Here is a 57,671-nt window from a genome sequence, read left to right on the forward strand (position 1 = left end):
TCAACAACAAGCAGAATCATTAACGAAATGCGGAGAAAAGCATGAGCCAGAATAAGGCCTTCAATGCGCCCTTCTTATTAGCCGTCGTCGGTATCTATCTCAGTTATTTTTTACATGGCGTCAGCGTTATTACGCTGGCACAAAACATGACATCCCTTGCGGAGAAATTTGGTACTGACAATGCGGGTATTGCGTACCTGATATCGGGCATTGGCTTAGGCCGATTAGTCAGTATTCTCTTCTTTGGCGTCATCTCTGACAAATTTGGCCGCCGTTCTGTCATCCTGCTGGGTGTCAGTTTATATATTTTGTTCTTCTTTGGTATTCCCGCCAGCCCGAATCTGATTGTCGCCTTCGCCCTGGCCGTGTGCGTCGGCGTTGCCAATGCGGCGCTGGATACCGGTGGCTATCCGGCACTGATGGAGTGTTATCCCAAAACATCAGGTTCAGCCGTCATTCTATTAAAAGCCATGATCTCCTTTGGGCAGATGTTATATCCGATGCTGGTCAGCTACCTGCTGCTCAGTCACATCTGGTATGGCTATGCGATGATCATCCCCGGCGTGCTGTTTGTGTTGGTATCGTTACTGCTGCTGAAAAGCAAGTTCCCCAGCCAGTTGGTGGATGCCTCCATTGCCAATGAATTACCGCAGATGAACAGCAAGCCGCTCGCCTGGTTGGAAGGGGTTGCCTCTATCATTTTTGGCGTTGCCGCATTCTCTACCTTTTATGTCATTGTGGTCTGGATGCCCAAATATGCTATGGCATTTGCCGGTATGGCAGAAGCCGATGCGCTGAAAACCATCTCGTATTACAGCATGGGTTCACTGGTGTGCGTATTTATTTTCGCCCTGCTGTTGAAAAGCATGGTGCGTCCGGTATGGGCCAACGTGTTTAATACCGGGGTTTCGGTGATTACCGCCACGATTATTTATCTCTACCCGTCACCGTTGGTGTGTAATGTGGGCGCCTTTGTTATCGGCTTTTCAGCCGCAGGCGGGATATTGCAGCTCGGCGTTTCTGTGATGTCCGAATTCTTCCCAAAAAGCAAAGCCAAAGTCACCAGCGTTTACATGATGATGGGCGGTCTGGCTAACTTCTTAATTCCGCTAATCACGGGGTATCTGTCAAAAATCGGTCTGCAATACATTATTTTGCTGGATATCGCTTTTGCCCTGTTGGCCTTTGTTACTGCCATCTTGGTTTTTATTCGCTACTACAAAGTGTTCAAAATCCCGCAAAGCGATTTACGGTTCGGCGAACGTTTCTTTCAATAACGCCGCCTCAAGAATGTGAATATAGATTTCAAAACCTGAACAGAACGGCAATCGACAATTTGCGCGATAAGCGCCCGCCTATTGCCTGAATAACTGCACCACCAATTATTACCTTGTGTAAGGAGTTTAGAATGGATGTTACCGCAAAATACGAACTGATTGGATTAATGGCTTATCCCATCAGACACAGCCTCTCGCCGGAAATGCAAAACAAGGCGTTGGAAAAAGCGGGTTTGCCTTTCACCTATATGGCTTTTGAAGTGGACAACACCACCTTCGGTAAAGCAATTGAAGGCCTTAAAGCGCTGAAAATGCGCGGCACTGGCGTTTCCATGCCCAATAAACAATTAGCCTGCCAATATGTGGATGAATTAACACCGGCCGCCAAATTGGTCGGTGCCATTAATACCATTGTTAATGATAACGGGTATTTGCGTGGTTATAACACCGATGGCACCGGGCATATTCGCGCCATCAAAGAAAGCGGTTTTGATATTCAAGGCAAAACCATGGTGTTGGTCGGCTCGGGTGGCGCATCAACAGCAATTGGTGCTCAGGCAGCGATTGAAGGCATCAAAGAGATCAAACTGTTCAACCGTAAAGATGAATTTTACGAGCAGGCACTCGCCTTCGCAAAACGCGTTAATGACAACACCGATTGCACCGTCACTGTCAGTGATTTAGCGAATCAGAAAGCCTTCGCCGACGCCATCGCACACGCCGATATTCTGACCAACGGCACTAAAGTCGGCATGAAGCCACTCGAAGATCAATGCGTTGTGAGCGATATCGCCATGTTGCGTCCGGAACTGTTGGTCACCGAATGCGTTTACAACCCGCACATCACCAAGCTGCTGCAAATGGCTATGGACGCAGGCTGCAAGACCATTGATGGCTACGGCATGCTGCTGTGGCAAGGGGCTGAGCAGTTCAAGCTCTGGACCGGTAAAGAGTTTCCGCTGGAACACATCAAAAAAGTGATGGGCTTTAACGCCTAAAACACGTCGGTACGCGGCGTATTCCTCACGCCGCGTTATCGGACTGTGTGGAAAAAGATGACGTAAAGGGAAAAGCATGAAAACCGTAACCGTAAAAAATCGGGTGTTTGGCGAAGGCGCACCAAAAATTATCGTCTCGCTGATGGGCAAAGACATCGCCGCCATCAAATCTGAAGCCCACCATTATCAGGACGGCGACGTCGATATTCTGGAGTGGCGCGCCGATCATTTCGATGACGTTACCTCCATCGCCAGTGTGTTGGAGGCTGTGCGCACGCTGCGCGACGGCATCCCCGACAAACCCCTGCTGTTCACCTTTCGCAGCAAGCAAGAAGGTGGGGAAAAAGCGCTCTCTGCCGAGGCCTACATTGCCTTGAACAAAGCGGTGGTGGAGAGCGGGTTGGTGGACATGATCGACCTGGAGCTGTTTACCGGTGATGCGCTGGTGAAAGATACCGTGGCGTTTGCCCATGCTCACGGCGTGAAAGTCATCATGTCCAACCACGATTTTCACAAGACGCCACCAAAAGAAGAGATCGTCAAACGCCTGTGCAAGATGCAGGAATTGGGTGCCGATATCCCGAAAATCGCCCTGATGCCGCAGAACAAAGACGATGTGCTCACCCTGCTGGCCGCCACGCTGGAAATGCATGAGAAGCACGCGGACCGCCCGATCATCACCATGTCCATGTCAAAAACCGGTGTTATCTCCCGTCTCTCCGGCGAACTGTTTGGTTCAGCCGCCACCTTTGGCGCACTGAAAAAGGCCTCTGCCCCAGGGCAAATTGCCGTTAAAGATTTGCGCGCCGTATTGACGGTATTACACCAATCCTGAATAGCGATGGCACGGCTATAGCCGTTTGCGCCGCCAAGAGCAGCGCACGTTCATTCGCTTATCACGAGGAGTTGCAATGAAACTGGAAAAACCGAAAAGAATTAATGGCCGAGTGCCGGTGCTCTCGGCACAGGATGCGGTCAATTACATCCCCGATGAAGCCACCCTGTGCGTATTGGGGGCCGGCGGTGGCATTCTGGAAGCCACCTCACTGATCACTGCCCTCGCCGACCGCTATAAAACCACGCAGTCACCGCGCAACCTGTCGCTGATCAGCCCAACAGGATTAGGCGACCGCGCCGAGCGTGGCATCAGTCCGCTGGCACAGGAAGGTCTGGTCAAATGGGCGCTGTGCGGCCACTGGGGACAGTCACCGCGAATTTCCGATCTGGCAGAACAAAACAAGATCGTCGCCTACAACTATCCGCAAGGGGTGCTGACGCAAGCAATCCGCGCCTCCGCTGCTCACCAACCGGGTATTTTGAGCAATATCGGTATTGGTACCTTTGTCGACCCGCGCCAACAGGGCGGCAAGCTGAATGAAGTGACCAAAGACGATCTGATCAAACTGGTCGAAATCGATAATCAGGAATACCTGTTCTACAAGGCCATTGCGCCGAATGTCGCCTTTATCCGCGCTACCACCTGCGACAGCGAAGGATACGCGTCTTTCGAGGATGAAGTGATGTACCTCGATGCGCTGGTGATTGCACAAGCGGTACACAACAATGGCGGTATCGTGATGATGCAGGTGCAGAAGATGGTTAAAAAGGCCACGTTGCATCCTAAATCTGTGCGCATTCCCGGCTATCTGGTCGACATTGTGGTGGTTGATTCAACGCAAACCCAGCTGTATGGCGGTGCGCCCGTCAACCGCTTTATCTCCGGCGATTTCGTGCTGGATGACAGCACCAAAATGGCCATCCCCCTCAACCAACGCAAACTGGTAGCACGTCGCGCGCTGTTCGAAATGCGCAAAGGCGCGGTCGGTAACGTCGGGGTCGGCATCGCCGACGGCATCGGTCTGGTGGCTCGCGAAGAGGGCTGTGCCGATGACTTCGTGCTGACGGTGGAAACCGGCCCCATCGGCGGGATTACCACGCAAGGCGTAGCCTTCGGTGCCAACGTCAATACCCGCGCCATTCTGGACATGACCTCTCAGTTCGATTTTTACCACGGCGGTGGGTTGGATGTGTGCTACTTGAGCTTTGCTGAAATCGACCGACACGGCAACGTTGGCGTGCATAAATTCAACGGCAAGATCATGGGTACCGGCGGGTTTATCGACATCAGCGCCACCTCGAAGAAGATCATCTTCTGCGGCACCCTGACGGCGGGCAGTTTAAAAACTGACGTCGGCGACGGCAAGCTGTCGATCGTGCAGGAAGGGAAAGTCAAAAAATTCATTCAGGAAATCCCGGAGATCACGTTCAGCGGAAAAATTGCGCTCGAACGCGGGTTGGATGTGCGTTACATCACCGAACGCGCCGTCTTCACCTTAAAAGCCGACGGTTTGCACCTGGTTGAGATCGCTCCCGGCGTCGATCTGGAAAAAGACATTCTGGCACAGATGGACTTTACCCCGGTCATTTCGCCCGACTTAAAACTGATGGACACACGCCTCTTTTTCGATGACGTGATGGGCTTTGTATTGCCTGACGCTGAACAATAACAGGAGTAAAAACGATGGACTTTGCCTTAACTGAAGAGCAAGAGCTGCTGCTTGCCAGTATTCGGGAATTGATCACCAGTGATTTCCCGGAAGAGTATTTCAGAACCTGCGACCAGACCGGTACTTATCCGAAAGAATTTATGCGGGCGCTGGCCGATAACGGCATTTCCCTGCTGGGCGTGCCGGAAGAATTTGGCGGCATTCCGGCGGACTATGTCACCCAGATGCTGGCACTGATGGAGGTGTCTAAAAACGGCGCTCCGGCGTTCCTGATCACTAACGGTCAGTGCATCCACAGCATGCGTCGTTTTGGTTCTGCCGAGCAGTTGCGCAAAACCGCTGAGAGCACGCTGGCTACCGGCGATCCAGCCTATTCACTGGCCCTGACCGAACCGGGCGCAGGCTCGGACAACAGCAGTGCGACCACCAGCTACACGCGTAAAAACGGTAAGGTGTATCTCAACGGGCAAAAAACCTTTATCACCGGTGCCAAAGAGTACCCTTATATGCTGGTGCTGGCACGCGATCCCGAACCGCAGGATCCGAAAAAAGCCTTCACCCTGTGGTGGGTGGAATCGAATAAGCCCGGTATCAAAATCAACCCGCTGCACAAAATCGGCTGGCATATGCTGACCACCTGCGAAGTCTATCTCGATAATGTCGAAGTGGAAGAGAGCGACATGGTGGGCGAAGAAGGCATGGGTTTCCTGAACGTGATGTACAATTTCGAAATGGAACGCCTGATCAATGCCGCGCGCAGCACCGGCTTTGCCGAGTGCGCCTTCGAAGATGCCGCACGTTATGCCAACCAGCGTATCGCTTTTGGCAAGCCAATTGGTCATAACCAGATGATCCAGGAGAAACTGGCGCTGATGGCCATCAAAATCGAGAACATGCGTAATATGGTGCTGAAATGCGCCTGGCAGGCGGATCAGGAGCTGTCATTACGCACCAGTGCCGCGCTGTGCAAACTTTATTGCGCACGCACCGCGTTGGAAGTGATTGATGATGCCATTCAGATCATGGGCGGACTGGGTTATACGGACGATGCACGCGTATCCCGTTTCTGGCGTGACGTGCGCTGCGAAAGAATTGGCGGCGGCACCGATGAGATCATGATTTATATTGCCGGACGGCAGATCCTGAAAGATTATCAAAGTAAATAACTGACGGGCTGAGACGCCGGTTCACACTGGCGTCTCAACCGAATATCCCCCTCACAGCAACAATTCTGAACTCTCGCCAAACTCCGTTATATACTCCAATCCATTCAGACTATTTTTGAACTGCTTACGGTATTCGCTGGGTGAACAGCCAACATGGCGCATGAATAATTTGGCGAAGTGATCGACATTGTCATACCCGACGCGAAGGGCTATCTCGTTCAAACTGCACTCGGTGTTAGTTAGCGAAAATTTTGCCTCAGTGATCCGGCGCTTAATCACATAGTTGATGGGAGAGATATGATATTCCTTGGTAAATTCATGGCAGATATAGCTCACGCTGGCACGGAACTTTTTAGCGAGCTGATCCAGGGTTATCTTTTCCCGATAATTATTATTCAGATAAACCAAAATATCTTTTACCAACACTTCCTTGCGGATATATCCGGATTCTGAACGGTAGGCATTCTTAAAGTTTTCATAAAACAACGCGGTCAAGGCATAGCCGAAAGCATCGTAGACTGGCGAGGATAAAAGATTTTTTTGCTGGGGTAACATCACGCCCAGTTCGTGAAATATACTCTTTATTACTTCTTTTCCTTTCACCACCGAAACCACCGGACAGGAATTGGACTGCATGATCTGATTCTCATCCCTGTCGCGGAATTTAAATCCGTAAACGGCACAGGTATAGGTGGTTGCCGGGGACGCATTATCGGAGGCGACGGCGTGCAATCGGCCACGCTCCACCACCACAATATCCCCGGTCTGTGCAACATAATTGGACGAATCGATGATAAGCCGGGCTACGCCACTTTTCACGTAGATCAGCTCCGTTTCAGCATCATGCACATGGTGTCCTGACTCCCAGTTTGGGTCATCACTGATCACAAAACGGGACAATTTGGGCGTCATTCCCTTTTCAAACAAGGTATCGGTATTATTGTCAAACCAGCGCTGATACATGACAACCTCCACGGGAAGCAGTAAGGTGTAAGCCAATTATTTAGGGGTAAAGTAGCGCAACGACCTGTACTGTATATCACGTTTTAAACCACGCAAAACAAGATTGTTTGCATATCATGCAAGATTACACCGCCTGATTGCCCCACCAGAAAAGGGGGTGTTTTTAACGCATAACCCTGACTACTTTTTCTCATTTAAAATACGCACTTCCTACATACAGAAAACATCACATTTACAATTCGCTGAGATTTTCATTATTTAGTGAGCGTGTTAATAATTCCAATTAAAAAAAAGCCTCGCATTTATGATGCGCATCACATCTTATTTTCACCCTTTGTTTTCAGCGTGAATGCACAGTAGCAAATGTCACTGTGATGTTTAAAGGTGATAGCGCATTAGCAATATGTCATGGAATACATTTATCTGCCGCCGCGCACAATTTTTTTGCAAGATTGTTGGTAACTAAAACATATTATCATGTCGTTTTTTACCCCTGTATCCCGCACACTATTTCCATCAAAATTTTATATCTCTCTGAGGCACATCGATATTATTTTTCGATGCACCGCCTGCGAGCGACCAATAGGAGACGCCATGAAAATAATAACCTGCTTTAAGCTGGTGCCCGAAGAGCAAGACATTGTGGTTACCGCCCAACGCACGCTCAATTTCGACCGCGCCGATGCAAAAATCAGCCAGTTTGATTTAAACGCCATCGAGGCCGCCATCCAGTTGGCCGGTGCCGATGGGCAGGTCGCGGCGCTGAGCGTCGGCGGCAGCCTGCTGGACAACACCAAAGTGCGCAAGGATGTGCTGTCGCGCGGACCGAATGAACTGTTTCTGGTACAGGATGCACAGTTAGACAATGCGCTACCCAAGGATACCGCACAGGTGTTAACGGCGGCGGCCCGCAAGATTGGCTTCGATCTGCTGCTGTTCGGCGAAGGTTCTGGCGATCTCTATGCGCAGCAGGTTGGGCTGCTGGTCGGTGAAATGTTGCAGTTGCCTACCGTCAATTCCGTGAGCCAGATTGAATTGCTGGACAACCGGGTGCGCGTGGAACGCACGCTGGAAGAGGAAGTGGAAATTCTTGAGTTGCCGCTGCCCGCTGTGCTTTGCGTAACATCAGATATTAATGCGCCAAAAATCCCCTCCATGAAGGCGATTCTGGGCGCGGGGAAAAAGCCGGTAACCCAATGGAAAGCCGACGATATCAGTTGGCAGCGCACTGCACCTCACACCGAGCTGGCGCAGATCCACGTGCCACCACAGGCGGAACGTAAGCACATCATTCTGGAAAGCGATTCGCCGGAAGCGATCGCCGAACTGGCCGAACACCTGAAAAAAGCGCTGAACTAACCCGGAGAATATCATCATGAGTCAATTAACCAATGTATGGGTGTTCAGCGATAACGTTGAGCGCTACGGCGAATTAATGACGGGCGCACGCCAGTGGGGACAGCAGGTTTACGCCGTTGTGCAAGATGACACGCAGGTTGCCGCCGTTAAACCGCTCGGCGCGCAGGGGCTCTACGTGTTGGGCAAAACGGCACAGCAACGTATCGAAAACTATGCCGAAACGCTGGCATCGCTGATCGAAAAACCGGCAGCGACGGATTTTCCCGCCACGCTGATCCTGCTGGCGGCCACCAAGCGCGGTAAGGCGCTGGCGGCCCGGTTAAGCGTGCTGCTTGATGCCGCCGTCGTCAACGACGTCACTACCCTGACGGTAGAAGAGCACGCGCTGTATGCCGAACATCGTATGTACGGTGGCCTGGCGTTTGGCAAAGAGAAAATCAATACCGCGGTTGCCATCGTGACGCTGGCAGCGGGTGCCATCGAGCCCGAGACGGCCAATGCGACGTCTGAATGTCCGGTTTATCAGGCTAACTATGTTACACCGCGCCAGGAAATCCTGTGTGTTGAACGCCGCGCCAAATCGTTGAGCAGCGTCGACTTGAGCAAGGCCAAACGCGTTGTTGGCGTGGGCCGTGGATTAGTTTCACAAGAAGATTTGCGCATGGTTCAAGACCTGGCAACGGTATTGGGCGCGGAAGTCGGCTGCTCACGCCCGATTGCTGAAGGGGAACACTGGATGGAGCGCGAGCGCTATATCGGTGTCTCTGGCGTGCTGCTGAAATCCGATCTCTACCTGACACTGGGGATCTCCGGTCAAATCCAGCACATGGTGGGCGGCAACGGGGCAAAAACCATCGTCGCCATTAACAAAGACAAAAATGCGCCGATCTTCAAATACGCCGACTACGGTTTGGTCGGTGATATCTACAAAGTGGTCCCGGCGTTGGTTGAGCAGTTGACCCGCTAACCCTCGTTTGTTGGTCTTTTCGTTAACAGCACGTATCCCGCCACGCCACTGTGGCGGGATAGGGAGCAGGAACCATGTCGGAAGAAAAATTTGATGCCATCGTCGTCGGTGCCGGGGTTGCGGGCTGCATCGCCGGTTATGTGATGGCGCAAGCCGGGCTTGATGTATTAGTCATTGAACGTGGCAACAGCGCAGGCAGTAAAAATATGACCGGTGGACGCCTCTACGCCCACAGTCTGGAGAGCATCATACCTGGGTTTGCGCAACAGGCCCCGGTTGAACGCAAAGTCACGCGAGAAAAAATTTCCTTTCTCACCAACGAAAGCGCCGTCACCATGGATTACCACAGCGAACAGCCGGATATCCCCGCTAAAGCCTCTTATACCGTGTTGCGTAACCGGTTCGATCCCTGGCTGATGGAAAAAGCCGAACAGGCTGGCGTGCAGTTTATTCCCGGCGTGCGGGTAGATGCCCTGTTGCGCGAAGGCAACCGGGTCACCGGCGTGCAGGCGGGGGAAGATGCGCTGGAGGCAAACGTGGTGATTCTGGCCGATGGTGTGAATTCGCTGCTGGGCCGTTCCGTCGGTATGGTCCCGCCTCCATCACCGCATCACTATGCGGTCGGTGTGAAGGAGCTGATTGCCCTGCCCGCATCGCAAATCGAAGACAGGTTTAACCTGGCACCGGGAGAAGGTGCGGCCTGGCTGTTTGCCGGTTCGCCTTCCAACGGGTTGATGGGCGGTGGTTTTCTCTACACCAATAAAGACTCAATTTCACTGGGTCTGGTCTGCGGTTTGGGCGATATCGCCCACGCCAGTAAAAGTGTGCCGCAGATGCTGGAAGATTTTAAACAACACCCGACGATCCGCCCCTTGATTCAGGGGGGAGAGTTGCTGGAGTACTCGGCACACATGGTGCCCGAAGGCGGGCTGGAGATGGTGCCCAGTCTGGTGGATGACGGCGTGATGATCGTCGGCGATGCGGCCGGTCTATGCCTCAATCTGGGCTACACCGTGCGCGGCATGGATCTGGCGATTGCCTCTGCACAGGCAGCTGCCAACGCGGCGATTGCCGCAAAACAGCGGCAGGACTTCTCATCCGCCAGCCTGATGGAATACAAACGCACGTTGGAACACAGCTTCGTGCTGCGCGATATGCACCACTATCGCAAGGTGCCCGCCATGATGGAAAACCCACGCATGTTCACCCAGTACCCACGCATGGTGGCCGATATCATGAGCGATCTGTTCATCATTGATGGCGGCCCTAACGTGCCAGTGCGGGCAAAAATCATGAAGCGTGCCAAACAGGTTGGCCTGATAAACCTGTTGAAAGACGGCATCAAAGGAGCGACAGCGCTATGAGTCACGACAACAGCGTCAATGTGGACGTCAAACTGGGCGTCAACAAGTTCCATGTGGATGAAGGCCATCCACACATCATTCTGGCCGACAACCCCGATATGGCTGAGTTTCGTAAATTGCTCAAGGCTTGTCCGGCGGGGCTCTACAAGCAGGATGAGGCAGGAAATATCCATTTCGACTCTGCCGGTTGTCTGGAATGCGGTACCTGCCGGGTACTGTGCGGTGAAACCATTCTGGAGCAATGGGAATACCCGCAGGGTACGTTCGGCATCGAATTCCGCTTTGGTTGATCCCCCCGTAAAAGTGATCGACGGCCGTCCTGGCGGCCGTTAAACACTGAGACAAAAACACATGACCGTTTCAATAGCATTTAACGCTGAACGTCGGGCGTTATACCGTCAGCAAGGATTCTGGGGAGACGCCTCACTCGCCGACTATTGGCACCAAACACAAAGCGCCATGCCGGACAAGATTGCCGTGATTGACCATCAAGGGACGTCTTACACCTATGCCGCGCTAGACCGCGCAGCAAGCAGTGTTGCAAGCTTTCTACTCACCTGCGGGATTGAACCCGGCGATCGCGTCGCTTTTCAGCTACCAGGATGGTGTGAGTTTACGGTTATCTATCTGGCCTGTCTGAAGGTGGGCGCGGTATCCGTACCGCTACTCCCAGCCTACCGTGAAACCGAGCTGGTATGGATCCTCAATAAATGCCAGGCTAAAGTGCTGTTCGCCCCCACCCTGTTCAAGAATACTCAGCCTATCGACCGGGCCATTCCACTGCGTGGGCAGTTGCCTCACCTGCGGCACATCGTAGCCGTGGATAAATTGGCTCCCGCCAACGCGACCACGTTGGCGCTCAGTCAACTATTGCAGGATTTTGCACCACTGGAGACGCCGATCCGCGTGCACGGCGATGCATTGGCCGCCGTACTTTTTACCTCCGGCACGGAGGGCGTGCCCAAAGGGGTGATGCTGACACACAACAATATTCTGGCCAGCGAACGCGCCTACTGTGCGCGACTGAACCTGACCTGGCTGGATACCATCTTGATGCCAGCACCGTTGGGCCATGCCACCGGCTTTTTACACGGTGTCACCGCCCCCTTTATCATCGGTGCGCGTAGCGTACTGCTGGATATTTTTAATCCGACAAACTGTCTTGAACTGCTACAGCAGGAACGCTGTACCTGCGTGCTGGGCGCGACGCCGTTTGTCTACGACCTGCTGTGCTGCGTACAGCAAAAACCTTACGACCTGTCATCGCTGCGCTTTTTCCTGTGCGGCGGCACTACGATCCCTAAAAAGATCACCCGAGATTGTATGCAGATGGGCATCAAACTGCTCAGCGTGTACGGGTCAACGGAAAGCTCACCGCACGCCGTCGTGAGGCTGGACGATCCCACAGCACGGATCGTCAACACTGACGGGCAGGCGGCGCCGGGCGTTGAAATCAAAGTGGTCGATAAAGCGCGCAACACCGTTGCGTATGGGGAAGAAGGTGAAGAAGCGTCGCGCGGCCCAAATGTATTTATGGGTTATCTGGATGAACCGGAATTAACGGCGCGCGCGCTGGATGAAAATGGCTGGTATTACAGCGGCGACCTGTGCCGCATGGATGCCGACGGCTATATCAAAATCACCGGGCGCAAGAAAGATATCATCGTGCGCGGCGGCGAGAATATCAGCAGCCGCGAGGTGGAAGATCTTCTGATGCAACACCCGCGCATCCGCGATGCGGGTGTGGTCGCCATGCCCGATGAACGTTTGGGAGAACGCTCATGCGCCTATGTGGTGCTTAAAGCCCCCTACCACGTGCTGACGCTAGAAGATGTGATTGCCTTTTTCAGCCGTAAACGCGTGGCAAAGTACAAGTACCCCGAGCATCTGGTGATCGTCGAGAGTTTGCCGCGCACCGCATCCGGGAAAATAAAGAAATACCTGCTGCGACAAGACATTCTGCAACGCCTCGGGCTGGATGAACACCAGCAAGTCCACCCTTCCCTGTTCTCCGCCTGATCCCAACAACAAAGGCTCTCGCTAAGAGAGCCTCAGACTGATGACAAAGCCCGTTGTTAGGCGAAGTGCGGCGATGGGGTCGTAGCGGCGTAAGCCGCCGGAGCGCCCCTCGTCGTGATTCGCCGGGAAACACGGACGTGCCGAAAACGGTTTGTCAGCAATCTCAGTCTCTCGCTAAGAGAGCCTGATTGTTATGCCAATAATCAGTAACCCGCGGTACAGGTTATCACTTACGCCAATGCCTCCCAGCAGGCAGCCTCGCTCAATGGGCAGTCACATTCTTGCTGCGCCGCATCCGCGGCCATCTGCTTTACCGCTAATTCACGAAACAGTGTCGGGCTAACGCCTACGTGTTTGTGAAAGAATCGGGTGAAGTAGGCTTCATCATTAAAACCTAACGTCGCCGCCAACTGTTTGATGGTTTTAGCGGTATAAACCAACTCCCGCTGCGCTTCCTGAATCACTCGACGATTGATCACATCCAGACTGGACATCCCCAGCGTCAAGCGGCACAGACGGGAAAGATGGCCGGGAGTCATACCCATGTGCTGCGCATAGCTGTTCACCGCCAGCCGTTGGCGAAAGCGCTCCTCAACCAGGGCCAGAAACTTGTTCACCTGCGCGGTCTTGCGCGAACACACTTCATAGGTTTGCGGCGCACTGGCCCGCCCACTAATGCGCGCAATGTGCAACAGCAAAGACGTCAGCAGCGACATGCCCATGGCCGTTTGTGTCGAGCTCGGTGTGTGCCATTCACGCAACAGAACCTCAAAAGCGTCCTGCACCACCGAACATTCCTCCGGCATCTGAGCCAATGAAAACATACAGGGCGTTGCCAGAAGTTTTATCACATTGGGCGCCAGCAACTTAATGACCGACTCCAGCGGCTTTTGTGAAACCGTCACCGTTAGCCCTTCAGAATCAGGCGTGTAGGCCAGACAATGCACGGTTTGCGCAGGCACCAAAATCAGGCAAGGCGCTTGCGCCGTGTAATGGCTGTAATTGAGCAACAGATCGACGCTTCCACGCTCGATAAACAGCAGTTGTATCAACGTCTCATGTACGTGGGGGGATACTTTCCAGTTCAGCGCGCGGGAACGAAACGAAATCCGCTCTACGTTGAAGAAGTTCTCCCAGCTTAGCGCTGTTTGCTCGCCATAGAGCGTATAGGCAGGAATAGTGGTTGCCATAACAGATTCCCCTTAACGCACCGGGTGGGCAGCATGAGCAGACGTCTGCTCACGGCTGACAATGGGTTGAATACGCGCAGCCCAGATAAACAACGCGCCACAAATGGCAACAGTGGCTCCCAGATACAAGGCATACTCATACCGGCCGGTAATATCGATGATTACCCCAGAAAATACCGGTGCCAAGATACCCGCTGTGGTGCCGAATACCCCGTTCAGTCCCACCAACAGCCCGGTATTGCTTTGCGAGAATGTCATCGGGATGGAGAAATGTGCGCCCATCGTAAAGCAGAGAAAAAAGTTGGAAGCAGAGATTAACGCTGCCGCCGCGCCCAGGCTGTTAGCGCGTGTACCCAGAATCAGAAACATCCCTGCCAGCAGCAGCCCCAACATTGGCGTAAACTTCCGGCCTGCGCTTTGTCCCATACGCCGAACCGCCCAATCGGTAATTGTCCCTCCTAAAGGATAGGCGATGATGGCGGCCAAATAGGGCAACATGGAAAATATCGCACTTTGTTTTAAATTGATGCCGCGCCCCAACGCAAAATAGGTCGGAAGCCAGGTCATAAACAGGAAAAACAGATAATTAGTACAGAAATAGCACAGCGCACAGCACCACACGGAAGGTGTTGAAAAAATATCGCGCCGACTCAATGGCGGGCTATTTTGCGTGAGATTATCCCGTTGTTGACCCGCGTAGATATAATCGCGCTCTGCCTGGCTAACAACCTTATCGTCCTGCGGGCGATTAGCGCCCCAGCGCCACCACAGCAGGCACCACAGCAGTCCCGGCAACGCCAAAATGTGGAACACCCGTTGCCAGCCCCAGAGTTGTACGATCGCCGCGGCAACGATCATTGCCACAGCGATCCCGGCGGGGCATCCAACCTGTAACCATCCGGTCGCTTTTCCCGTTTCACTTTTTGGCACCCAGTGGGCCAACAGTGAAAAGTTGGCCGGCACCAGCAACCCCTGCCCAACGCCAACCAGGATACGTAACGCCATCATGGCCCCCAGTGTCTCGCCTAACGGGGTAAGGAAAGTAAAAAGCGCCCACCACAACGTGCCTGTGACCAGTACGACACCGCCGCCCAAACGATCGGCAAGCATACCGGCAGGCAACATGGTTACGGCATAGCCAATAAAGAATGCGGTGGAGATCCAGCCGAATTCGGTGGCACTCCAGCCAAACTGTTGCATTAACGCAGGCCCACATAGGGACATGCTGCTGCGGGCGACAAACATAACAAAGTAATCGACGATCAGCAGGGCAATGATACCCCAGCGTCTGTTTCCAAGAGATGCGTTCATGATGACTCCCATGGGGGGAACGCCGCAGGACGTGCCTTACGGCGGTCACTATTGCAGGGTGTAGGGCGTTATCACAAAATGACGCCGCGGCTTTCAATCAACGGACGGGCGATGGTTAGACGCTGCACCGTACGTGGCCCTTCCTCAAACCATAACGCGCGTGCATCACGGTACATTCTCTCTACCGGGCCATAAGGGTTATCTTCGAAATAGCCAATACCGCCGAAGATTTCCAGGCAACTGTCAGAGACCGTGCGTACCGTGTCGATGCCGTGCAGTTTGCACATGGCGGATACCATTTCGATATCCTCACCGCGATCGAATTTCTGCGCGCAGTCACGCAACATGACGCGTAACGCATGCACCTGGGTGCCCATGTCCGCCAACGTTTGTTGAATCGCCTGGCGCGCCACTAGCGGTTTACCGAAAGTCACTCGGTCTTTGGCTCTCGCAATGGCCAGTTCAAGAAAACGCTGCGACATTCCGAGACAGGTTACCGCGATCATCGCGCGGGAATGCGCCAGGGCATTCATAAAGATATCCAGCCCATCGCCTTCCTGACCCATGATGTTATGTGCTGGCACTTCGCAATTTTCAAAGCGCAGATAAGCATGCCCAGCCCCTCGGCATCCCATCATGTGCGGCATCGGATCAATGTAGTAACCGGGGGTATTCGTTTCGATAAAGAATGCGGTGAGGCCGCCCTTTTTCCGCTTGGCTTCATCGGTAACCGCTATCACGTAGGAAGCATCGGAAATATCGGTGTGTGAGATCAGCGTTTTACTGCCATTGAGTATATATTTATCGCCCTTTCTTACCGCCGTGGTGCGAATATCAGCCCCCGAACCGCAATCGGCTTCTGTCAAAGCAAAATTGATGTAGGCATCTTTATTGGCCAGTTTGGGCAACCATTTTGCGCGCAGATCTTCTGCCCCGTGATCGTGAAGAATTCGCCAATTCAAGCCGTTGGCATGATGCAGATTCATGCGCATCCCACCAGGGCCGCGACAAAATTCTTCCATTACAGCAAAGAATTGCTCGCAGTTAAGTCCCATGCCGCCATAGGTCTCAGGGATGGCCAGACGAAACAGATCGTTTCTGCGGCAAACATCATAATAGGCATCGGGAAAAACATTGGTTCTTTCCACTTCCAACTGTAATTCTTCCAAATCATTTTCCGTCACACGGCGAACTTTTTCTTTCAACGCAACCAGTGCCTGCTCTGATAATAGGGCCATGATATTACTCCATTTAGAATGAGTAGATTTATTGTGTGTTCCCGTTTCTAAACTGAGTATAGATTTGGTGCTAATTATCCAACCAGCGACATTTAAAACACAAAACTGGACAAATCAAACATAAAATAAAAAACCATTTAAAATCAAAGAATAAAAGAAAATCAAAAAAGTAATCAGTGCTGAAGCAGCCTATGATTTATTATTTCATATGACTATTATTTTTAGGATCGATTTATCCAGGAAAATAAATAAAATGTCTATGGGATTATTTTTCTTTCACGTTATTTTAATGGAAACATTCATCACAAAAATATGACCTGCGGAGGCTTATAATGAAGTTATTATTCTCTACGCCAAAAAACAGTAAACCTGCGGCGACACAGCGCTCAATGCGCCACAAAAATAGCACCAAACCCTCCTTTTACATGCCGATACCCCAGTTCTACCAGTGTGAGCACTGCCTGCGCCTGATGATAGACGTTGCTGGCAACAACCCATCCCAACCACCTGATTGCTGTGGTCACGTAATGAAACACCTTCTCGCACAGACACCTGACGATGCTCATCACATCACCCTCACGGTAAGAGGCGGTTTCGAGAGCAATAGCCTGAGCGTCACTGTCGGTCAACCTGTACACCCAATGACGCTCCCGCATCACATTGCCTGGGTGTATCTGTATACCTTCCAGGGGGGGCAGTTAAAATTTATGGCCCCAGGAGAAGAAAGCACAGTGATGTTTGCCCTGGCAGATAAAGATGCCTACGTTTATTGCGATCGCGCCATATGCAAAGGGCGCGACTGCAAATTCAACTGTAAGCGTGGTTTTTGTGTATGGATCTATTGTAACCAACATGGATTGTGGCATTACAGCCTGTAGCCGCTATTGCCGATCTCTCGTTGTCGATCTCTTATCACTCATCCCTCACACATCATCACCCTGAAAATCGGTGCGTGATCGCCCACTCATTTGATAATAAAAATAGTTATCATTTACTTTTAAAAAGAGTAAACGCCCATTAAGATACGTCATGTTATTTCAAATCATTACAAAAGATGCATTTAACATGGATGTTACATTCAGCCGAAATGCACGTGCTTTACTGCTGCCACCATCAGGCATGGATGCATTGGCGCTTAATGCATATCACTCGCGAACCGGCCTTTAATATCTCTATTTTGATGATTTAAAACGACAAAAAAAATCACAGTATTTTTTCTTTGCGCGCTTCAACCACGGAGTTTTTTAACATGCAGCAAAATGTACCACGCCGCCTGGTTTTTAATACCCTCTATCGCACCCTTTTCGCCACAGGATTGACCGTCCTTTCCACTGGAGCGATCGCGGAAAATGTAACAAATGAAACGTTTGTTGTTACCGCCACACAGACAAAACACACCACGCTCAGCGCACCGGCCAGCGTTTCGGTCGTCACCCGCGCCGAACTGGAAAAAATGTCGGTTAACGACGTTTCTGATGCTGTCAGAAAACTGCCCGGTATCAGCATTAATCCTTCAACCACCTACGGCCGCAAAGAGATCAAAATTCGTGGCATGAAATCCGACTATACGTTATTGCTGCTCAATGGCCGACGCATCAACTCGCGTGAAGCGCTCGCCAGCAACATGGGTAACGATTTCGATCTCTCCACGATCCCCGTCTCCGCTATCGATCGCATTGAAGTGATTCGCGGCCCGATGTCATCCCTGTACGGTGCCGACGCGCTGGGTGGCGTCGTCAACGTGATCCTGCGTCAGCCGGGTGAAACGGCAGCGGGTGAAATAGGTTACGGTTTTGAAGCCCCCACGGAAGGCGATGGCGGCGGGCGTAACCGCTTGAGCGGCTACCTCAGCGGCCCGTTGTTGGACAATAAACTGCTCGGCAGCGTGATCGTTGACGGGGGGAAACGTGATGCCTGGCGCACCAATCAATCCCGCAACCCCAACTCGGATGCGCTGGAAGCCCGCGATACCTTCAATGCACTGACCAATCTGACCTGGCTTATCGATGACAGGCAAAATATTGAATTCGACACCACTTACGCAAAAGACGATCGTGATGTGATGTGGAATAACAACGGTGCATCACCACGAAATATTCAAAAAATGGAACGCATTGGGTTTGGCCTGACACACAATGGTAGTTGGGAGTACATCGATACGCGCTTACGTTACTACTTCGAAAGCGTCGATTTGATGGATAACTCGCAACTCAACGGCGGCAAAGCCTACATTACTCAGGATAATAAAACCCTGGATGGGCAAGTCTCTGGCTACCTTGGCGATCATTTGATCACAGCTGGCGGCGAATATCGGAACACCGAATTACAACACAGCCTGAACTTGCAAAATGGCAACGTGGCGGTAAGCCAGAAAGCGTTTTTCTTGCAGGATGAATTTAAACTCGGCGATCTGGCTCTGACGTTTGGCGGTCGAGTCGATTCGCACGAAATTTACGGCTCAGAATTTAGCCCGCGCGCCTACGCGACCTACAGCCTGAGCGATAACTGGGTGGTTAAGGGGGGGGTAAACAAGGCGTTCAAGGCACCAACCATCGCGCAATTTACCCCAGGCTTCGCCGTGATCTCTTGCCGCACTTTCTGCCATACGGTAGGGAACCCTGACCTGAAGGCAGAGACCGCTGTCAGCTATGAGTTGGGCACTGCCTATGAGGCTGAGCATTATGGTGCGGGTCTGACCCTGTTCAATAACGACATTAAGGATATGATTCAGGCTCAAACCTGGGACGGCAAAGCGACACTGCTCACCTATGAAAATGTGAATAAAGCACGCATTCGCGGTATTGAGACTTCCGTATGGGTCGATCTGACCGAAAGCCTCAATTGGGCCACCAATTGGACCATCGTCGATGCGGAAGATCGCAGCACCAAAATGCGTCTGAAGCAGACGCCTAAGAATACGGTCAATACCCAGTTAACGTGGCAAGTACTGGACAACCTTTCTACGTCGCTCTCCTATCAATACACGGGCAATCAATATCTGCTCGATAAGCAGTCGAGAAGAACCAGAGGGTTCAATACCGTCGATCTGGGCGCGACCTATACGCCGATCAAACACGTTGATCTGAAATTGGGTGTCACCAATATCACCAATGAAAAACGCGATTATATGGCTACCGCGAATGACTACTTCCTGTCAGGTCGGACAATTTATGGGGGTATCAGCTATAAATTCTAAGTTGCTGTTATCAACGCGCACAGCCTGATTGGCTGAGCACAAGAACCGGGGGAGTGAGCCGTTATTAGTGGTTCACTTCCCCATTAGCACCTCACGCGTATTTCTCCGACGCGTTCGCTATAACCCCGCCAGAGAGCGTTTAAGCCGCACTTTATCCTCTGCTATCTGCGGCGCTTTAATCACATCGAATGAGCCAAACACCGGCAATATAGCAAAACCACAGAATTTATAGACTGCGGTGGTTGAGGAAAACAAGTCTTCCAGGGAGCGCCCGGCATAGAGTCGTTGGGCCGGATCGTCAAACGCCTCTTTAGGCGTATTCATGGTCAGCGAAAGCAGGAATGTTTTACCGTGCAGCTTGCCACCCGTTCCATATTGCTTACTCGGGTCGTTCGCTATGCGGCCATCGTCAATCAAAAAACTTTGCTGGCTCATCCCTGCCGTGAAGACTTCATCAACATATTTCTTGTAGAGCCAGGGCGTACCAAACCAGAACACGGGCGACTGGGTGATGATAATATCTGCCCAAAGGTGTTTCTGAACTTCCTCGTTAATGTTATAGCCCTTCTCAATATAGGTTTGCTGGGTGCGATACCCTTTTTTGTCCATCTCATTCTTAATCAACGCAACATACTCTCGATTAAGCGCCCCTTCGCTAAGGCCAGGATAAGTCTGATGTGCATTGATGATAAGCACGTTTTTTACGCGAGGCTGTGCTGCACCAATGGCACCAGTGGCAAACCCGGGTAACACTGCGGCAGCGGTAGCCACCAACCCGGCTTTAATAAAGTCACGCCGCTCTTGAGCCACGCCCCCCACAGTATCGCTTTGTTTACCAACAAATTTGCAGTAAGGGAACCGCCAGTTCTTGTCTATCATGTCAATTCCTTTTGCCGTTTTATAGAGAAAAGCCCACCCACCCACGATGGCTAGAATAAGCAGGTATAGCTAACGAGGATGACAACGATGGGGCTTTTTTTCTGATGCCGAGGGCGAGCACGTAGGAGGACTCCACAAAGGAGACCTAAAAGAATAATGGGATAAACGGCGCGGAGATAATGCAGAAACAAAAAAAGAACCTTTCGGTTCTTCAAATGTTGGAGCGGGAAACGAGACTCGAACTCGCGACCCCGACCTTGGCAAGGTCGTGCTCTACCAACTGAGCTATTCCCGCATCATGCTATAAACACTGGACATCGCAACGGTATAAACGGTTACGCGGTTAGCGTTGGCCACCAACCTGTCCATGGCGAGCATTTTACTGACCTGCCCTGACCAGTCAATAAAATTATCCCTTAACGCTCATCGATTGCTGTTTTTTACGACGTCGAGGTCAGGAATCCAGCAAATCGCGCCACGCTGCACTCAAATACTGGAACATGGACCAAAAGGTCAACACGGCGGCGATGTAGAGCGCGATAATGCCCGCCCCTTCGACCATAGGCTCAGGACGCCAAAGTAGCCCAACCAGCGCCAGCATTTGCGCCGTTGTTTTCACCTTCCCTACCCAAGACACCGCTACGTGACTGCGTTTGCCAATCTCAGCCATCCATTCGCGCAGGGCGGAGATAATGATTTCTCGCGCAATCATCGTGGCGGCCGGCAAGGTTATCCACCACACATGGTAATGCTCAGCCACCAGCACCAACGCCACTGCGACCATCACTTTGTCAGCGACCGGATCGAGGAAAGCACCGAAGCGCGTGGTTTGCTTCAAACGACGCGCCAGAAAACCATCAAACCAGTCGGTAACCGCCGCGACCACAAAAATAAAGGCGCACAGCAGCGGAGCCCAGACAAAAGGAAGATAAAACGCCAGCACAAAGAACGGAATAAGGACAACGCGAAACAGAGTTAGCAATGTTGGAATGTTCAATTGCATAGGGATTGGCTACTTTGGCTGGTGTGGGTTGGTGGATATGTTGCTACATTGTCCCTAGTGTTTCAATGCATGAAAGATTTTTTCTGCCAATGCATGTGAAATTCCTGGCACATTCGCAATATCATCAATGCTGGCATTTAACAGTGGCTGCATTCCACCCAGGTATTTCAGCAGCATTTGTCGACGCTTCGGCCCGACCCCTTCAATCAGTTCCAGTGAACTGGTGTTTTTTACTTTTGCACGTTTTTTGCGGTGCCCGGCGATAGCGTGGTCGTGCGAGTCATCTCGAATATGCTGGATAACGTGCAGCGCTGGCGAATCCGCAGGCAGAGCGATCCCTTCCCCGGTCGCTTCGAAAAACAGCGTTTCCAATCCTGCTTTACGCTCCGTGCCTTTGGCTACGCCAAGCAGCAGCGGTTTGCGTTTGTCCCACGGCACGTCTAACTCATCAAACACCGCAAGCGCCTGCCCCAATTGGCCCTTACCGCCATCGATAACGATCACGTCGGGAATCTTGCTCTCTTCCAACGCTTTGCCATAGCGACGTTTCAAAACCTGATTCATCGCCGCGTAGTCATCCCCCGGCGTAATGCCACTGATGTTGTAACGACGATACTCCGAGCGCAGCGGCCCGTTGGCGTCAAACACCACGCAGGACGCCACGGTCTGCTCGCCCATGGTATGGCTGATATCAAAACATTCCATACGCGCGATGTGTTCCAGATGAAGCACCTCGGCCAACGCTTTTAAGCGCTGATGGATGGTAGATTGCTGCGAGAGTTTGGTGACCAATGCCGTGGCCGCATTGGTACGTGCCAGTTTCAAATAGCGGGCGCGATCGCCGCGCGGTTTGGTTTGGATATGAATGCGTCGCCCCGCGACCTCAGACAGCGATTCTGCCAATACCTCTTTCTCTGACAGCGCAAAATCCAACAAGATTTCGCCCGGCAGTGTGCGAGATAAACTGCCTTGCAGATAAAATTGCCCGACAAACGTCTGCACCACTTCCGCCAGTTCCGTGCCTGCCGGCACTTTTGGGAAATAGCTGCGGCTCCCCAGCACTTTGCCTTGACGAATAAACAGCACATGTACACAGGCCATACCGGCATCGAAGGAAACACCAATCACGTCCAGATCTTCGCCATCGCCCGAAACAAATTGCTTTTCGGTGACGCGACGCACCGCCTGAATTTGATCGCGAATACGTGCCGCTTCTTCGAAATCCAACTGACGGCTGGCGGCTTCCATACGAGCGACCAGTTGATTGAGCACCTGCTGATCTTTGCCTGAAAGGAAAAGTCGCACATATTCTACCTGCTGGCGGTAGTCTTCTTCACTGACCAGACCCGCAACACAAGGCCCCAGACAGCGCCCGATCTGATACTGGAGACAAGGCCGCGAGCGATTTCGGTACACGCTGTTTTCGCACTGGCGAATGGGGAAAAGTTTTTGCAACAGCACCAACGTTTCACGCACCGCATTGCCGTTTGGAAAGGGGCCAAAATATTCCCCTTTGGCGTGCTTGGCACCGCGATGCACCGCCAAGCGCGGGTGAGTATCACCGCTAAGAAAGATCATCGGGTACGATTTATCATCACGCAGCAATACGTTATAGCGCGGCTGATAAAGCTTGATGTAGTTGTGTTCCAGCAGCAGCGCTTCGGTTTCTGTGTGAGTGATGGTGACATCAATCTGGTGAATAGCCTTCACCAGCGCTTCCGTCTTACGACTGGCAACGTTGCTGCGAAAATAGCTTGCGAGGCGCTTTTTGAGATCTTTTGCTTTACCGACATAGATGACCGTGTTGCTCTCATCGTACATACGGTATACACCAGGCTGGCTGGTGACGGTTTTTAAAAACGCGGGGGAATCGAAATGTTCACTCACTACTTAACCTTCGCTCACTGCCTGTTATTCACTGCTCATGGACGGCTCCGCGTTAAACAATCCGTGGCGGATAGCCAAATGTGTCAACTCAACATCACCACTCACATTCAGTTTGCTAAACATGCGGTAACGGTAACTGTTTACGGTTTTCGGACTCAGGCTCAACCGTTCGGAAATTTCCGTGACCTTTTGCCCCTGAGTGATCATCATCATAATTTGTAATTCGCGTTCAGACAAACACGCCAGCGGGGTTTCGGTGTGCGGAGCCAATTGGCTCAACGCCATGCGTTGTGCAATATCAGACGCAATATAGCGACTACCCGCATGCACCGCGCGAATGGCGCAGATGACTTCCTGCGGCGCAGCCCCTTTGCTGAGGTAACCCGCAGCACCCGCCTGCATGACTTTAGCAGGTAATGGATTCTCGGTGTAAATGGTTAGCATGATAATTTTAATTGCAGGCGCAAAACGCACTATCTTGCGCGTGGCTTCAAGCCCACCAATGCCCGGCATGTTCATGTCCATCAAGACGACATCGACAGGATGCTGGCGGCACCACTTGACCGCATCTTCACCACACTGCGCCTCGCCAACCACCTTTAACCCTTTGGTGTCGTCGAGAATGTGCCTTATCCCTGTGCGCACCAGTTCATGGTCATCTACAAGAAAAACGCTAATCAAAAATTATTCTCCGAAAAGGGTGTAACGCTGAACGCCAGGCAACCGCAGATGGAAGCGACAATTTTTTGAGAAAATGATAAAACAGCGATATTTCACATTTACACCTTGCATAATTCGCGTTGCAGGACAGCGACAAACGAGAAAAATGTGTGTGACACATTCGAGCAGCCTCTGCACTTGGCCGAAAGGTGAACGTTAGAAACGCCGTTCATTAATCTCGACACTCACTCAAAAGTGATTGGGATCAACAAACGTAACGACCGCGCGTGCAACGTGAAGTATGACGGGTATATCAACGTATTTAGCAACAATAACCCAGTGTCGCTGAATCAGAGCAACAAAATACCTAAAACATCATGATACACATCAGTCACAGCCATGCCACATAAATTTGATGTTTCAGCGGTAAGAGAGTGGTTTTATTCGTTATTCAGTGGATTGAGCACGCTACGTTCATTGGCGTGGCATTGGACTCTTGCTATAAAAAAGCGCACATGCATTAATTTAAACAGCCTTTACATTTTCTTTTCGGTGCGCTGTCATTCCCTATTCTCATATCTATGTTGATAAGCTGACATATACAATTGAAATGAAATGTATCGCTCGCAACATTTACAATACATAATGCGAATCTTGTCAGTTAAAAAAGATAAAAAAGTTGCGTTGCGAACAGAAAAGCATCATTACTTCCCTGACATAATCAATCCAACACCACCGCGTAACGCACTATGCTATACTCTCGCGCATTCCAAAGCCCCACTGCGAGAATGAGCCATCATGCTCATAGCAGAATAAGGCGTTCCACAATATTGTGCTTGTTAAGGAGAGCGCATGAGCAACGTAGATTTTTCTACTGGCAAATCCGTTGAAACACTGGCAGATGAAGTAACCTGTTTAAAAGCAATGATTACGCTGCTGCTAAAAGCCATCGGTCAGGCTGATGCCGGAAAAGTGATCATCAATATGGAAAAACAGATCGCTCAAATCGACGATGCCGCGCAGGCAGAAGTCTTTTCCACCACGCTGAAACAGATTAAACACGCTTATCGTCAATAACAACAGCAGGTTAAGTCTGAAGGCCAGATCCTTCTGGCCGTTTCTATCTCGGCACACCGTCTCAGTGTCACATCTGACGTTCACTCATCAGCGTTTGCAACTTGAGCAACAGCGCGTGTTCCATCGATTTATAGTGCGTCAAATCCAGAACATAAACCTTATCGAACAGGCGTTTTCGGGAAAGTTGCTTGATTTCATCGACCAGCGACTTTAACTCACTGTAACACCCATTAATTTTGTACTCCGACGACTGCTCGGTACAGATAATCTCATGGATTACCTGGCTGAGTGCCGAAAGCGGGATTACGGCATTTGGATCCTGATAGCTTGTTTCAACCACTGCCAAGAGTTTTTCTATCCCCATGAACCCCTCCTGATTGAATGAAGTTGTTGCATGACATATCTGGAACGCTACGCTACGCATCAAGGCCAACAGCGCTTAACAACGTGCAAGCCGTAGTGCAAAAAGTATAGCAGGTCTACATCAAACAGGAGACGCGAGACACTCCGTCAGTGATCTACGTCGCGACAGAAACAATGCATTATGCTGCACCATCATTATGCCATGACGAAATGGAAACCATGACTCAACAGCCAGAAGATTATTTAATAATGGAGGAAGAGTAAATGAAACGTAAATAAGAGGTGGATATGTTACATCCAAGGATAATGAATAAAAAACAAATACCGTTCCTATGAAAAGCGCTTATTACAAATAACAGGTTTAATAGCGAGGAATAAAGCAGTGTGGAATGTTGGTGGGTCGTGCAGGGTTCGAACCTGCGACCAATTGATTAAGAGTCAACTGCTCTACCAACTGAGCTAACGACCCAACGCCGTGGATTATTCTCTCGTTGCCTGCCGCTGTCAAACGGTTAATTCGATTTTTTTCTTTTCGCTCCCAACCATGAAAATCCGATTGTCGGCAAAAGCCGATTTTGTTAGTCTTGCCCGCGTTTATATCCGTCATCTCAATTCCTAGTATGCCAGCCTTGTTCGAACAGAAAATACACAGACGTAAAACGTGCGAATGTTCACCTTCTCTATGCCACGTCCTCGGTATCATGCGCGGCATTGTCAGGTTGGTTTAACAGGATCTATTTATACCTATCACTATCATCAGAGAGCCATTCAAGAGCTCAACACAACATCACCGACAAAAACAGGAAACTTAACACATGGTAGATAACGTCAAAGAGGTCGACGACCTTACCTCAGGCCATGATGAAGGCCTAAGGCGCAACCTGACTAACCGGCATATACAGCTTATTGCTATCGGTGGCGCTATCGGCACCGGTTTATTTATGGGGTCGGGTAAAACCATCAGCCTGGCTGGCCCTTCGATCATCTTTGTCTATATGATCATCGGGTTTATGCTGTTCTTCGTTATGCGCGCAATGGGCGAGTTACTGCTCTCCAATCTGGAATACAAATCTTTCAGCGATTTTGCCGCTGACCTGCTGGGGCCCTGGGCCGGTTTTTTCACCGGATGGACCTACTGGTTCTGCTGGGTGGTAACGGGCATCGCCGATGTGGTCGCCATCAGCGCCTACACCCAGTTCTGGTTTCCCGAACTTTCGCAGTGGGTATCTTCTTTATTGTGCGTGCTGCTGTTGCTTACGCTCAATCTTGCTACGGTCAAACTGTTCGGAGAAATGGAGTTCTGGTTCGCCATGGTCAAGATCGTGGCAATTGTCGCACTGATTATCCTCGGCGCAGTGTTGGTCTTCATGCACTTCCCTTCCCCATCAGGTTCAGTCGCCTCTTTCACTAATCTGTGGGATCACGGTGGCATGTTTCCGAAAGGGATAAGCGGATTTTTTGCCGGATTCCAGATAGCGGTCTTTGCATTCGTAGGGATCGAACTGGTCGGTACTACCGCCGCAGAAACCAAAAACCCGCAGGTGGTGCTACCGCGCGCCATCAATGCCATCCCCATCCGCATCATCATGTTTTACGTCTTCTCACTGATCATGATCATGTCCGTTACGCCGTGGAACGCGATTGCCGCCGATCGCAGCCCCTTCGTAGAGATGTTCGTGCTGGTCGGGTTCCCAGCCGCCGCCAGCGTGATCAATTTTGTCGTGCTGACGTCGGCAGCCTCTTCCGCCAATAGCGGCGTATTCTCTACCAGCCGGATGCTGTTCGGGTTGGCAAAACAGGGCGATGCACCTGAGGCATTCGCTCATTTGTCAAAACGCGCAGTCCCTGCGACAGGATTGCTGTTCTCTTGCATCTGTCTGCTGAGTGGCGTGGTGCTGATTTACCTGATTCCAAATGTGATGACCGTGTTTACGCTGGTCACAACGGTTTCCGCCATTCTGTTCATGTTTATCTGGAGCATTATCCTGTGCTCTTATCTTAAATATCGTAAAACACGGCCTCAGTTGCATGCCAATTCAACCTACAAAATGCCGTTCGGTATTGTCATGTGCTGGGTATGCCTTGCCTTTTTTGCTGGTGTAATTGTTCTGCTGACATTACAGCCGGACACATTGCAGGCACTTATCGTGACACCGCTTTGGTTTGTCCTTCTTGCAATTGCTTATCAGTTCTTGCTGAAGAAAAAACGGAGCGCTTAATCCCGTATAAATCATTGCAGGCATTCATACTAAAGACGCTTATTATTGGCGTCTTTAGTTTTTAATGGGTTCCCTGCACGGGTAACGCACCAATCAAAACAGGGTTAATAACTCTAGGCATAATTAAAGATAAAATGTGACATAGGCTTTCATTTAGCAAATAGATGATGCTATAGAGCCGTTCAATCACTCAGGCGAATGGATAGATGCCATTCCACTGATATTTCTCAGAAGCAGATACACATCGTCTTTTTCGCCGACAGGCATCGTTTCTCGCCTTACAAGGAGATCAATCTCCCCTTTCAATTTGATCAATTTATGATCATCCATTGTGGAAATAACCGCAGAGACCAGCATTTCAAGAGATGCGACACGCGTCTGAAGCCGCTTCTCATCCGCCTCCTTTTGCGCCAGCTTGATGAGTAATTGAGAAAGAAGAGTATTCATTTGAACTCCTTCATCAAAAATAATGCACCTGTGAGCAACCCAGTATAAAGTGATATACGCCTGCGGAAAAAACAGGAATTGAGATTAATGTAACACTAGAATTGCATCTTCTACTAGCATCAGAATAAAAACATTATTCAGTTAGCGCGCGGGCTGGCAAATAATACGAAAGGAGCCTGGATTAGTTACAATCGAATCCAACGGCGGTCAGTGATAAAGAGAGATGACCAGCCATCATGACGATGGCTGGTGTTGCACGGTCAGATATTAACAGCCTGCCGCACACTATTGACGGCAGTTTTCGCCTGCTCACATTGGTGCAGGATAGTTTGTGCGTGTGAGTAAAGAATTTTCCCTGCTTCAGTCGGCGTAACACCACGTCGGCTACGAACTAACAGTTGCTTTTCCAATTCACTTTCCAGCGTCGCCACCTGCTGGCTTAATGCTGGCTGTGCAATGTGTAACAACTCGGCAGCCTGTGTCAGGCTACCAATATCAACGATTTTAACAAAATATTTGAGCCGTCTTAGATTCATTTTCGCCTCCTGAGTAGTTACCCTTTAGAGGTAGCAAGAAGCGCGCCACTTTGTTCTACATTGCGATTCTCATATTCATTTTGTGAGCACAGTTGCCCGTAAAATAAGGAAAAGAAATGGTTGGCCTATTTTTTTGCACTATCGCCACGACAAGGCACAGCCAGAAAAGCAACAAGCCAATGCACCAGGATAAGGCAAAATCTGCCATATCAGGGTGCAACCCCTTATTGACAGCCTGAGGATGGGCAACGCCCATCATGACAAAATCGCTTATCAACACCATGATAATTCGAAGAATTGACTATTAGATCGGCAATCGATAAAGATTGTGCATAACACCCTTTGACAAGCCCATACGCTATCGCTATTATCCTCCGCACTCACCGATTCCTCTGTAGTTCAGTCGGTAGAACGGCGGACTGTTAATCCGTATGTCACTGGTTCGAGTCCAGTCAGAGGAGCCAAATTCAAAAAAGCAGATGTCCTCGGGCATCTGCTTTTTGCTTTAGATTCAAAAAAATAATGCAAGAATCCTTCCTGATGCGTGTGCGTTTTCCCCGCTGTATCGGGCGAATTTGGTGGTCAGATTTGGGGTCAGATTGGTTCGATAATGGAGTGACCCCCAAATGGCGTTTAACGACCTAAAAATCCGCAACGTAAAAGCATCCTCTAACCCTTTCAAAGCCTCCGATTCTCACGGTCTGTATTTACTCGTCAATCCCAATGGTTCACGCATCGGATATCTCAAATAGCGCATCAAGGGTAAGGATCACCTATTCTGCCTGCACTTGCAGCGCATAATCTTTACGGGCGCTTTGCCATGCCAGAACCGCGAGCCCCAGTGCGATAAAGGAGAGAATGGCACCAGCCCAGTTCGGTGACGCCAGGCCAAAACCGGCAGCAATGGTGGCTCCGCCCGCCCAGGCGCCCAGCGCGTTACCCAGATTGAACATGCCGATGTTTACCGATGCAGCCATTGTAGGTGCGCCGGCATGGCTGGCGCGATCCATGACCAGTTTCTGAATGGGAGAAACCGTTGCGAAACCAAAAGCGGCCATAAGGAAGACTGAAATACCGGCAACCATATGATTTTCAACACCGACCCAAAAGACCAGAAGCACTGCGCCCTGTGCTGCCAGGGTAACGAAAAGCGTGCCAAAAAGTGATCGATCGGCAAAACGACCGCCTACCCAATTTCCCACTGCCAGTCCGAAGCCAAAAAGCACCATCAGCCATGCCACACCGCTGGCTGAAAAACCGGCTTTTTCGATCATCATCGGAGCAATGTAGGTAATCGAGGTAAAAAACGCTGCCGGACCAAAAACGGTGATGCCCATGACAAGCAATACCTGTGGATCGACAAAGGCACGTAGTTCTGCGCGCAGGGCAACCGCTTTCCCCTTCTCGATGCGCGGTACCAGCAGAGCAACACAGGCCATCGTAAACAGCCCAATCGCGGCAATCACCCAGAAAACCAGCCGCCATCCAAAGAGTTGTGCCAGCCAGGTACCCAGAGGAACGCCAAGCAGATTAGCCAGTGTCAGTCCCGAAAACATAAAAGCAATAGCGCTTGCCTGACGGCCCGGCGCAACCAGAGAGGCAGCGATAATCGATCCGATACCAAAAAAAGCACCATGGTTGAAAGAGGTGATAACACGGCCAGCAATCGCCAGCGCCAGTGTCGGCGCAATCGCGGTAATGATGTTACCGATAGTGAATATAAATCCCAGTGCTATCAGCATCGTCTTGCGGGGCACTCTCGCCCCCAGAACCGTCAAAAGCGGCGCGCCGACAAAAACGCCCAGTGCGTAAGATGTGGCCATTAGCCCGGCGGTAGGGATATTGACATTAAAATCAGCGGCTATTTGCGGGAGAATACCCGCAATAACGAATTCAGTAAGACCGATTCCGAATGCGCCGACGGCGAGGGCTAAAAGAGCTATTGGCATTGAAACTCCAGCATGTACTTGTTGATTGAATATCATTAGGTAAAATTGAGTATATTCGACACTATATTCAGAGAGTTAACCCTTATGAGTGCATTTGATAAAGAAAAAGATGGCATTCGGCAGACAAGACACAAACCGGCAGAACTCGATGCAATCGACCGAAAAATATTAGGTGCACTGGCAGAAGATTCAGGGCGCAGTTACAGCGAACTGAGCGAAATCGTAAATCTTTCTGCACCGGCGGTGCACGATCGCGTGAAGCGTTTGAAACGTGATGGGGTTATAAAGGCAACCGTTGCGGTACTGGATGGCTGCAAGCTGGGTCGAACGCTGTTAACGTTCCTGGTTATTGATACCAGCAGCTATAAAGCGACCCGCGCTCTTCTTCAGTTCACCCAGCGACGGGAGGTTGAAGAGCTGCATACCGTCGCGGGGGATGGGTGTGTTTTAATAAAGGTACGCGCGGCAGACACCGAATCTCTGGAAAATTTCCTGATGGAAATTCAAAGCCTGGAGGGCGTTCGCTCTGTGCGCAGCTATATCGCACTTTCTACCTTTCTTGAGCGTGGGCCCTCTCCTGACGAAAGGTAAGCTCCCGAGCCAACAAACTGTTATAGCAAATACGGCGAAAACTGTATCTATTCTCTTTGGTACAACTGTGTTGTAATTGATAAAATATTGTCAGGTTCTTGTTGAATCAGGAAGAATTTCCTAAGCGTAATGGTGTTGATGATGGATGAAGTAAAGCGCCTTCTGACTGAAGAGATTGAACGCATTAACCGTGAAGAGAAGCGTGATAATAAAATACGCTTTAGCCTGAAGTTTATGCGCTCGCACCCTTACCTGTTCTCTGCCATGCTGATCAGCTACGTGCCCGTCGCTTTGATATTATTCTATGCGGCTTATTTTGGCCTGCCCTACCTGATTGGCTTCACCGGATTTATGCTGGTCATGTCAGTGGCGCTTTCGATAGATATCAACCCCAAATATCGCTTCGAAGATATAGACGTGCTGGATTTACGTGTTTGCTATAACGGTGAGTGGTTTACCAACCGTCAACTTTCACCTGACACAGTCAATAAACTGCTGAGCAATGAACATATCGCGCAGGAAGTCAAAAACGGAATAACAAAAATCCAATTCACAAAGGGGGAAGTGGGTTTTTACGATGTTTTTTCTCTCGCTTATCTTAGAAAAGCCGCAATATGACGTTTAGCGTATGAACCGCCCCATCCCCGGCATCAAGTGCATGCCATTCGTGCCATCCACTGCGTGGCTATTGCGCTGCGACCGACACTAACCGTCAACCCCCATGTGGTGATACGCTTTCATCACATTATCCATCACGGCAAAAAATAGGTGTGCTATGGCCAAGTTCGAGCAACTGGCTCGTCAGATGCGAAAGCAACTTCAGGAGGGGATCTGGCAGCCGGGTGACAAACTTCCGTCGCTGCGAGAAAAGTCGATTCACTCTGGTATGAGTTTGATGACGGTGCTACGAGCCTATCAATTATTAGAAAGTCAGGGACTGCTTATATCGCGCCCACAGTCAGGCTACTACGCCGCGCCACAGTTAGCCGCACCGCCGCTGGATAGCGTCTCCCCCTCAAACACGCAGGCTCGGGTGGAATTGACTGAAGATGTTGACGTTAATGCGTTTATTTTTGATGTGCTTCAAGCCAGCAAGGATCCCTCTGTCGTTCCTTTTGGCTCTGCATTTCCTGATCCACACCTTTTCCCTCAGCGTCAATTAACCCGCTCTTTGGCGTCAGTGGCGCGACGCATGCAGCCACGAAACGCCTTGGATAATCTCCCGCCCGGTAATGAGCAGTTAAGAAAACACATTGCTCAGCGCTACGCATTGCAGGGTATTTCCGTTTCACCCGATGAAATCGTCATTACCGCCGGCGCAATGGAGTCACTCAATTTGAGCCTTCAGGCGCTGACCGAACCGGGAGATTATGTCGCCATTGAATCGCCTGCCTTTTACGGTGCATTGCAGGCCATTGAACGTTTCAAGCTTAAAGCGATTGCGATAGCCACCGATCCACAACACGGAATAGACCTTGATGCGCTACATCAGGCGTTGAATGACTATCCAATAAAAGCCTGTTGGCTGATGACCAATTTTCATAATCCGCTCGGCTGCACGCTATCATGGGATAATAAACAGCGGCTAGTGGCGATGTTAGAAAAATACGGTGTGGGATTGGTTGAAGATGATGTTTACGGTGAACTGTACGCTGGATTACAACGGCCGTTACCCGCGAAGGCATTAGACAAAAAAGGCATGGTCCTGCACTGCTCTTCATTCTCCAAAAATCTGATGGCGGGATTCCGCATCGGTTGGGTGGCGGCCGGCCATCATGCCAAGAATATCCAGCGCTTACAGCTGATGAGCACGCTCTCTGCCAGTGCCCCCATGCAGTTGGCTATCGCGGAATACCTTGCGACAAGCAGTTATGACAGCCACTTGCGTCGTCTTCGCAAGGCATTGGAACAACGTAAATATGCTGCGCTCCAATCGCTCCAACGGCATCTCCCTTACGACGTTAACCTTTATCCTTCGCGCGGTGGTTATTTCCTGTGGTTAGAATTGCCCCCAGGCCTCAGCAGTACTGCGCTTTACTGGCAAGCGTTAGAGAAAGGGATCAGCATCGCGCCCGGAAAAATGTTCACAGCGGGTGACAAATACGATCGCCATTTCCGCTTGAATGTATCCTATGAGTGGGATGAGCGCTGCGAGCAAAGTGTAAAGGTATTAGCGGCACTCATTCAGCAACAAATAAAGGCTATGCACAAGACGAAAATATAGACCGCCATAGGTAATGCTATAAATCTGCTCGCAGCGCTGTGATACTAAATAGCGATTGAGCAGATTTACCTTACCAATAAGCATAACAATGAGATTATTTCATCAGCCACACCAGGTGTCGCTGCCTGATATTCTCATCGGGTGCCGTTCTCCCCGTCTTGATGCTCTACCGCCAGCGCAGTAATCAGCGAGAACGCACAGGCTAGCATCGTGCCAAGTATCCAGGCGAAGTACCACATACTTACTCTCCTTAACATGTTAGTAAGCGGAATGCTTATTCTCTTCGATATAACGCGCATCAATCCGCCCGAACATCTTGTAATAACACCAACTGGTGTAGAGCAGGATGGCAGGAACAAAAATGCAGGCCAATATTGTCATAACCTGAAGCGTCAGTTGACTCGACGTGGCATCCCAAATCGTCAGGCTGACGTTAGGGGCAAGACTGGAAGGCATCACGAAGGGAAATAACGTGATTCCTGCCGTCAGGATCACACTGACAATCGTTAATGACGAGGTGAGAAAACCCCAGCCACAGCGGTTTGCACGTGACAACAGCATAGTGAACCAGGGCAGAATCACACCCAGCGCCGGGATCGACCACAGCGCAGGATACGCGGTAAAGTTGGTTAACCAGGCGCCGGCTTGCTGAATCACCACTTTTCGCAACGGATCGGAAGGGGCGGTTTTGTCCAACGTTGAGGTAATAACGTAGCCATCAATGCCCATGATGACCCAAAGACCAGCCACTAAGAATGCGACGCTGGTCAGCACGCTGACGGCCTGCGCGGTTTTTTGTGCACGGACCTGAAGGGTCTGCGTGGTACGCATTTGCAGATAAATCGCACCGTGAGTGATAAGCATCGCTACACTCACCAACCCGGCCAGCAGCCCAAAGGGGTTAAGCAGACCGAAAAAGCCGCCGTGATAAGTAAGCCGTAAATAGTTATCCACGTTCAACGGTACACCCTGTAGCAGATTGCCAAAAGCGATACCGAACACCAGCGCAGGCACGAAGCTGCCAATAAAAATGCCCCAGTCCCACATCCCACGCCAGCGCGCATTTTCCAGCTTGGAGCGGTAATCAAAACCAATCGGGCGGAAGAACAGCGCTGCCAGCACCAGAATCATCGCAAAATAGAACCCGGAAAAAGCGGCGGCATACACCATCGGCCAGGCGGCAAACAGCGCCCCCGCACCGGTGATCAACCAGACCTGATTACCATCCCAGTGCGGGGCAATGACGTTAATCATTACTCGCCGTTCAACATCGTTCTTGCCCAAGATGCGCAGCAAAATACCCACACCCATGTCAAAGCCGTCGGTGATGGCGAAGCCGATGAACAAAAGGCCAATCAATCCCCACCAAATTAGGCGCAATGTTTCGTAATCCAGCATGATTGAAGCTCCTGTTAACCTTTAGTCTGAGTGGCGGGTGATAGCTGCTCGAAGTGGTAACGGCCCGTTTTTAGGCTACTGGGCCCCAGTCGGGCAAACTTGAACATCAGGTAGGTTTCGGCCACCAGAAACAGCGTATACAGCCCGCAAATCAGCCCCATCGACAGCAGAATGTCGTAAGCCTCAAGAGATGAATTGGCCACTGCGGTAGGTAGCACTTCACCCACGGCCCACGGTTGACGGCCGTACTCGGCAACGAACCAACCGGATTCAATCGCGATCCACGGCAATGGAATGCCGTAAAGGGCCACGCGGTGCAACCCTCTGCCCTGCCCGATGCGGCCACGGATCACACGCCAGAATGACAGTCCGAAAATGACAAGCATCAGCACGCCGCAGCCCACCATCACCCTGAAAGCGATATACAACGGCGCAACGCGGGGAATGGAATCGTTGACGGCTTGCTGAATCTGGCTTTCGCTGGCGTTGGCGACGTCATCGGTATAGCGCTTGAGCAACATGCCATAGCCAAGGTCGTGTTTGGCCGTATCAAAGCGGGCGCGAACAGCAGGATCGGCGTTGCCTGCACGCAACGTCTCCAGCAACCCGTAGGCCTGCATGCCGTTACGGATGCGGATTTCATGTTGTGCCATCAGATCTTTGATACCGACGACCGGTTTATCGAGGGAACGGGTTGCGATCAACCCCAACAGGTAAGGAAGATGGATAGCGAAATCGTTCTGCATTGTCTCCTGATTAGGAATGGCAAACAGCGTGAAAGACGCGGGTGCAGGCTGGGTTTCCCATTCTGCTTCGATGGCAGCCAGCTTGGTTTTCTGCACATCACCCATCACATAGCCGGACTCATCCCCCAGAACAATAACCGACAGCACAGAAGCCAGTCCAAAGCTGGCCGCAATGGCAAACGAGCGCTTGGCGAAGGGAAGGTCACGGCCTTTGAGCAGATAATAGGAACTGATCCCCAGCACAAACATCGCGCCTGCGGTGTAGCCAGCCGCCACGGTGTGCACAAATTTCACCTGAGCAACAGGGTTCAACACCAGCTCGGAAAAACTCAGCATTTCCATACGCATGGTTTCATAATTAAACTCTGCCGCCACCGGATTTTGCATCCATCCGTTGGCGACCAGAATCCACAGCGCTGAAAAGTTGGAACCCAGCGCGACAAACCAGGTCACCAGCATATGCTGAACTTTACTCAACCGATCCCAACCAAAAAAGAACAGGCCAATGAGCGTGGACTCGAGGAAGAACGCCATCAGCCCTTCCATCGCCAAAGGCGCACCGAAAATATCGCCCACGTAGTGGGAATAATAGGACCAGTTAGTACCAAACTGGAACTCCAGTGTCAGTCCGGTGGCGACACCCAAGGCAAAATTGATGGCGAACAACTTGCCCCAAAATTTAGTCATGTCCTTATAGATTTGCTTGCCGGTTAACACATAGGTGGTGTTCATGATGGCCAACAAAAAGGACATCCCCAATGTTAGCGGGACGAATAAAAAGTGATACATAGCCGTCAAGGCGAATTGCAACCGAGACAGTTCGACAACATCAAACATGGTAGACTCCTAGCGCGGCATGAAAAATCACACCATGCGGTTATTCCGCGTTCCAGCCGGAATAAATAGCGATGAATTAAAACAATAAAATGCTGCTCCGACGGGCAGGATGACAGCCGGAATGTTTTGCATAGACGAGATAACAATTAATAGGTAATGGTTCGGGAAAGGATTATAGCGCGCAAAAAATGACGAATAAATAGTACAGTAGAGCCATAAGCCCGAATACCTAATCCACATCAAAATAAGAATAAAGCACTTAATAAAATTAATTTTTAGATAGAAAATAACGAAAAATACAAATTTACAACATTATAGACCAGTTTAAATTTACTTCACCTTTTTAAAACCCCATTTATTGGTACAGATTAATCCCAGTGAAATATAACAGTTACTTTTTGTATTAATTTTATGACTCTCCTCTGCTGTTGTGTATCTGAGGGTGGTCTGGATCTCCCCTACCAGAATAACCGCAGTACCCTTTGGATAAAGTCAGCGAAAACGCCACATAGCGTAAATAAACCGGGTGGCAACTATCTGTCGGTGATGGTTCACAACGGTATGGCTTAGGTTAGCGGCCCATTGCCACCTCGGGGGGAGGTGCAGGTGTTGAACGTCGTGGGGCAAATGCGCAACATTAACTCACACAGCTCACAGACATATCCCGCTATTTTCTGTACGCTCAGATTACTGATACGGATTCGAACTTGAGAACGCCTAGTGAACAACTTTGACCTGTCGTTGCTAAAATATATTCAGGAACACAGCCCGGTATTTATTGAGGATGTTATGTCAAAATTTGGCAAAACAACCTCAACGTTGAAGCGTTCGCTTAAAGGTATCAACGAGTTTCTTGAGCCTGAATATCATCTGCATATCGATGGACAATCGATAATCACTGCGATCACCTATCGGCAATACATCGATTTCCTGACCAGAATCCCTTTCAATCGTTATATCACCACCGCCGAAGAGCGGATCAAAAACCTGAGTGTGGCACTGTGCCTGCACGACGTGGTGAATAAAAGCGAGTATTACCGAAAATTCAATGTCAGCTCAACCACCTTAAAAAATGATAATCCGGCGTTATATGCCTTTTTACAGGCAAATCATCTCTCCATGACTGCCATTCCCCGCCAGGGATCGCGTCTGGACGGTGATGAAATTATGCTGCGAATTACCATCTGCCTGACAATCCTTAAAACAGTCGAAATTGGCGATGACAACGTATTGGTACCGCATAAAGCCAATGAACCCATCAATAAATCCATTGCCACGCAATTTCTCACAGCGTGTAAGGATGAGATTGCCCTCGCGGCCGATCTCTACCAAAGGCAACTGAGCCAGTGTGTTACGCTAGGCTATAACAGTAAAAAGTATTTCCTGGTGTACATGAGCATTGCCCTACACCGTATGCGACGTGGGCACGTCATTGCCGACAGTGATAATCTCGATTTTATTCAGTCCTTCAATTTTACATTGCTCAACCGTGAACATGAGGATCGGTTTCTTGACCTGCTGATTTCTTCTTTGACCTACACCTGGCGGCCTTTTGCTATTTATGATGCCGCGTTGATTGCACAGGTCAGGCAATTATGCAAATCGCTCAAGCCCCTGCTCAGGGCAAACATACACAATGCCTTCCCTTTTTTTGCTGAAATTTATCCGTTTATCTACTCGGCCATCATACAAAACAAATTCAATCTTTATTTTGATGACAAAAAATTGCATGAGGTTCAGACACGTTATGCCTCACTCTATCAAGGCGTGGTACAAGCCACTGGCCCGATTGCCGATCATTATCGTATCAGGTTCTCACCGGTACATTTATCCACGTTGGTGCTGATACTCAAAAAATATGAGTTGCAAAATCGCATTCACAGTGAAGATAAAAAGCGTGTGATCATTGTTACTAACTCATCGGAAAATAAGGTAGGTTATTTTAAGGAAGTGCTGAAATCATACTTTCATATCGACATTATTGGATGCGTCAACATTAATGAACTACACACGCTCAAGCAGCTGCCCTTCGATTTACTCATTACCTTTACCAACAAAATATCCAGCTATCTGAAGTATTATCAACTGCCCTACATCAAGGTGAATTTTTATCTGGACCGCGATGATATCTCGCTGCTGAGCGAATGCGGGCTTTCGCGGGCAAAGAAGAAAATCCCTACTGAGGACTTTATTCAAGACATTGACGGGTTGGATAGCGCACAGATCCGTGCATTGCTGGAGCAAAAATACCCCGATTTCTTTATTTGACACAGCACGGACAGCGCACAGCAATCGCAGCACACACAGTGCGTGAAGATGTCGCGCGCTGCCCGGGGCAAAATAGGCCAGTAATATCGCCCTGGTGAAACCGGCGCCAAGGTGGTCGCTCCGGTGAGCAGGCTTATTCTTCAAACAACTGTTGCTGACGCCGTCCCCGACAGTAGACATCCAGCAGATTCAGGTCATCATCGAGCACCAGAATATCGGCATCCTTGCCGGGGGACAGCGACCCTTTACGATCTGCTGCGCCGGCAAGCAATGCGGGGTTTTCACAAGCGATTCTCGCCACCGAGACCAATCCGTGATCGAGGCGGCCAACAATATTCTTCACGGAATCCAGGAAGTTCATTTCCAGATGTTTTACCGTTTGATAATCACACGGGCAAACCTGACGCGTATCACCACCGTCGGCAGCGATTTCCAGTTGCCCTTGCTTGATGCGAAATGTCTCTTTGCGCAGATAGTGGTAAAACTCATAACCTTCAGGAAAATCTACGTAACCCATGCAGTCGCTCATCAATACCATGCGCCGATCGCGTTTTAACCGGTAGAGCAAATCGAAGGCTTCTGGCTTAATCGTGATCCCGCTTTGTTTCGCCACTTCCGCATAGGTATCCTGGTAATACATCAGTGCACCAACCACGCCCAACTCGCGGTGGTGAAAGCCACGCATCCCGCTGTAAGCATGGGTAAAATGGTTTAATCCCGCCTCTATTGCCGCCGTGATTTCGGCAAAGGTGGCATCGGTGTGCCCTGCCGATACCGTAATGCCCTGCGCGTGCAAATGTCGGATAACCTCCAGCGCTCCTTCCAGTTCGGGCGCTAATGTCATCAGGCGAATATGATGACCGGCTAGCTGATTGAAGCGCTCGAAGCTGGCGATACTGGGGCGTTGCAAACAATCGGCCCGTTGCATACCGAGATGCTTCTCACTGATATAGGGCCCTTCCATATGAATGCCGATGGCCTCAGCTCCATCAGCAGCCGTTGCCGTAGCGATAAAATCAGCAGCGGCCACTAACGATGCTTCAAGGAAATCATTTGGCATCGTGCCGGACGTGGGTAAATAAGCGGTAACGCCCGCTTTAACCAGATCGTGGCTCATCCACTTAAGGGAAGATTGATTGCCCTTGTAAGCAAAAGAGCCTCTGCCCCAGCCGTGCACATGGATATCGACAAAGCCGGGCATAATGATCTGCTCGCTGTGATCGATATAGTGGGAGGCGCAGTGAGGCGCGAAGCCGCAAATTTTTCCTTCCTGTATCTGGAGATAACCCGACTTGATGCCGTCGGGGAATACTATCCGGTTGGATTTAATCACACCTGAGCCAACATCATTCATGATCCCTCCTCAGCACCCGCTCAGCAAGCTCATCGGCCAGAACGGCACACAGCCCGATATAGGCGGCCGGATCGAGCAAATCAGCAATTTCTTGCACCGTAAATTGGCTCGCTATCACCGGGTCATTGCTTAACACCTTACTGTATTCGAGATGTTCATGGGTGCTGCGCATCGCCATGTTATAAACCAGTTCGTGCGCCGGATCTTTGCCCAGTTTATCCACCAGTTTCATCATGATTTTTTCGCTGTTGATTAACCCGTGCGTCAACATCACGTTGTCATGCATCCGCTCACGGTTAATCACCAGCGTTCGCGTCAGTTCTTCCCCACGCAGGATAATTTCCGCCATTAATTCAATACTTTCTTGCAGGCTGGCATCAAAAATAAAATAGGCTGAGCTGTCTGCTTCGAAGGGGCGTGGGCAAACATACAAGGTTGCCGTCAGTACCGAATATAATTTTTGCGCATTGGCAATGATCCCTTTCGCCAGCTTGGGATTCACCTTTTGCGGCATGGTGCTGCTGCCTACCGTGCCTTTGGCAAACGCTTCAGACACTTCGCCAAATTCTTCACTAGAGGTTTGGTAGACCTCTTCGGCAATTTTATGCAGCGTCGTTGCCAACAGGCACAGGTTGCTGATGTACTCAGCGCGGAACACCCGGGCATTGCGTGAAGGCACCAGCATCGAATGCATACCAAGCTGTTCCGCGACCAAGTCCTGCACGGCTCTGCCCGGCTCGCCGGTCGCATGGAAAGCGCCTACTGCGCCCCCCATCATCACGGTAAACACCCTTTTCTCCGCCTGTTGCATGCGATCCACGGCGGCCAGCAATTCATAAATCCATACCGATACCTTATAACCATAGGTGATCGGTAAAGCGTGCTTGCCATGCGTGCGTCCCGCCATCAGGGTGTTTTTATGCGCTTTTGCCAGGTTAGCCAAATTCACCAGCGTGGCATCCACAAACGTCATCAGTTTCTGGTGGAATTTTTTTACGATAAACAGGTGTGCCGTCTGCTGAATATTCTGTGTTGTCACCCCATAGTGCACATACTTGCCACTCTCGGCATCACACGCTTTCACCAGCACCTTGATAACGGGTACAAACCCATGGCCAATCTGGCGCATCAGGCGATCAATTTCGGCGAGATCGATGCGCGCCAACTGGCAGTTAGCGGCAATATTTTCAGCCGCCGCGGCGGGGATCATCCCCACCTTCGCCTGCGCCAGCGCCAACGCCGCCTCCACATCCAGCCACGACTGGACTCTGGCCTCATGGGTGAACAGATCCTTCATTCCCTGGTGGTCAATGGTTTTACTTTTTGAATCATAAAGCGCGCGCATACGTCTTCTCCTTAACGTTGTGTGATGCCGGCAAGGTGATCGTCTACCGCATTGCGGACAAACTCGACATGCGGCCCGAACACAACGTGAATGTGATTACTGGAAGGAATAAAGGTGCCCAAGGAGCCAGCCTCTTTCAGCAATTCCATGTTCATCAATTTCTGATCGCCCAGATCGATACGCAGTCGCGACACACAGTTTTCAACGCGTTTGATATTTTGCTTACCGCCCAATCCCTGGATCACTAATTCTGCTACCTTGTCGTACTCTTTGTTATTCAGCAACGCACTGTCTGCGGTTTCGTTCTCACGGCCAGGCGTTTTGATATCAAATTTGCCAATCGCGTAGCGGAATACGCCATAGAACACAATAAAGTTAACCGCGCCCAGCAAAATCAGGTTTACCCACTGGGTGTTTTCATACATCAGCCCAAAGATGCCGAAATCAAAGATGGTGCCGCGAATATAGCCAATAGACACTTCCAGCATTTGCAGCGGGATGGTCAGCAGACCGCACAATATGGCGTAGATAATAAAAAGTTTTGGCGCGATAAACAGGAAGGAAAACTCAAGCGGTTCGGTGATATTGCCCAGAAACGCCGTGAGCACAACCGTCAGTATCATCCCCTTGGCAAATTTCTTGTTCTTGAAATAGGCCATGTGGTACATCGCCAGGCCAATCGCCGGAACGCGGAACAGCGTGGTCAACATCTGTGACGATGCAAGATAGCTGCACAGGGTTGGCATAAGTTCATTCCACGCCGGGTGGTTCGGCCCTAACTCAAACAAGATCTTGTTCATGGCGGGCAGGATGCCGACATAGGTTTGGCCATCAATCAGATAAGTGCCCCCCGCTTCCGTAAAACGCACGGTCGAACTCAATACATGGTGCAGGCCAAACGGGATCAACAAACGGTTCAATGTCATATAGATCCCGGCACCGATATCAGGCGCCATCATCACCGTAGAGATGCTTCTCATTCCATAGGTGAAGACATCCCAGATAAAGGGAATAATCAGCCCCACCGGGATAGTAAAGGCGATAGCGAGGATAGCGACCGATTTCTTGCCGCTGAAAAAGGCAAATGCCAGAGGAAGCTGCAAGCGATAAAATCGGTCTGTGACTTTCGCGGCCAACAGGCCGGCAATAATGCCGCCCAACGCTTCAATTTTTAGCGTGTGTATGCCAAGCACCATCCCTTGCCCGACAAACGCCATATTTTCTGTGACCAATTGCCCCATTAATTTGAGATGAACGTGCATTGATATCAACAATGTCAAATAAGCAATCACGGAAGAGAATACCGCAATGCCTTTTTCTTTCTTGGACATCCCATAAGCGACACCCATGGCGAACAACAGTGGAATATTCTGGAACACGACGCTGCTGATGAGGCCGACGGAAGACAAAATCATCTTGCAATAAGCATTCCCCAAAAAAGGGAGCTTATCGATCATATAGGCTTGCCCCAGCGCGCTACATATCCCCATCAGCATCCCGACCGGCGCTAACACAGCGATAGGCAATAATAGGGAGCGTCCAAACGTTTGTATTTCGTTTTTAAAGTTGGAGTTCATAATAGGGTCCCTGGTGTATTTGGCATCACCATCAAACTACGCTTGCACGTTCGCCATCAAGGCCAAATACTGACTCATTCAAGGCTCATTTTTTGTCCGTAATAAAATATGATTGGGTTCACACTTCTGATAGCCGATGTTTTACCGATGAGGGAAACGCTTGAGGGGAGAAGAACACCGGGCTTACTACAGGCGAGTCGTACCAAATAAAAAAGCAGACGCCGATATCGGCATCTGCTTTTTTAAGGTTACAGCAGTGATGATCCCATCACTTCTTCAACATTACAGCCTCATGCTGTCGTATTGATGTTACGACCAATCGCCGGGTTAGCAGGCAATTGCGGAATCGACTCAATCAAACCGAGCGCCGCAGAAGCTTGATTATCCAACGCTTTCTTGAACACGAGGGTACTGGCTTCATTGCGTGTTTGCATGTCATTGAGGCCGGTAGCCAGCGCTGCAATCTGCGAAACATCCATAACATTCTCCTGAAAAATGAAGTAATTACTCTCGGAGATAACAACAGCCTTTACCTTATCGCGTGGAGCAGACTGTCAGACGTAGTATCGGATCGCTACAGACAAAGTTTATCATTTTTACTTTTCTATACGTTACAGCAACCGATTCACCCCCAGCCTTGCTGGCGTGCTCACCGTCAACATCACTGCACACCGCGTTTAATGAGCTAAAAAAAGCAGCTTAGCGTTGCTGGCAGGCTACCTTGGAGTGCACTGAACTGACTAAGTAAACGTCCTTCATCAACATCTCAAATTTGACAACATCATTTTCTCCCACCCAAGGAATGGTGTCATCGGGTGCGTTGTCATTAATGTGCTTATCCACAGCGAAATTACGTATTTTTAGATGATTACCAGTCCACTGCGGGTCAAAGCTAAGGGTTCGACGAAGTGTTTTAATCACATTATCGCTCCCCACATAAACACCACTAATGAGCACCAACGCGCGTTCTTTATCACTCAAATAGATATATACATCATACTCTTTTCGAACCAGCGATCCATTTTCCATACCCGACGACTTTACTTTTCCCTGACAAACCAGTGGATTAGGGATTCTATTTCCATAAAAAAGGAAAAAAGCACAGGCTAAAGAGAAAAAGACCAGAACGCCGATCGCAAGTGCTATTTTTTTTCTGATTTTAATAATTAACATAAGTCACACACTCTTTCCCGTCCTGCTTGCAGGTAATAATGATTTCATTCCGCTTATCCAACGCATCAGAAATGACAACCTTTTTAGATAGAAAAAACAGCACATTGTTGGAGCATAAACTCTCTACGGTGCTAGCGGAAAGCGTATCATCCTCATCGGTCAAGCGGTCATAGAGGTAGTACATCTCGCATTTGCCGTTTCCATCCATCTGTAAAGTGCTTCGGGCAGGAAAATAGCTCTCCTTTGCTGCGATCATGGTAAAACCCGCCAGGAACAGCACAGCAATACTGAGAACGCTTAATCCCCACCGAAAAAGATGTCCTTGCTTTTTTTTATGCTGGACAAGCGCGGGCTGAGGCATGGCGGGTGAACCGGCCGATTCATCGGTTTCAGTCCCTTCCGGCAATGCTTTATCTTTTCTATTATTTTCAATAACATTGACATCACTGATATTAAAAATAATACCCGACTTTGGCACAGTAACAATCGCATCATCAAGATCGAATTCACGAAGCACTTTTCTCAACAAAGAGACATAATTGTTCAGATTATTAATCGAAGGCGATAGCGCATGTTTCTCTAACGCCTCACGCATCAACAACTCACGACTGAGTAACGTGCCAGGATTCGTTATCAATGTTTCAAACAATCGGGAAACCGGAATACTTAGCGATACCGCCTCATCTTCTCGCGCTTGCCATGACAATGTTCGTTCATCCGAGTCGAATATAATTAATTGATTAATAAAATAGATCATGACAATCCTCTTTATGAAATGTCATTGCCATCAGCAGATAATCAGGCTGTATAACGACATCTTTTTAGTATTATATAACGCAATAGAAGACAAGCATCTTGCCAGGCTTTTCAAGATGAAAATTATTACTTCTATTTTTCCATCAAACGGAGATTTAAATGTGGCACAAGCAACTGAGGAAATTCTTTTTTTACAGGATATGGAGCCACATCATTGTTGTCAAAGATTATTTATCTTACCGTCGGGAATCATACCCTAGTCATGTAAAATTATCTAATCACAATGAACAAGATGATAATTCTTTAATTATTTTTACATATCCCCCTGCGTAAAAAACGTTTAGCACCTTCCCACTCAAGAAACCTGACAACACAAAATCACATCTAATCGCGACAAAACCCTAGAAATCAGAATAAAAACCTAAATAAATTTATATAATCAGTATATTATCTATATTTAACTAAAATAGTTATTATGTTGCACTTAACAAGAAACTCACCCTATTATTCGTACCGTCATTTTAGCTTTTCTGCACAAACTGTTTTCTTCACAACATAATTTATTATTGTGTTGGTTAAACCAAAACATATTAACAAGGTATGGAAATAACTTATGAAATTAACTAAAGCCGCACTGGCCTCAGCCATCGCCATGACTTTTATGCTTAGTGCCAATGCTGCCGATACACATAATGGCACCGTGACATTTAACGGAAAAATCATTGATACGCCGTGCTCTGTCGATCAGGATGATTTACAGCAGACCGTAGAGTTTGGGGAAATCAGCAAGGCCGTTCTGGAGAATGGCGGTACCTCTGACATTAAATCATTCGATATCGCCTTAAAAGATTGCAGCCTTGATACAGCAACAACGGCGAAAATCGTTTTTAATGGCGGTACCGCTGCGGGCAGCAACAGTGAACTGCTGGCATTGAACGGCGCTGCATCTGGCGCGGGCATTGCCGTTAAATATTCTGGAAGCAAAATCAAGTTTGACGGTGCCACCCCGGCAGTCAATGCATCCCCTCTGTCAAACGGTGATAATACGTTCTCCTTCTCTACCTACGTGGAGAAGCTTCCTACCCCGCAGTCAGGCACCGCTGTTGATATCACTACCGGTGAATTTACCAGCACAGCAAACTTTGTTGTGTCTTATCAGTAACGGTCACTAATTAGGGAAACAATGGCACGGACGCCGCTTTAAACACTGTCATTGTGGAGAGATAGGGTGAAAAGGTTTTTTTTATACCGTGTGATTTATTTCATTCTATTTTACATCCCTGTTTATTCCCATGCCGAATGGGATGAACAAAGAGGTGATGTGACTTTTGGGGGAAGTATTACGGCAACCCCCTGTTTTCTCTCTAATGAATCTATCTATCAACGCATTGATTTTGGACAAATCAGTACCAGTTCGCTGATCCCGTCATTTTCAGCAACGAGAATGATAGAAATAAAATTGTTAGGCTGTTCACTCGCGGCAGAAAAAGACATCAATAAAGCAGGAAGCAGTGCAAAAATTACTTTCCTCGGTCAACAGAGTCAACAAAACCCACAATTATGGGCTGTTTCTGGTGAAGCATCAGGTATTGCATTACAGCTTTTGACTGAGACAAACACGCCCATTCCTTACGGTAGTGAAGGCAGCGACTTTCAATTAATTGAGGGTGATAATACGCTTCGCTTTGCTGTAAAACTTATTGCCAATATGGACCAGATAACCGTTGGTGAGTTTTACTCCATTATCAACTTCACAATTTCTTATCACTGATATTTCGCATGCCTTATCAAATTACCGGTCTAACAATTATGTTAAAAAAACTGTTCAGCATAGAAAAGAAGCGTGTTCTATTACGTTTTGGCATTGCTATTTTTTCGTTGAGCGTTTCAGCGCTGCATGCAACAGAATTTAATATTAACGTGTTGGACGTGGATGAACGTCAAAAAATCGACCTGAGCCACTTTTCCGATCCGGATTATGTCACTCCAGGGGAATATCTGCTGTCCATCAGAATCAATGCCCGAGAAATTCAGCAAAGTAAGGTGAAATTTCTGCCGTCGGGGCCAAACAATAATAAACCGACAGCCTGTATCACGCCTGACATTGCTAACAAACTGGCGTTAACAAAAGAAGCCAGCGGCATGATCGGTTTATGGAATAACAATGAATGCGCCGATCTCACCCCGATTTCCGGGGTAAAAATATCTAATCGTATCGGTATGGGCGATTTGGATATCACCATTCCGCAAGCCTGGCTACGGTACAGTGACACCAACTGGACACCGCCTGAACAATGGGATGAAGGCATCAATGGCGCATTGCTGGACTATAATCTGGTCGGTTCAGCGCGGCGTAATACCAATAATAGGGGTTCAGATCGTTATCTGAGCAGCTACGGTACGGCAGGCTTCAATCTGGGCGCATGGCGTTACCGCGCTGACTATCGCTATTTCCGGCAGCAATCTCGTACCACGGAACGAGACCAGTTCTCTTGGGATCAATTCTACGCGTATCGTCCACTGCCGATGATGTCTGCGGACCTGCGGCTGGGCGAAATGTTTTCCGGCAGTAATCTGTTCGATAGCTATCGCTTCACCGGGATTGCATTAGAAAATAACGAAAACATGTTGCCACCGGCAATGCGTGGCTATGCCCCTGAAATTCGCGGTGTCGCCCGTTCCAACGCCCGCGTCACCGTCACCCAGAACGGACGCGTGATTCATGAGACCACCGTACCGGCTGGTCCTTTCGCGATCCAGAGCCTCAGAAGCGGTATCAGCGGCACGCTGAACGTTGAAGTCACGGAAGAAGATGGCTCGGTTTCGCGTTTTCAAACAGAAGCCGCCAACCTGCCCTACCTGACGCGTCCTGGCCATGTGCAATACAAACTGTCAGCCGGGCGACCGTCGAATAACGATCACCATTTTGAGGGCCCTGCGTTCTCTTCCGCTGAGGCCTCGTGGGGCCTCAGCAGTTCCTGGTCAGTGTACGGGGGGACGCTGCTTTCTGACAGCTATCAATCCTGGGCAGCGGGCGTGGGGAAAAACCTTTATTTGCTGGGCGCACTCACGGCAGATGTCACACAGTCGCGCGCCACGCTGGAACAAGCGCCCTCAACGCTGATGGGACACTCTTTTTCTCTGAACTGGTCAAAATTCTTTGACAGCATTGAGAGTCAGGTCAGCTTTGCTGGCTATCGTTTTTCTGAAAAAACATTTATGAGCATGCCGCAGTTCTTGTCGGCACTGAATTACGACAGTGCCCTGTACAGTGAAAAAGAGCGCTATAGCATCACGGTATCGAAAAACTTTGCCTCAGAGAAGACATCACTGTTGAGCGGTATGTCCACCTACCTGACGTATACCCACAGCACATTTTGGAATGCTGCCGAGCAGGATCGCTATGGCGTTTCATTAAATAAATATTTTGATTTCGCAGGCATAAAAGGCATTTCCGCCAACCTGTCTGCCTATAAAACCACGTATAACCAGCGTAGCGATGACAGTATTTATCTGAGTTTTTCGATTCCGTTACGGGACAAAGAACGCGTGAGCTATAGCGCGGGCAGTTTCAACAGCGACGTCAATCAAACCCTGACTTACACCAATAACCGTGCGCCGGACAATAACTGGAATCTGAGCACGCGCTATAACGACCAGGAAAACAGCTACCTCAGCGGAAATTACAATTATCTGGCCTCGACCACCGATGCCAGCGTCAGCGCGGCCTGGCAGCAAAATAGCTACACCTTCCTGAGCGGTTCATTGCGCGGCGGGATCACCGCAACCCAACACGGTGTTGCTGCGCATCCAAAAGGAAATAATGGCGGAACCCGTATCATGGTGGACACGGACGGGCAGCGCGATGTGCCTTTTGCCCAAAGCCGTGTCACCACTAACCGTGCCGGGCTGGCAGTCATCGCCAATACCAGCAGCTATTATGACGTTTCCACCCGTATCGATGTGCAGAAACTACCCAAAAATATCGAAGCGACCACCAACGTGGTGCAAGGCACGCTCACCGAAGGTGCCATTGGCTACAGAAAATTCACGGTAGTCAGCGGCGCAAAAATTCTCGCCAGCATCATGCTAGAGAATGGCAAATCGCCCCCTTTCGCCGCTCGCGTCAAAAACAGCAAAGGCCGCGATGTTGCCATGGTATCCGATCAAGGTCAGGCCTATATCACTGGCGTTTCTGAGAATGAAACACTCTCCCTCTTTTGGGAGGGTAAAAACCAGTGTCAGGTAACGCTACCGGCCACCCTCAGTTATTTAGATCAACTATTACTGCCCTGCAAATAAAACAAGCACAGCTAATCATTTGCGTTTTTTGGAGAACAAACATGAAGATTTTTTTACCCCTTCGACTGATAGGGCTGTTTATCAGCACGATTCTGACAACGCCCGTCGCTAGCAGTGCTATCAACCTTGATCGCACGCGGGTGATTTTTAACGAAAATGAGCAATCCACGACGGTAATGCTCTCGAACCAAAATGTAGAGAATCCGTTTCTGGCACAATCCTGGTTAACGGATGAGAAGCGCAACAAGATTTCTACGCCATTATTGGTGCTTCCTGCATTACAACGTATCGAGCCCAAAGGACACAGTTTGATCAGTCTGGTAAAAACCGGCCAATTGGCGCATTTACCGAAGGACAGAGAGTCGCTGTTTTATTTAAATGTGCGGGAGATTCCCCCAAAACCAGAAAAAGCGAACGTATTGCAAATTGCTATTCAGTCGGAAATAAAAGTCTTTTACCGCCCGCAACAGATTACTCCGGCAAAAGGCGAAGTCTGGCAAAACAAGCTGAGAATTACCAAATCTGGCAAGCAGCTCAGGATTGAGAATCCTACGCCCTATTACATCACGGTCAGCAATATTTTACAGCAGTCCAAAAATACCCATCAGAACCCGACACGCCTGTTGGCGGGCAATGCCTTTATGGTGTCTCCGAGAGGCAGTATTGATGTCGACGTAACGGACAACAGGGCGAATCAATTTTTCCTGTATTACGTGAATGATTACGGTGGTCATCTGGAATTGCCGTTTACCTGCACCCAAAACCGTTGCCAGCCCATCACGTTGTGATGGGGTTATTAAACATTTATTTCGAATGCTATAAAGAGAGGACTGGCCTATGCCTTTTCTAACCACCACTACCCTCCGTGCACTTATTTCAAGCGGCGGTTTGCTCCTGCTTAGCACATTCTCATTCCATGCTAATGCGCTGGAATGCCGTTTAGGCACCACGACCGGTCCGGTAAACGATTATGAAGATGTCGGGACATTAAAAATCCCCGCCACCTTGCCAATCGGTAGCCGCCTGTGGACCTCGCAAAGTTATACCCGCAACCTTGCCTGCTGGTCCTATAAGATCGTGGAATCTAACGGTGAAATGTCCTACTTTTACCCCAACCCTGAAGGGAAAGTCATTGGTGAAGGTATCGGTATCGGGATTATCTACAACGGCCTAGACCTCGGTATTATCACCAATGGCGGTACCAGCGCTTCACGCATCTCCACCGGAAGCTGGATCAATCCGGGGCCGTCCGGTACCCTTCCGCCCCCTAATCCCACCATGCTGAACGTCACGGTACAACTCTATCTGGAAAAAACCGGCAATATCACGAACGCCACCGCCGGGGTTGACGGACTAAAGGTGTTTCAGATCGATGGTGTGGGGGGAATCAACAATAAACCGGACAGTAACTACGGTCTCACGCTCTCAGGTTTGCACGGTATCGAAGTGATGCAATGCTCCGCGAACATTACTGTCTCACCGGACAGCTACGTCGATTTTGGTACCATAAAGTCATGGAATGACGCCAATGCCGGTGTCGTAGCCCAGTCCGTATTTCGCATCAACGCTTCAACGGACGGTGGGGAGGATTGCGGAAAAGGCTTTAATTTGAACGTTAATTTTGATGCGGCGGCACAGGGAAATGCGCTGGTCGGCCTTGATGGGATGGATATGGGCAACGGTTCGACGCTGAAAATTGAAGAGCAGCATACTACCAGCAATGTGACGTTCAACCAGTTTATTCCGTTTATCAGCCAACTCACTTCCGCAAACGGCGTGGTAGAACGCGCTTACACGGCACGTTTATATGCCTCTGGCCCGGCGGTTATCGGTGATACGGAAAAAAATATCATTCTGCGTTTTAACTATTATTGACCGGTGCTGCACGTTTACCGTCACGTGTTTCAAGAGGATAAAAATGAACAACCACGCTATTCGGCTGGCACGCCTGTCTACATTCTGCCTATCCGCGTTAGCATCAGTCACGGCATGGGGGGACGCGCCGTCCAACCTGACTGATGCAACCGTGACCTTTCATGTACAGGTGGTGAGTTCCCCCTGTAACCTTCAGGACAATAATGAGATTATTGTTGAAATGGGTGAAACCTCCACGCGCACACTGCAAACTCAGCGCCATGGGGACTGGCACACCTTCACATTAGGCTTTACGGAATGCAATACCGACACCTTTCAGAACGTTGCCATTCAATTTTTAGGCACTGAAGACACTAACCTTCCCGGCCGCCTGGCATTAGATAGCAGTTCGGGAGCCAAAGGCGTGGCGATCGGTATTTACTACGCCAATAGCCTCCTTGCCATCAACAACAACTCAGCGTGGATCCCCTTGCAGGTCGGCGATAATATCCTTCCCTTTTCAGCACGGATTGAAAAAACGGCAGACGATACGCTGCAATCCGGTGACTACACGGCAACGGCACACTTTAAACTGAGTTATCTCTGAACCGTGCGCGTTAGCGCACCCAAACCGGGTGGTGACAAAGGCCACAAATCTCGCGCCAAAAGAAACAAAGAAAAAACATTTTATTGGCATATCTTTAACATTTTAATAAATGTCTTAAAGTTATTTCTAAAGAGTCCGTTGTTAACTAAACGTAGGGCTGTTTGGAGATATCATCATGAGAGCATGGTTTTTGTATGGCGCACTTCTGTCATGGGCTGGTTTTTCACTTCCCACCGCGATAGCCTCTTCCACCATCAACACCGGCGTTATTCATATTGTTGGCACCATTGTTGAACCCCCTTGTGATATTTCAACGCAATCACAGCAGGTGACGGCGCAGTGTTTTCGGCAAGGACAACAACATACGCTCACCCTCGCTCAGCTAACGCAACAGCACGCATTGCCCCAGGGCGTGGGCTATATTGCCCCCCTCTCCTTAAGCGAAACGGTCAAAGTCGTGGTGATCAGTTACCAGTAACGGCAGACGCTCGTCTGCCGCCAGGCGCGATCGTTATCACGATACCCTAAAAAGTGTGGCCTTAACCGGCCACACCATCAGGAAAGAAACGCGATCCCTTGCTTAAGCACCAGATCGCAGGCTTTGGTTTTGACTTTTTCGGCCAACGGCGTGCTGCCGATATTATTCAGGTTTAGCGCCTGCCCATCCTTGGTTTGCAACATCCCGGCCATTCCCTGGGTGTAATCCGTTTGTTTCTGTTTTTCGGCGCTGTTCAGCCCCAGTTTATCCAGCAATTTATCTTTGATATTTTCAGTATTGGTGGCGGAGACCAGCTTCTGCTTGATGCAGTACTGCAAAATGCCTGCGGCATTGCCCATCGTGCCCGCGCTCAACGCCTGCGTGCCGCCGCCGAGCAAACCGGTTAAATTACTGGTTGAGCCGCCGTTTTGTCCAAGCTGGCTGGCCGCGCTGGACAGGGTATCCTGCCAGTTGGCAGCCTGAAGGTTTCCTGTCATCAACAGGCTGGAGAAAACGGCGCAGTACAAGGTGCGATTTATCAGATTCATCACGCGGTCGCTCTGGTATATGAAAACGGGTTCATGAAAACGGGTTCAATAAAAAAGGAGATACACTGCCGGGCAGTATACCTCCTCTTTATCATGGCAACATCAACGGTTGCCGCGCATTCTCCGTTACAGCACGATATTACCGACCACAAAACCGAATGCCACGGACAGCGCAATCGTTAACACCCCCGGCACCAGAAACGCATGGTTAAAGACATACTTGCCGATGCGGGTTGAGCCGGTGTCATCCATTTCCACCGCCGCCAGCAAGGTCGGGTAGGTTGGCAGGACAAACAACGCGGATACCGCGGCAAAGGAAGCGACCACCGTAACCGGGGAAACGCCAAGCACCAGCGCGGCGGGCAGCAATGCTTTCGCCGTCGCTGCCTGAGAATAGAGCAGCATCGATGCAAAGAACAGTATAACCGCCAGCATCCAGGGATAGCCTTGCAGCAACGCACCCGCAGTGCTTTGGATATCATTGATGTGCGCTTTGACAAAGGTATCCCCCAACCAGGCAACGCCCATGACGCACACGCAAGCACTCATCCCCGATTTAAAGGTGCTGGCAGAAAGCACTTTGCTGGTATCAATTTTACAGGTGATGGCAATGAGCGTCGCGATGGTCAGCATGAACACCACAATAGCTTCGTTACGCGGCAACACCGGGTTAGCAATCAACTTCACCGTATCGCTGATTGCCGTGGCGTAGCCCACAACGGCAATAATTCCAAGCAGGAACAGCAGTACCGACAGTTTGGCACCCGGCTTGATTACCAACGCACTGGCGGCGCGCACCGACACTTCGCCATTTTTAAGCCGCTGTTGATAGACTTCATCATCTTTCAGCTCTTTACCCAGAAAGTTGGTGACAACCGCCGTCAACAGCACGGCAGCAAGCGTTGTCGGGATACATATTCCCAGCAGCATCAGATAGCTGATACCGTGCGGTTCCAGAATACCGGCGGCAAAAACCACCGCAGCAGAAATCGGCGAAGCGGTGATCGCCACCTGTGAGGCGACGACGGCAATGGAAAGCGGACGAGACGGACGAATCCCCTGCTCTTTTGCCACTTCCGCAATCACCGGCAACGTTGAAAATGCGGTATGCCCGGTGCCCGCCAGCAGCGTCATAAAGTAGGTGACCAACGGCGCGAGGAAAGTGACATATTTAGGCTGACGGCGTAACAGTTTTTCCGCCAGACTGACCAGATAATCCATGCCCCCCGCCACCTGCATGGCAGCGATGGCAGCAATCACTGCCATGATGATTTCGATCACATCGAACGGGATGGCTCCCGGTTTGATATGAAGGCCAAGCGTCAGCACCAGCACCCCTAACCCACCGGCAAAGCCGATACCGATGCTACCAAGACGAGATCCTAGATAAATGGCAAGCAGAACGACAAAGAGTTCCACGACAAGCATACAATGCTCCTTAACGATGGTTAAAAGTCGTGCGATGGTATTGTTGTTATTATCTTTTTTTTATAAATGGACATCAGGCACAGGGCTAACCTGTGCCTGCGGTTAATCACTGGGAGAGTTAGACGTTTTCGTCGGTATAACGCTTCGCTTTGTAGGCCGGATGCATCAGGTTTTGGGTGGAGAAAATGTCATCCAGTTCACTTTCGGTCAGCAAGCCACGCTCCAACACCACTTCACGCACGCTCTTGCCGGTTTCGGCGCAAATTTTGCCGACAATGTCGCCATTGTGGTGGCCGATAAACGGGTTGAGGTAGGTGACAATGCCGATGGAGTTGAACACATAGGCTTCACACACCGCTTTATTGGCGGTGATGCCGTTAACGCATTTTTCCAGCAGGTTGTAGCAGGCGTTGGTGAGGATCTGGATAGACTCAAACATCGCCTGACCGATCACCGGCTCCATCACATTGAGCTGCAACTGACCCGCTTCAGAGGCCATGGTGACGCAGGTGTCGTTGCCGATCACCTTGAAGCACACCTGATTGACCACTTCCGGCACCACCGGATTGACCTTCGCCGGCATGATGGAAGAGCCAGCCTGCAATTCCGGCAGGTTGATTTCATTCAGGCCAGCACGCGGACCGGAAGAGAGCAAACGCAGGTCATTACAGATTTTCGACATCTTCACCGCCAGGCGTTTCAGCGCACCGTGCACCATCACGTAAGCGCCGCAGTCGGAGGTGGCTTCAATCAAATCCTCAGCCGGTACGCACGGCAGACCGCTCACTTCCGCCAGACGTTGTACCGCAAGGTGCTGATACTCATCCGGCGTATTCAGACGCGTACCGATGGCGGTCGCGCCCAGATTCACTTCCAGCAGCAGCTCTGCGGTGCGCAGCAGGTTTTTGTTTTCTTCTTTCAGCAGCACATAGAAAGCATGGAATTCCTGACCCAGCGTCATCGGCACCGCGTCTTGCAACTGGGTACGCCCCATTTTCAGGATGGTTTCAAACTCTTTGGCCTTGCGCTCAAAGCCGTCAGCCAACTGGGTGATAGCCTCAACCAGTTTCAGGATGGAGCTGTACACCGCAATACGGAAGCCGGTGGGATAGGCATCGTTGGTGGACTGGCATTTGTTCAGATGATCGTTAGGGTTAAGGTACTGGTATTCACCTTTGTTATGTCCCATCAGTTCCAGACCAATATTAGCCAGTACTTCGTTGGTGTTCATGTTCACCGAGGTGCCCGCGCCGCCCTGATAGACATCAACCGGGAACTGGTCCATGCATTTGCCGTTGTTCAGCACTTCATCGCAGGCACGGATAATGGTGTCGGCGATCGGGCGAGGGATGGTTTTCAATTCACGGTTCGCCAGCGCAGCCGCTTTTTTTACCATCACCATCGCGCGCACAAATTCAGGAATATCACTGATTTTATGATTACTGATATAAAAGTTCTCGATGGCACGCAAGGTATGAATACCGTAATAGGCATCGGAGGAAACTTCACGGGTACCCAACAGATCTTCTTCAATACGGATGTTATTTGACATAGTCACTATTCCTTTTTTTAATTCATGAACCGTTTTTATTATTGACCCACCGGTTCACGCTGTTTACAAATAGGGTCCATGGATTCATCAGCCAATAAAAGGTCGCACGATATTTATCAATATCGATTAATATTAAGGCGTTACGAATGCTGCGATGCGCGGCCCGAGAGCGTTTCTCAGGTCGTCATACTCCCCAGCACATTATTCAGGGTATAGAACGCACCACATCAGCGATGCGTATTCTATCTTTCGGTAATAGCGTCTGGCGCTATTTCACTCTTTTTTTATTTTACTGAAAATACGTTATCCTTATTCCGAGGTATCATCGGCATTGATAGAAACCAGTTTTTCAATACCGCGATTCAGACTTTCCAGTTTAGGAATAAATACCGTCTCGATAATTTCACGCGTCACATCACAGGCCTCCTCAACAAAGGCACTGTATTCATCACGATGTGCCAAAATATACAAGGAGCGCTTCATGTTCAGTTGTTCAGGCATATGCGTCAGCACCTGGCGCGAATACGCTTCCGATTGTAAAAAGCTGATCGGTGTGGTCACCGCCCAACCCAAACCTGCGGCAACCATCGCCGTCAAGGTATCCGCATTATCAAACTCAAGCTGATTCGGTACGCGGATATCAATTCGGCGCAAATAACGCTCAATCTGCATGCCAATCTGTGAGTTGCGGTTAAAACGCACCAAAGGCATTGCGACCGAAAGCTCGCGAAGATCTTCAATAGTCCTGATGCGCTTGCGATAATCCGGTGGCGTAATGATGAAATAACCTTCAGAAAACAGGCGATAACGCACCACGCTGTCACTGTCCATCAGCGGATCGCTGGTCACGATAAGATCCAGTTCGCGCCGAATCAACGCCTCACCCTGTTGCGGACTCAGCCCGGTTCGGATTAGCAACTGCGATGAGCTGCTCAATAAGCGTTTGGTAAACACCGATCCGCAGGTGATGGCAAAGGAATCCACTAGGCCGATGCGCAGATCCGGTTTAATGCCCTTACCCGCTTCAAGTACTTGTGCTTTCAGGTTGGCAATTTCCTGCGTCAGCACCTCACCGCGATTTTTCAGCGCAATGCCATACGGCGTCAGCACAAACGGACGGCGCGTCCGGTTTACCAGCATCACGCCAAAATCATCTTCCAACTGGCGGATGGTCTGCGACACAGCCGATGGCGTCAGCCCTAACCGGGAAGCGGCCGCTGTCATGCTTCCCTCTTCCGCCACGGTCACAAAAACCTGAACGGCATACATATCTAACGATTTATTGGCTGACATTGTTTTTTTAACCATTGAATATCGTCCGCGTTGTCATCACCATCAATTCGGTTCAGCACGCGATGGACCTGACGTTCTTTCGCATTGGCGAGAGCCGCAGACCTTGTCACTGAGACCAGCTTAGAGAGCCGAGCATCGAAAAAATGTAGAACATGTCACTGATTAATTTTTTCTTATAACTAGATTTAGCCACACTCAAGGTATCACATCGTGATAATTCACTGTGGTAAGCGAATAATTCGCTATTTTTTCTGCCTCAACCTGCCCACAACAGAGAGCAGGTCTTTGACGGCGTTTGCTGTATCCCTAGGTCTTTTATAGAGATTTGCCCCAACGCTGCGTCAGGGCAAGGTATATCGTGGTGTGTATTGCACGTGTTATCGGCGACAGATGCAAGGCCGATTTGAGGAGAGCAGGCATACGCCATGCGTTATCAAGGTGGGCAAACAGCGTGAGCCACTGCGGGCAGGTTATTTCACCTTGCGGTACTGGGGCTCACGCTGTTCTTGCGTCTGTTTGGCATCAATGCTGCGTTCTGCCGTCGGGCGCAGCAGCAACCGGCGCAGGCCAATGGGCTCCCCGGTCTCAATACAATAGCCATAGTCTCCCATTTCGATACGGCGCAGCGCATCATCGACCTTTGGCAGCAAGCGACTTTCTCTGTCGATTTGTCTGAACAACATGCGTAGTTCTTCTTCATGTGCCGCTTTGTCAACGTCATCACCACTGGTATCGTAGCGATAGATCTCTCCCTTCAGTTCCCCA

The 57,671-nt window shown here is 50.0% G+C and carries 51 protein-coding genes, 3 tRNA genes and 2 pseudogenes (1 of these 56 only partly in view); 27 read left to right on the top strand and 29 right to left on the bottom strand.

Annotated elements, in window-relative coordinates; translation table 11 throughout:
* The first annotated feature begins 41 nt into the window (after window positions 1-41).
* The 5 genes from J5069_RS07745 (at window position 42) to J5069_RS07765 (ending at window position 5,948) form a co-directional block, all read left to right on the top strand.
* Window positions 42-1,277 (top strand): MFS transporter, encoded by a 1,236-nt coding sequence (locus J5069_RS07745; RefSeq protein ID WP_264643273.1) that lies wholly within the window; start codon window positions 42-44, stop codon window positions 1,275-1,277.
* 131 nt (window positions 1,278-1,408) lie between these two features.
* Window positions 1,409-2,275, top strand: a complete 867-nt coding sequence (gene ydiB, locus J5069_RS07750) for a quinate/shikimate dehydrogenase (protein WP_264643274.1) — start codon at window positions 1,409-1,411, stop codon at window positions 2,273-2,275.
* A gap of 76 nt (window positions 2,276-2,351) precedes the next feature.
* A complete protein-coding gene (aroD, locus tag J5069_RS07755) occupies window positions 2,352-3,110 on the top strand; it encodes a type I 3-dehydroquinate dehydratase (protein ID WP_264643275.1) in 759 nt (252 codons plus the stop codon).
* Between the two features lie 76 nt (window positions 3,111-3,186).
* Complete coding sequence (locus J5069_RS07760) at window positions 3,187-4,782, top strand: acyl CoA:acetate/3-ketoacid CoA transferase (RefSeq protein ID WP_264643276.1); 1,596 nt, start codon at window positions 3,187-3,189, stop codon at window positions 4,780-4,782.
* Between the two features lie 14 nt (window positions 4,783-4,796).
* Window positions 4,797-5,948, top strand: a complete 1,152-nt coding sequence (locus tag J5069_RS07765; RefSeq protein WP_264625854.1) for an acyl-CoA dehydrogenase — start codon at window positions 4,797-4,799, stop codon at window positions 5,946-5,948.
* Between the two features lie 51 nt (window positions 5,949-5,999).
* Here the strand turns inward: J5069_RS07765 and J5069_RS07770 are convergent, their stop codons facing one another.
* On the bottom strand, window positions 6,000-6,911 hold the full coding sequence (locus J5069_RS07770; RefSeq protein WP_264643277.1) for an AraC family transcriptional regulator: 912 nt from the start codon (window positions 6,909-6,911) through the stop codon (window positions 6,000-6,002).
* Between the two features lie 594 nt (window positions 6,912-7,505).
* On the opposite strand from J5069_RS07770, the gene J5069_RS07775 reads away from it, so the two are divergent.
* The 5 genes from J5069_RS07775 (at window position 7,506) to fadK (ending at window position 12,620) form a co-directional block, all read left to right on the top strand.
* Window positions 7,506-8,270: an electron transfer flavoprotein gene (locus J5069_RS07775; protein WP_264643278.1), complete on the top strand. Its 765-nt coding sequence runs from the start codon at window positions 7,506-7,508 to the stop codon at window positions 8,268-8,270.
* 16 nt (window positions 8,271-8,286) lie between these two features.
* Window positions 8,287-9,237: an electron transfer flavoprotein subunit alpha gene (locus J5069_RS07780; protein WP_264643279.1), complete on the top strand. Its 951-nt coding sequence runs from the start codon at window positions 8,287-8,289 to the stop codon at window positions 9,235-9,237.
* Window positions 9,238-9,311: 74 nt separating this feature from the next.
* Window positions 9,312-10,601 carry an FAD-dependent oxidoreductase gene (locus J5069_RS07785; RefSeq protein ID WP_264643280.1) on the top strand — a complete coding sequence of 430 codons (1,290 nt, stop codon included), beginning with the start codon at window positions 9,312-9,314 and terminating at the stop codon, window positions 10,599-10,601.
* Entirely contained in the window at window positions 10,598-10,891 is a 294-nt protein-coding gene (locus J5069_RS07790; RefSeq protein ID WP_264643281.1) for a ferredoxin family protein, read from the top strand. The genes J5069_RS07785 and J5069_RS07790 overlap by 4 nt, the downstream gene beginning before the upstream one ends.
* Before the next feature lie 61 nt (window positions 10,892-10,952).
* A complete protein-coding gene (fadK, locus tag J5069_RS07795; RefSeq protein WP_264643282.1) occupies window positions 10,953-12,620 on the top strand; it encodes a medium-chain fatty-acid--CoA ligase in 1,668 nt (555 codons plus the stop codon).
* A 230-nt stretch (window positions 12,621-12,850) separates the two neighbouring features.
* Here fadK and J5069_RS07800 read toward each other — a convergent pair whose 3' ends face one another.
* The 4 genes from J5069_RS07800 to J5069_RS07815 all read right to left on the bottom strand — a co-directional run bounded on the left by J5069_RS07800 (window position 12,851) and on the right by J5069_RS07815 (window position 16,883).
* Complete coding sequence (locus tag J5069_RS07800) at window positions 12,851-13,810, bottom strand: helix-turn-helix domain-containing protein (protein WP_264643283.1); 960 nt, start codon at window positions 13,808-13,810, stop codon at window positions 12,851-12,853.
* A gap of 12 nt (window positions 13,811-13,822) precedes the next feature.
* Window positions 13,823-15,121, bottom strand: coding sequence for an MFS transporter (locus J5069_RS07805; RefSeq protein WP_264643284.1), 1,299 nt, complete (start codon window positions 15,119-15,121; stop codon window positions 13,823-13,825).
* Window positions 15,122-15,192: 71 nt separating this feature from the next.
* Window positions 15,193-16,359 carry an acyl-CoA dehydrogenase family protein gene (locus J5069_RS07810; protein WP_264643285.1) on the bottom strand — a complete coding sequence of 389 codons (1,167 nt, stop codon included), beginning with the start codon at window positions 16,357-16,359 and terminating at the stop codon, window positions 15,193-15,195.
* A gap of 386 nt (window positions 16,360-16,745) precedes the next feature.
* A complete protein-coding gene (locus tag J5069_RS07815) occupies window positions 16,746-16,883 on the bottom strand; it encodes a hypothetical protein (RefSeq protein WP_264643286.1) in 138 nt (45 codons plus the stop codon).
* A 3-nt stretch (window positions 16,884-16,886) separates the two neighbouring features.
* Between J5069_RS07815 and J5069_RS07820 the strand changes: the two genes are divergently transcribed.
* Entirely contained in the window at window positions 16,887-17,237 is a 351-nt protein-coding gene (locus tag J5069_RS07820; RefSeq protein WP_264643287.1) for a class II SORL domain-containing protein, read from the top strand.
* A 371-nt stretch (window positions 17,238-17,608) separates the two neighbouring features.
* Window positions 17,609-19,555 carry a TonB-dependent receptor domain-containing protein gene (locus J5069_RS07825; RefSeq protein WP_264643288.1) on the top strand — a complete coding sequence of 649 codons (1,947 nt, stop codon included), beginning with the start codon at window positions 17,609-17,611 and terminating at the stop codon, window positions 19,553-19,555.
* Between the two features lie 117 nt (window positions 19,556-19,672).
* On the opposite strand, the gene J5069_RS07830 is transcribed toward J5069_RS07825, so the two are convergent.
* The 5 genes from J5069_RS07830 to uvrY all read right to left on the bottom strand — a co-directional run bounded on the left by J5069_RS07830 (window position 19,673) and on the right by uvrY (window position 24,005).
* On the bottom strand, window positions 19,673-20,434 hold the full coding sequence (locus J5069_RS07830; protein ID WP_264643289.1) for an NAD(P)H-dependent oxidoreductase: 762 nt from the start codon (window positions 20,432-20,434) through the stop codon (window positions 19,673-19,675).
* Window positions 20,435-20,653: 219 nt separating this feature from the next.
* Window positions 20,654-20,729, bottom strand: a tRNA-Gly gene (locus tag J5069_RS07835).
* A gap of 159 nt (window positions 20,730-20,888) precedes the next feature.
* Window positions 20,889-21,437, bottom strand: coding sequence for a CDP-diacylglycerol--glycerol-3-phosphate 3-phosphatidyltransferase (gene pgsA / locus J5069_RS07840; protein WP_264643290.1), 549 nt, complete (start codon window positions 21,435-21,437; stop codon window positions 20,889-20,891).
* A 54-nt stretch (window positions 21,438-21,491) separates the two neighbouring features.
* Entirely contained in the window at window positions 21,492-23,324 is a 1,833-nt protein-coding gene (gene uvrC, locus J5069_RS07845; RefSeq protein ID WP_264643291.1) for an excinuclease ABC subunit UvrC, read from the bottom strand.
* 24 nt (window positions 23,325-23,348) lie between these two features.
* Window positions 23,349-24,005 carry a UvrY/SirA/GacA family response regulator transcription factor gene (gene uvrY / locus J5069_RS07850; RefSeq protein WP_264643292.1) on the bottom strand — a complete coding sequence of 219 codons (657 nt, stop codon included), beginning with the start codon at window positions 24,003-24,005 and terminating at the stop codon, window positions 23,349-23,351.
* 831 nt (window positions 24,006-24,836) lie between these two features.
* Here uvrY and J5069_RS07855 point away from each other — a divergent pair.
* Entirely contained in the window at window positions 24,837-25,061 is a 225-nt protein-coding gene (locus J5069_RS07855) for a DUF2594 family protein (protein WP_264643293.1), read from the top strand.
* A gap of 67 nt (window positions 25,062-25,128) precedes the next feature.
* On the opposite strand, the gene J5069_RS07860 is transcribed toward J5069_RS07855, so the two are convergent.
* The gene (locus J5069_RS07860; RefSeq protein WP_264643294.1) at window positions 25,129-25,425 is read right to left on the bottom strand and encodes a hypothetical protein; all 297 of its coding nucleotides are present in this window, start codon (window positions 25,423-25,425) and stop codon (window positions 25,129-25,131) included.
* A 392-nt stretch (window positions 25,426-25,817) separates the two neighbouring features.
* Window positions 25,818-25,893: transfer RNA gene (locus tag J5069_RS07865), tRNA-Lys, on the bottom strand.
* Between the two features lie 346 nt (window positions 25,894-26,239).
* On the opposite strand from J5069_RS07865, the gene cycA reads away from it, so the two are divergent.
* On the top strand, window positions 26,240-27,643 hold the full coding sequence (gene cycA, locus J5069_RS07870; protein ID WP_264643295.1) for a D-serine/D-alanine/glycine transporter: 1,404 nt from the start codon (window positions 26,240-26,242) through the stop codon (window positions 27,641-27,643).
* 186 nt (window positions 27,644-27,829) lie between these two features.
* Here the strand turns inward: cycA and J5069_RS07875 are convergent, their stop codons facing one another.
* Window positions 27,830-28,090 (bottom strand): anti-adapter protein IraP, encoded by a 261-nt coding sequence (locus tag J5069_RS07875; protein ID WP_264643296.1) that lies wholly within the window; start codon window positions 28,088-28,090, stop codon window positions 27,830-27,832.
* Between the two features lie 269 nt (window positions 28,091-28,359).
* Window positions 28,360-28,626: pseudogene (locus J5069_RS07880) on the bottom strand (LysR family transcriptional regulator); the annotation flags it as partial.
* A gap of 388 nt (window positions 28,627-29,014) precedes the next feature.
* Between J5069_RS07880 and J5069_RS07885 the strand changes: the two are divergent.
* Together J5069_RS07885 and J5069_RS07890 are read left to right on the top strand one after the other, a co-directional pair.
* Window positions 29,015-29,090, top strand: a tRNA-Asn gene (locus J5069_RS07885).
* 162 nt (window positions 29,091-29,252) lie between these two features.
* Window positions 29,253-29,375, top strand: a pseudogene (locus J5069_RS07890) (Arm DNA-binding domain-containing protein); the annotation flags it as partial.
* A gap of 24 nt (window positions 29,376-29,399) precedes the next feature.
* Here J5069_RS07890 and J5069_RS07895 read toward each other — a convergent pair.
* Entirely contained in the window at window positions 29,400-30,575 is a 1,176-nt protein-coding gene (locus tag J5069_RS07895; protein WP_264643297.1) for an MFS transporter, read from the bottom strand.
* An 84-nt stretch (window positions 30,576-30,659) separates the two neighbouring features.
* Between J5069_RS07895 and J5069_RS07900 the strand changes: the two genes are divergently transcribed.
* The 3 genes from J5069_RS07900 (at window position 30,660) to J5069_RS07910 (ending at window position 33,390) form a co-directional block, all read left to right on the top strand.
* Entirely contained in the window at window positions 30,660-31,166 is a 507-nt protein-coding gene (locus J5069_RS07900) for an Lrp/AsnC family transcriptional regulator (protein WP_264643298.1), read from the top strand.
* 141 nt (window positions 31,167-31,307) lie between these two features.
* Window positions 31,308-31,784: a YlaC family protein gene (locus tag J5069_RS07905; protein ID WP_264627856.1), complete on the top strand. Its 477-nt coding sequence runs from the start codon at window positions 31,308-31,310 to the stop codon at window positions 31,782-31,784.
* Window positions 31,785-31,941: 157 nt separating this feature from the next.
* Window positions 31,942-33,390 (top strand): PLP-dependent aminotransferase family protein, encoded by a 1,449-nt coding sequence (locus J5069_RS07910; protein WP_264643299.1) that lies wholly within the window; start codon window positions 31,942-31,944, stop codon window positions 33,388-33,390.
* Between the two features lie 134 nt (window positions 33,391-33,524).
* Here J5069_RS07910 and cydX read toward each other — a convergent pair whose 3' ends face one another.
* Genes cydX through cydA form a run of 3 tightly spaced genes read right to left on the bottom strand, consistent with a single transcriptional unit; the run spans window position 33,525 to window position 36,371 of the window.
* The gene (gene cydX, locus J5069_RS07915) at window positions 33,525-33,629 is read right to left on the bottom strand and encodes a cytochrome bd-I oxidase subunit CydX (RefSeq protein WP_264628079.1); all 105 of its coding nucleotides are present in this window, start codon (window positions 33,627-33,629) and stop codon (window positions 33,525-33,527) included.
* A 19-nt stretch (window positions 33,630-33,648) separates the two neighbouring features.
* Window positions 33,649-34,788, bottom strand: a complete 1,140-nt coding sequence (gene cydB / locus J5069_RS07920) for a cytochrome d ubiquinol oxidase subunit II (RefSeq protein WP_264643300.1) — start codon at window positions 34,786-34,788, stop codon at window positions 33,649-33,651.
* Window positions 34,789-34,802: 14 nt separating this feature from the next.
* Window positions 34,803-36,371 (bottom strand): cytochrome ubiquinol oxidase subunit I, encoded by a 1,569-nt coding sequence (cydA, locus tag J5069_RS07925; protein WP_264643301.1) that lies wholly within the window; start codon window positions 36,369-36,371, stop codon window positions 34,803-34,805.
* A gap of 720 nt (window positions 36,372-37,091) precedes the next feature.
* On the opposite strand from cydA, the gene J5069_RS07930 reads away from it, so the two are divergent.
* Window positions 37,092-38,639, top strand: a complete 1,548-nt coding sequence (locus J5069_RS07930) for a hypothetical protein (RefSeq protein WP_264643302.1) — start codon at window positions 37,092-37,094, stop codon at window positions 38,637-38,639.
* Window positions 38,640-38,772: 133 nt separating this feature from the next.
* On the opposite strand, the gene nagA is transcribed toward J5069_RS07930, so the two are convergent.
* The 6 genes from nagA to J5069_RS07960 form a co-directional block, all read right to left on the bottom strand.
* Window positions 38,773-39,993, bottom strand: a complete 1,221-nt coding sequence (gene nagA, locus J5069_RS07935; protein ID WP_264628367.1) for an N-acetylglucosamine-6-phosphate deacetylase — start codon at window positions 39,991-39,993, stop codon at window positions 38,773-38,775.
* The gene (locus tag J5069_RS07940) at window positions 39,986-41,338 is read right to left on the bottom strand and encodes an adenylosuccinate lyase family protein (protein WP_264643303.1); all 1,353 of its coding nucleotides are present in this window, start codon (window positions 41,336-41,338) and stop codon (window positions 39,986-39,988) included. Before J5069_RS07940 ends, nagA begins: the two co-directional genes overlap by 8 nt.
* A gap of 11 nt (window positions 41,339-41,349) precedes the next feature.
* A complete protein-coding gene (locus tag J5069_RS07945; protein WP_264643304.1) occupies window positions 41,350-42,915 on the bottom strand; it encodes a PTS transporter subunit EIIC in 1,566 nt (521 codons plus the stop codon).
* A gap of 290 nt (window positions 42,916-43,205) precedes the next feature.
* Entirely contained in the window at window positions 43,206-43,394 is a 189-nt protein-coding gene (locus J5069_RS07950) for a YjfB family protein (RefSeq protein WP_264643305.1), read from the bottom strand.
* A 220-nt stretch (window positions 43,395-43,614) separates the two neighbouring features.
* Window positions 43,615-44,088 (bottom strand): FidL, encoded by a 474-nt coding sequence (locus tag J5069_RS07955; protein WP_264643306.1) that lies wholly within the window; start codon window positions 44,086-44,088, stop codon window positions 43,615-43,617.
* Window positions 44,075-44,845, bottom strand: coding sequence for a winged helix-turn-helix domain-containing protein (locus J5069_RS07960; protein WP_264643307.1), 771 nt, complete (start codon window positions 44,843-44,845; stop codon window positions 44,075-44,077). The genes J5069_RS07955 and J5069_RS07960 overlap by 14 nt, the downstream gene beginning before the upstream one ends.
* A 612-nt stretch (window positions 44,846-45,457) precedes the next feature.
* On the opposite strand from J5069_RS07960, the gene J5069_RS07965 reads away from it, so the two are divergent.
* From J5069_RS07965 to J5069_RS07995, 7 genes are all read left to right on the top strand, one after another.
* Entirely contained in the window at window positions 45,458-46,006 is a 549-nt protein-coding gene (locus J5069_RS07965) for a fimbrial protein (protein WP_264643308.1), read from the top strand.
* Window positions 46,007-46,072: 66 nt separating this feature from the next.
* A complete protein-coding gene (locus tag J5069_RS07970; RefSeq protein WP_264643309.1) occupies window positions 46,073-46,615 on the top strand; it encodes a fimbrial protein in 543 nt (180 codons plus the stop codon).
* Between the two features lie 38 nt (window positions 46,616-46,653).
* On the top strand, window positions 46,654-49,146 hold the full coding sequence (locus tag J5069_RS07975; protein ID WP_264643310.1) for a fimbria/pilus outer membrane usher protein: 2,493 nt from the start codon (window positions 46,654-46,656) through the stop codon (window positions 49,144-49,146).
* Between the two features lie 41 nt (window positions 49,147-49,187).
* The gene (locus J5069_RS07980; protein ID WP_264643311.1) at window positions 49,188-49,934 is read left to right on the top strand and encodes a molecular chaperone; all 747 of its coding nucleotides are present in this window, start codon (window positions 49,188-49,190) and stop codon (window positions 49,932-49,934) included.
* A 49-nt stretch (window positions 49,935-49,983) separates the two neighbouring features.
* A complete protein-coding gene (locus tag J5069_RS07985) occupies window positions 49,984-51,021 on the top strand; it encodes a hypothetical protein (RefSeq protein ID WP_264643312.1) in 1,038 nt (345 codons plus the stop codon).
* Between the two features lie 43 nt (window positions 51,022-51,064).
* Complete coding sequence (locus tag J5069_RS07990) at window positions 51,065-51,607, top strand: fimbrial protein (RefSeq protein ID WP_264643313.1); 543 nt, start codon at window positions 51,065-51,067, stop codon at window positions 51,605-51,607.
* A 175-nt stretch (window positions 51,608-51,782) separates the two neighbouring features.
* Complete coding sequence (locus tag J5069_RS07995) at window positions 51,783-52,085, top strand: type 1 fimbrial protein (protein WP_264643314.1); 303 nt, start codon at window positions 51,783-51,785, stop codon at window positions 52,083-52,085.
* A 77-nt stretch (window positions 52,086-52,162) separates the two neighbouring features.
* Here the strand turns inward: J5069_RS07995 and J5069_RS08000 are convergent, their stop codons facing one another.
* The 5 genes from J5069_RS08000 to J5069_RS08020 form a co-directional block, all read right to left on the bottom strand.
* Window positions 52,163-52,633 (bottom strand): DUF2501 domain-containing protein, encoded by a 471-nt coding sequence (locus tag J5069_RS08000; RefSeq protein ID WP_264643315.1) that lies wholly within the window; start codon window positions 52,631-52,633, stop codon window positions 52,163-52,165.
* A gap of 126 nt (window positions 52,634-52,759) precedes the next feature.
* Window positions 52,760-54,061: an anaerobic C4-dicarboxylate transporter gene (locus J5069_RS08005; protein WP_264643316.1), complete on the bottom strand. Its 1,302-nt coding sequence runs from the start codon at window positions 54,059-54,061 to the stop codon at window positions 52,760-52,762.
* Window positions 54,062-54,179: 118 nt separating this feature from the next.
* Window positions 54,180-55,613: an aspartate ammonia-lyase gene (aspA, locus tag J5069_RS08010; RefSeq protein WP_264643317.1), complete on the bottom strand. Its 1,434-nt coding sequence runs from the start codon at window positions 55,611-55,613 to the stop codon at window positions 54,180-54,182.
* 309 nt (window positions 55,614-55,922) lie between these two features.
* Window positions 55,923-56,921 carry a LysR family transcriptional regulator gene (locus J5069_RS08015; RefSeq protein WP_264643318.1) on the bottom strand — a complete coding sequence of 333 codons (999 nt, stop codon included), beginning with the start codon at window positions 56,919-56,921 and terminating at the stop codon, window positions 55,923-55,925.
* Between the two features lie 455 nt (window positions 56,922-57,376).
* Window positions 57,377-57,671, bottom strand: partial view of a TraR/DksA C4-type zinc finger protein gene (locus J5069_RS08020; protein WP_264643319.1) — the 3' portion only. The gene runs 134 nt beyond the window's last position; the window shows 295 of its 429 coding nt (coding positions 135-429); its start codon lies off the right edge, out of view; its stop codon occupies window positions 57,377-57,379.

The organism is Candidatus Symbiopectobacterium sp. NZEC127 (genome assembly GCF_025962675.1).
Taxonomy (GTDB): Bacteria; Pseudomonadota; Gammaproteobacteria; order Enterobacterales; family Enterobacteriaceae; genus Symbiopectobacterium.

Coding starts and splice junctions, on each gene's coding strand:
- J5069_RS07940 (WP_264643303.1), bottom strand. CDS start 41,338: ATGCGCGCGCTTTATGATTCAAAAAGTAAAACCATTGACCACCAGGGA.
- cydB (WP_264643300.1), bottom strand. CDS start 34,788: ATGCTGGATTACGAAACATTGCGCCTAATTTGGTGGGGATTGATTGGC.
- J5069_RS07905 (WP_264627856.1), top strand. CDS start 31,308: ATGGATGAAGTAAAGCGCCTTCTGACTGAAGAGATTGAACGCATTAAC.
- J5069_RS07800 (WP_264643283.1), bottom strand. CDS start 13,810: ATGGCAACCACTATTCCTGCCTATACGCTCTATGGCGAGCAAACAGCG.
- J5069_RS07900 (WP_264643298.1), top strand. CDS start 30,660: ATGAGTGCATTTGATAAAGAAAAAGATGGCATTCGGCAGACAAGACAC.
- J5069_RS07790 (WP_264643281.1), top strand. CDS start 10,598: ATGAGTCACGACAACAGCGTCAATGTGGACGTCAAACTGGGCGTCAAC.
- J5069_RS07820 (WP_264643287.1), top strand. CDS start 16,887: ATGAAACACCTTCTCGCACAGACACCTGACGATGCTCATCACATCACC.
- J5069_RS07805 (WP_264643284.1), bottom strand. CDS start 15,121: ATGAACGCATCTCTTGGAAACAGACGCTGGGGTATCATTGCCCTGCTG.
- J5069_RS07975 (WP_264643310.1), top strand. CDS start 46,654: ATGTTAAAAAAACTGTTCAGCATAGAAAAGAAGCGTGTTCTATTACGT.
- pgsA (WP_264643290.1), bottom strand. CDS start 21,437: ATGCAATTGAACATTCCAACATTGCTAACTCTGTTTCGCGTTGTCCTT.
- J5069_RS07945 (WP_264643304.1), bottom strand. CDS start 42,915: ATGAACTCCAACTTTAAAAACGAAATACAAACGTTTGGACGCTCCCTA.
- J5069_RS07960 (WP_264643307.1), bottom strand. CDS start 44,845: ATGATCTATTTTATTAATCAATTAATTATATTCGACTCGGATGAACGA.
- J5069_RS07780 (WP_264643279.1), top strand. CDS start 8,287: ATGAGTCAATTAACCAATGTATGGGTGTTCAGCGATAACGTTGAGCGC.
- cydX (WP_264628079.1), bottom strand. CDS start 33,629: ATGTGGTACTTCGCCTGGATACTTGGCACGATGCTAGCCTGTGCGTTC.
- J5069_RS07995 (WP_264643314.1), top strand. CDS start 51,783: ATGAGAGCATGGTTTTTGTATGGCGCACTTCTGTCATGGGCTGGTTTT.
- ydiB (WP_264643274.1), top strand. CDS start 1,409: ATGGATGTTACCGCAAAATACGAACTGATTGGATTAATGGCTTATCCC.
- J5069_RS07955 (WP_264643306.1), bottom strand. CDS start 44,088: ATGTTAATTATTAAAATCAGAAAAAAAATAGCACTTGCGATCGGCGTT.
- J5069_RS07775 (WP_264643278.1), top strand. CDS start 7,506: ATGAAAATAATAACCTGCTTTAAGCTGGTGCCCGAAGAGCAAGACATT.
- J5069_RS07810 (WP_264643285.1), bottom strand. CDS start 16,359: ATGGCCCTATTATCAGAGCAGGCACTGGTTGCGTTGAAAGAAAAAGTT.
- J5069_RS07965 (WP_264643308.1), top strand. CDS start 45,458: ATGAAATTAACTAAAGCCGCACTGGCCTCAGCCATCGCCATGACTTTT.
- J5069_RS07830 (WP_264643289.1), bottom strand. CDS start 20,434: ATGATAGACAAGAACTGGCGGTTCCCTTACTGCAAATTTGTTGGTAAA.
- J5069_RS07950 (WP_264643305.1), bottom strand. CDS start 43,394: ATGGATGTTTCGCAGATTGCAGCGCTGGCTACCGGCCTCAATGACATG.
- J5069_RS07910 (WP_264643299.1), top strand. CDS start 31,942: ATGGCCAAGTTCGAGCAACTGGCTCGTCAGATGCGAAAGCAACTTCAG.
- J5069_RS07825 (WP_264643288.1), top strand. CDS start 17,609: ATGCAGCAAAATGTACCACGCCGCCTGGTTTTTAATACCCTCTATCGC.
- J5069_RS07985 (WP_264643312.1), top strand. CDS start 49,984: ATGCCTTTTCTAACCACCACTACCCTCCGTGCACTTATTTCAAGCGGC.
- J5069_RS07765 (WP_264625854.1), top strand. CDS start 4,797: ATGGACTTTGCCTTAACTGAAGAGCAAGAGCTGCTGCTTGCCAGTATT.
- J5069_RS07855 (WP_264643293.1), top strand. CDS start 24,837: ATGAGCAACGTAGATTTTTCTACTGGCAAATCCGTTGAAACACTGGCA.
- nagA (WP_264628367.1), bottom strand. CDS start 39,993: ATGAATGATGTTGGCTCAGGTGTGATTAAATCCAACCGGATAGTATTC.
- J5069_RS07770 (WP_264643277.1), bottom strand. CDS start 6,911: ATGTATCAGCGCTGGTTTGACAATAATACCGATACCTTGTTTGAAAAG.
- J5069_RS08005 (WP_264643316.1), bottom strand. CDS start 54,061: ATGCTTGTCGTGGAACTCTTTGTCGTTCTGCTTGCCATTTATCTAGGA.
- fadK (WP_264643282.1), top strand. CDS start 10,953: ATGACCGTTTCAATAGCATTTAACGCTGAACGTCGGGCGTTATACCGT.
- J5069_RS07760 (WP_264643276.1), top strand. CDS start 3,187: ATGAAACTGGAAAAACCGAAAAGAATTAATGGCCGAGTGCCGGTGCTC.
- cycA (WP_264643295.1), top strand. CDS start 26,240: ATGGTAGATAACGTCAAAGAGGTCGACGACCTTACCTCAGGCCATGAT.
- J5069_RS07990 (WP_264643313.1), top strand. CDS start 51,065: ATGAACAACCACGCTATTCGGCTGGCACGCCTGTCTACATTCTGCCTA.
- J5069_RS07980 (WP_264643311.1), top strand. CDS start 49,188: ATGAAGATTTTTTTACCCCTTCGACTGATAGGGCTGTTTATCAGCACG.
- J5069_RS07745 (WP_264643273.1), top strand. CDS start 42: ATGAGCCAGAATAAGGCCTTCAATGCGCCCTTCTTATTAGCCGTCGTC.
- cydA (WP_264643301.1), bottom strand. CDS start 36,371: ATGTTTGATGTTGTCGAACTGTCTCGGTTGCAATTCGCCTTGACGGCT.
- J5069_RS08015 (WP_264643318.1), bottom strand. CDS start 56,921: ATGGTTAAAAAAACAATGTCAGCCAATAAATCGTTAGATATGTATGCC.
- aroD (WP_264643275.1), top strand. CDS start 2,352: ATGAAAACCGTAACCGTAAAAAATCGGGTGTTTGGCGAAGGCGCACCA.
- J5069_RS07860 (WP_264643294.1), bottom strand. CDS start 25,425: ATGGGGATAGAAAAACTCTTGGCAGTGGTTGAAACAAGCTATCAGGAT.
- J5069_RS07785 (WP_264643280.1), top strand. CDS start 9,312: ATGTCGGAAGAAAAATTTGATGCCATCGTCGTCGGTGCCGGGGTTGCG.
- aspA (WP_264643317.1), bottom strand. CDS start 55,613: ATGTCAAATAACATCCGTATTGAAGAAGATCTGTTGGGTACCCGTGAA.
- J5069_RS08000 (WP_264643315.1), bottom strand. CDS start 52,633: ATGAATCTGATAAATCGCACCTTGTACTGCGCCGTTTTCTCCAGCCTG.
- J5069_RS07895 (WP_264643297.1), bottom strand. CDS start 30,575: ATGCCAATAGCTCTTTTAGCCCTCGCCGTCGGCGCATTCGGAATCGGT.
- J5069_RS07875 (WP_264643296.1), bottom strand. CDS start 28,090: ATGAATACTCTTCTTTCTCAATTACTCATCAAGCTGGCGCAAAAGGAG.